This is a genomic window from Cupriavidus sp. (assembly GCF_057315035.1).
Genome location: NZ_DBHKYV010000009.1, coordinates 57672 through 115342, shown reverse-complemented (window position 1 = coordinate 115342; position 57671 = coordinate 57672). Strand labels below are relative to the sequence as shown.

General features: G+C 64.1%; 49 protein-coding genes (2 of these 49 cut by a window edge). 34 read left to right on the top strand and 15 right to left on the bottom strand.

Annotated elements, in window-relative coordinates:
- The 11 genes from ACO550_RS14480 to hutG form a co-directional block, all read left to right on the top strand.
- Positions 1 to 655, top strand: partial view of an aminotransferase class I/II-fold pyridoxal phosphate-dependent enzyme gene (locus ACO550_RS14480; RefSeq protein ID WP_315593097.1) — the 3' portion only. The gene continues 572 nt to the left of window position 1, outside the view; only the last 655 of its 1227 coding nucleotides appear in the window; the start codon falls outside the window, past its left edge; it ends in the stop codon at positions 653 to 655.
- Positions 655 to 1404 (top strand): 5-oxoprolinase subunit PxpB, encoded by a 750-nt coding sequence (pxpB, locus tag ACO550_RS14475; protein ID WP_315593098.1) that lies wholly within the window; start codon positions 655 to 657, stop codon positions 1402 to 1404. Before ACO550_RS14480 ends, pxpB begins: the two co-directional genes overlap by 1 nt.
- Positions 1401 to 2405 (top strand): biotin-dependent carboxyltransferase family protein, encoded by a 1005-nt coding sequence (locus ACO550_RS14470; protein WP_315593099.1) that lies wholly within the window; start codon positions 1401 to 1403, stop codon positions 2403 to 2405. The genes pxpB and ACO550_RS14470 overlap by 4 nt, the downstream gene beginning before the upstream one ends.
- Before the next feature lie 17 nt (positions 2406 to 2422).
- Entirely contained in the window at positions 2423 to 3175 is a 753-nt protein-coding gene (locus tag ACO550_RS14465; RefSeq protein ID WP_315593100.1) for a 5-oxoprolinase subunit PxpA, read from the top strand.
- Between the two features lie 54 nt (positions 3176 to 3229).
- A complete protein-coding gene (locus ACO550_RS14460; RefSeq protein WP_315593101.1) occupies positions 3230 to 4819 on the top strand; it encodes an ABC transporter substrate-binding protein in 1590 nt (529 codons plus the stop codon).
- A gap of 73 nt (positions 4820 to 4892) precedes the next feature.
- On the top strand, positions 4893 to 5882 hold the full coding sequence (locus ACO550_RS14455; protein WP_315593102.1) for an ABC transporter permease: 990 nt from the start codon (positions 4893 to 4895) through the stop codon (positions 5880 to 5882).
- A 12-nt stretch (positions 5883 to 5894) separates the two neighbouring features.
- Positions 5895 to 6731, top strand: coding sequence for an ABC transporter permease subunit (locus ACO550_RS14450; protein WP_315593103.1), 837 nt, complete (start codon positions 5895 to 5897; stop codon positions 6729 to 6731).
- Between the two features lie 3 nt (positions 6732 to 6734).
- Positions 6735 to 8426, top strand: coding sequence for a dipeptide ABC transporter ATP-binding protein (locus ACO550_RS14445; protein ID WP_315593104.1), 1692 nt, complete (start codon positions 6735 to 6737; stop codon positions 8424 to 8426).
- Positions 8423 to 9730, top strand: coding sequence for a Zn-dependent hydrolase (locus ACO550_RS14440; RefSeq protein WP_315593105.1), 1308 nt, complete (start codon positions 8423 to 8425; stop codon positions 9728 to 9730). The genes ACO550_RS14445 and ACO550_RS14440 overlap by 4 nt, the downstream gene beginning before the upstream one ends.
- Before the next feature lie 35 nt (positions 9731 to 9765).
- The gene (locus ACO550_RS14435) at positions 9766 to 10719 is read left to right on the top strand and encodes an NAD(P)-dependent oxidoreductase (protein WP_315593106.1); all 954 of its coding nucleotides are present in this window, start codon (positions 9766 to 9768) and stop codon (positions 10717 to 10719) included.
- On the top strand, positions 10716 to 11513 hold the full coding sequence (gene hutG / locus ACO550_RS14430; RefSeq protein ID WP_315593107.1) for an N-formylglutamate deformylase: 798 nt from the start codon (positions 10716 to 10718) through the stop codon (positions 11511 to 11513). Before ACO550_RS14435 ends, hutG begins: the two co-directional genes overlap by 4 nt.
- A 44-nt stretch (positions 11514 to 11557) precedes the next feature.
- Here the strand turns inward: hutG and ACO550_RS14425 are convergent, their stop codons facing one another.
- The 3 genes from ACO550_RS14425 to ACO550_RS14415 all read right to left on the bottom strand — a co-directional run bounded on the left by ACO550_RS14425 (position 11558) and on the right by ACO550_RS14415 (position 14509).
- Positions 11558 to 12211 carry an alternative oxidase gene (locus tag ACO550_RS14425; protein ID WP_315593108.1) on the bottom strand — a complete coding sequence of 218 codons (654 nt, stop codon included), beginning with the start codon at positions 12209 to 12211 and terminating at the stop codon, positions 11558 to 11560.
- Positions 12212 to 12377: 166 nt separating this feature from the next.
- Positions 12378 to 13469 carry a tRNA 2-selenouridine(34) synthase MnmH gene (mnmH, locus tag ACO550_RS14420; RefSeq protein ID WP_315593109.1) on the bottom strand — a complete coding sequence of 364 codons (1092 nt, stop codon included), beginning with the start codon at positions 13467 to 13469 and terminating at the stop codon, positions 12378 to 12380.
- A 137-nt stretch (positions 13470 to 13606) separates the two neighbouring features.
- Positions 13607 to 14509, bottom strand: a complete 903-nt coding sequence (locus tag ACO550_RS14415) for a sterol desaturase family protein (RefSeq protein WP_315593110.1) — start codon at positions 14507 to 14509, stop codon at positions 13607 to 13609.
- A gap of 213 nt (positions 14510 to 14722) precedes the next feature.
- Between ACO550_RS14415 and ACO550_RS14410 the strand changes: the two genes are divergently transcribed.
- Positions 14723 to 15487: a DUF4410 domain-containing protein gene (locus tag ACO550_RS14410; RefSeq protein ID WP_315593111.1), complete on the top strand. Its 765-nt coding sequence runs from the start codon at positions 14723 to 14725 to the stop codon at positions 15485 to 15487.
- Between the two features lie 17 nt (positions 15488 to 15504).
- On the opposite strand, the gene ACO550_RS14405 is transcribed toward ACO550_RS14410, so the two are convergent.
- Positions 15505 to 16422, bottom strand: a complete 918-nt coding sequence (locus ACO550_RS14405; RefSeq protein WP_315593112.1) for a LysR family transcriptional regulator — start codon at positions 16420 to 16422, stop codon at positions 15505 to 15507.
- Between the two features lie 93 nt (positions 16423 to 16515).
- On the opposite strand from ACO550_RS14405, the gene ACO550_RS14400 reads away from it, so the two are divergent.
- From ACO550_RS14400 to ACO550_RS14380, 5 genes are all read left to right on the top strand, one after another.
- Positions 16516 to 17508 (top strand): tripartite tricarboxylate transporter substrate-binding protein, encoded by a 993-nt coding sequence (locus tag ACO550_RS14400; RefSeq protein WP_315593113.1) that lies wholly within the window; start codon positions 16516 to 16518, stop codon positions 17506 to 17508.
- A 25-nt stretch (positions 17509 to 17533) separates the two neighbouring features.
- Positions 17534 to 18505, top strand: a complete 972-nt coding sequence (locus ACO550_RS14395) for an NAD(P)-dependent oxidoreductase (RefSeq protein ID WP_315593114.1) — start codon at positions 17534 to 17536, stop codon at positions 18503 to 18505.
- A 63-nt stretch (positions 18506 to 18568) separates the two neighbouring features.
- Positions 18569 to 19276: an RraA family protein gene (locus ACO550_RS14390; RefSeq protein ID WP_315593115.1), complete on the top strand. Its 708-nt coding sequence runs from the start codon at positions 18569 to 18571 to the stop codon at positions 19274 to 19276.
- A gap of 54 nt (positions 19277 to 19330) precedes the next feature.
- Positions 19331 to 20524, top strand: coding sequence for an SMP-30/gluconolactonase/LRE family protein (locus ACO550_RS14385; RefSeq protein ID WP_315593116.1), 1194 nt, complete (start codon positions 19331 to 19333; stop codon positions 20522 to 20524).
- Positions 20525 to 20653: 129 nt separating this feature from the next.
- A complete protein-coding gene (locus ACO550_RS14380; RefSeq protein ID WP_315593117.1) occupies positions 20654 to 21208 on the top strand; it encodes a BON domain-containing protein in 555 nt (184 codons plus the stop codon).
- 135 nt (positions 21209 to 21343) lie between these two features.
- Here the strand turns inward: ACO550_RS14380 and ACO550_RS14375 are convergent, their stop codons facing one another.
- On the bottom strand, positions 21344 to 22348 hold the full coding sequence (locus ACO550_RS14375) for a LysR substrate-binding domain-containing protein (RefSeq protein WP_315593118.1): 1005 nt from the start codon (positions 22346 to 22348) through the stop codon (positions 21344 to 21346).
- A gap of 44 nt (positions 22349 to 22392) precedes the next feature.
- Positions 22393 to 24240 carry a CocE/NonD family hydrolase gene (locus ACO550_RS14370; RefSeq protein ID WP_315593119.1) on the bottom strand — a complete coding sequence of 616 codons (1848 nt, stop codon included), beginning with the start codon at positions 24238 to 24240 and terminating at the stop codon, positions 22393 to 22395.
- Positions 24241 to 24589: 349 nt separating this feature from the next.
- Between ACO550_RS14370 and ACO550_RS14365 the strand changes: the two genes are divergently transcribed.
- Entirely contained in the window at positions 24590 to 25564 is a 975-nt protein-coding gene (locus tag ACO550_RS14365; RefSeq protein WP_315593120.1) for a tripartite tricarboxylate transporter substrate-binding protein, read from the top strand.
- Between the two features lie 56 nt (positions 25565 to 25620).
- Here ACO550_RS14365 and ACO550_RS14360 read toward each other — a convergent pair whose 3' ends face one another.
- On the bottom strand, positions 25621 to 26088 hold the full coding sequence (locus ACO550_RS14360; RefSeq protein ID WP_315593121.1) for a cupin domain-containing protein: 468 nt from the start codon (positions 26086 to 26088) through the stop codon (positions 25621 to 25623).
- A 178-nt stretch (positions 26089 to 26266) separates the two neighbouring features.
- On the opposite strand from ACO550_RS14360, the gene ACO550_RS14355 reads away from it, so the two are divergent.
- Together ACO550_RS14355 and ACO550_RS14350 are read left to right on the top strand one after the other, a co-directional pair.
- Positions 26267 to 27079, top strand: coding sequence for a class I SAM-dependent methyltransferase (locus ACO550_RS14355; protein ID WP_315593122.1), 813 nt, complete (start codon positions 26267 to 26269; stop codon positions 27077 to 27079).
- A gap of 58 nt (positions 27080 to 27137) precedes the next feature.
- Positions 27138 to 28403, top strand: a complete 1266-nt coding sequence (locus ACO550_RS14350) for a TIGR03862 family flavoprotein (RefSeq protein WP_315593123.1) — start codon at positions 27138 to 27140, stop codon at positions 28401 to 28403.
- 23 nt (positions 28404 to 28426) lie between these two features.
- On the opposite strand, the gene ACO550_RS14345 is transcribed toward ACO550_RS14350, so the two are convergent.
- Positions 28427 to 30193 carry a sigma-54 interaction domain-containing protein gene (locus ACO550_RS14345; RefSeq protein WP_315593189.1) on the bottom strand — a complete coding sequence of 589 codons (1767 nt, stop codon included), beginning with the start codon at positions 30191 to 30193 and terminating at the stop codon, positions 28427 to 28429.
- 198 nt (positions 30194 to 30391) lie between these two features.
- Between ACO550_RS14345 and ACO550_RS14340 the strand changes: the two genes are divergently transcribed.
- From ACO550_RS14340 to ACO550_RS14300, 9 genes are all read left to right on the top strand, one after another.
- A complete protein-coding gene (locus tag ACO550_RS14340) occupies positions 30392 to 31942 on the top strand; it encodes an acyl-CoA carboxylase subunit beta (protein ID WP_315593124.1) in 1551 nt (516 codons plus the stop codon).
- A gap of 48 nt (positions 31943 to 31990) precedes the next feature.
- Positions 31991 to 35317, top strand: a complete 3327-nt coding sequence (locus tag ACO550_RS14335) for an acetyl-CoA carboxylase family protein (protein ID WP_315593125.1) — start codon at positions 31991 to 31993, stop codon at positions 35315 to 35317.
- Positions 35318 to 35339: 22 nt separating this feature from the next.
- The gene (locus ACO550_RS14330; protein WP_315593126.1) at positions 35340 to 37826 is read left to right on the top strand and encodes a CoA transferase; all 2487 of its coding nucleotides are present in this window, start codon (positions 35340 to 35342) and stop codon (positions 37824 to 37826) included.
- Between the two features lie 53 nt (positions 37827 to 37879).
- Complete coding sequence (locus tag ACO550_RS14325) at positions 37880 to 38896, top strand: Bug family tripartite tricarboxylate transporter substrate binding protein (protein ID WP_485994883.1); 1017 nt, start codon at positions 37880 to 37882, stop codon at positions 38894 to 38896.
- 73 nt (positions 38897 to 38969) lie between these two features.
- Positions 38970 to 40202, top strand: a complete 1233-nt coding sequence (locus ACO550_RS14320) for an MFS transporter (RefSeq protein ID WP_315593127.1) — start codon at positions 38970 to 38972, stop codon at positions 40200 to 40202.
- Positions 40203 to 40325: 123 nt separating this feature from the next.
- Entirely contained in the window at positions 40326 to 41231 is a 906-nt protein-coding gene (locus tag ACO550_RS14315; protein ID WP_315593128.1) for a LysR family transcriptional regulator, read from the top strand.
- Between the two features lie 66 nt (positions 41232 to 41297).
- A complete protein-coding gene (locus ACO550_RS14310) occupies positions 41298 to 42266 on the top strand; it encodes a tripartite tricarboxylate transporter substrate-binding protein (protein WP_315593129.1) in 969 nt (322 codons plus the stop codon).
- A gap of 57 nt (positions 42267 to 42323) precedes the next feature.
- Positions 42324 to 43577, top strand: coding sequence for a CoA transferase (locus tag ACO550_RS14305; RefSeq protein WP_315593130.1), 1254 nt, complete (start codon positions 42324 to 42326; stop codon positions 43575 to 43577).
- Positions 43574 to 44374 (top strand): enoyl-CoA hydratase, encoded by an 801-nt coding sequence (locus ACO550_RS14300; protein WP_315593131.1) that lies wholly within the window; start codon positions 43574 to 43576, stop codon positions 44372 to 44374. The genes ACO550_RS14305 and ACO550_RS14300 overlap by 4 nt, the downstream gene beginning before the upstream one ends.
- 62 nt (positions 44375 to 44436) lie before the next feature.
- Here ACO550_RS14300 and ACO550_RS14295 read toward each other — a convergent pair whose 3' ends face one another.
- The 6 genes from ACO550_RS14295 to ACO550_RS14270 all read right to left on the bottom strand — a co-directional run bounded on the left by ACO550_RS14295 (position 44437) and on the right by ACO550_RS14270 (position 50890).
- Complete coding sequence (locus ACO550_RS14295) at positions 44437 to 44760, bottom strand: helix-turn-helix transcriptional regulator (RefSeq protein ID WP_315593132.1); 324 nt, start codon at positions 44758 to 44760, stop codon at positions 44437 to 44439.
- Between the two features lie 156 nt (positions 44761 to 44916).
- Positions 44917 to 46476, bottom strand: coding sequence for a DHA2 family efflux MFS transporter permease subunit (locus ACO550_RS14290; RefSeq protein ID WP_315593133.1), 1560 nt, complete (start codon positions 46474 to 46476; stop codon positions 44917 to 44919).
- Positions 46477 to 46508: 32 nt separating this feature from the next.
- The gene (locus ACO550_RS14285; protein ID WP_315593134.1) at positions 46509 to 47798 is read right to left on the bottom strand and encodes an HlyD family secretion protein; all 1290 of its coding nucleotides are present in this window, start codon (positions 47796 to 47798) and stop codon (positions 46509 to 46511) included.
- Positions 47799 to 47849: 51 nt separating this feature from the next.
- A complete protein-coding gene (locus ACO550_RS14280; protein ID WP_485994882.1) occupies positions 47850 to 49316 on the bottom strand; it encodes an efflux transporter outer membrane subunit in 1467 nt (488 codons plus the stop codon).
- A 162-nt stretch (positions 49317 to 49478) separates the two neighbouring features.
- Positions 49479 to 50276: an ABC transporter permease gene (locus ACO550_RS14275; protein ID WP_315593136.1), complete on the bottom strand. Its 798-nt coding sequence runs from the start codon at positions 50274 to 50276 to the stop codon at positions 49479 to 49481.
- Positions 50273 to 50890: an ABC transporter ATP-binding protein gene (locus ACO550_RS14270; protein WP_315593137.1), complete on the bottom strand. Its 618-nt coding sequence runs from the start codon at positions 50888 to 50890 to the stop codon at positions 50273 to 50275. Before ACO550_RS14270 ends, ACO550_RS14275 begins: the two co-directional genes overlap by 4 nt.
- 279 nt (positions 50891 to 51169) lie before the next feature.
- Between ACO550_RS14270 and ACO550_RS14265 the strand changes: the two genes are divergently transcribed.
- Positions 51170 to 52210: an extracellular solute-binding protein gene (locus ACO550_RS14265; RefSeq protein ID WP_315593138.1), complete on the top strand. Its 1041-nt coding sequence runs from the start codon at positions 51170 to 51172 to the stop codon at positions 52208 to 52210.
- 113 nt (positions 52211 to 52323) lie between these two features.
- Here the strand turns inward: ACO550_RS14265 and ACO550_RS14260 are convergent, their stop codons facing one another.
- Complete coding sequence (locus ACO550_RS14260; protein ID WP_315593139.1) at positions 52324 to 53964, bottom strand: ABC transporter permease subunit; 1641 nt, start codon at positions 53962 to 53964, stop codon at positions 52324 to 52326.
- Positions 53965 to 54135: 171 nt separating this feature from the next.
- Between ACO550_RS14260 and ACO550_RS14255 the strand changes: the two genes are divergently transcribed.
- The 4 genes from ACO550_RS14255 to ACO550_RS14240 all read left to right on the top strand — a co-directional run.
- The gene (locus ACO550_RS14255) at positions 54136 to 55215 is read left to right on the top strand and encodes an ATP-binding cassette domain-containing protein (protein ID WP_315593140.1); all 1080 of its coding nucleotides are present in this window, start codon (positions 54136 to 54138) and stop codon (positions 55213 to 55215) included.
- A 245-nt stretch (positions 55216 to 55460) separates the two neighbouring features.
- On the top strand, positions 55461 to 55973 hold the full coding sequence (locus ACO550_RS14250; protein WP_315593191.1) for a sigma-70 family RNA polymerase sigma factor: 513 nt from the start codon (positions 55461 to 55463) through the stop codon (positions 55971 to 55973).
- A 22-nt stretch (positions 55974 to 55995) separates the two neighbouring features.
- Positions 55996 to 56997, top strand: a complete 1002-nt coding sequence (locus ACO550_RS14245; RefSeq protein ID WP_315593141.1) for a FecR domain-containing protein — start codon at positions 55996 to 55998, stop codon at positions 56995 to 56997.
- A 109-nt stretch (positions 56998 to 57106) separates the two neighbouring features.
- A protein-coding gene (locus ACO550_RS14240) for a TonB-dependent receptor (protein WP_485994881.1) crosses the window boundary here: on the top strand, positions 57107 to 57671 show its start. The gene runs 1685 nt beyond the window's last position; 565 of the gene's 2250 nt are visible here — the first part of the coding sequence; the start codon lies at positions 57107 to 57109; the stop codon falls past the right edge of the window.

The following is a 57671-nucleotide window of genomic DNA, read 5'->3' as shown; positions in this document are numbered from 1 at the left end:
ACTGCGCGCGCTGGCCGAAGTGCTGCAGGACTACCCCGAGGTGCTCGTGCTGTCCGACGAGATCTATGAAGAGATCGTGTTCGACGGCGAGTTCGTGTCGTTTGCGCAGGCTGCTCCGGAGATGTTCGGTCGCACGCTGACCGTAAACGGCGTCTCGAAGGCCTACGCGATGACGGGCTGGCGGCTTGGCTATGCGGCGGGCCCGGCATGGCTGATCAAGGCCATGGCGCTGCTGCAGTCGCAGAGCACCAGCAATCCAAGTGCGATCAGCCAGGCTGGCGCGGTGGCCGCGCTCGATGGTCCGCAGGATTTCCTGGACGGCTGGCGTGCCCGGCTGCGGGTGCGTCGCGATCTCGCGCTGTCGGTGCTGGCCGATGCCGCGCCGGTATTGACCATGCGCCGTCCGCCCGCGGCGTTCTATCTCTATGCCGATTGCAGTGCTGCGCTCGGCATGCGCACGCCAGATGGCGCGCGCATCGAGACCGATACCGATTTCGCGATGTACCTGCTCAATGCCGCCCATGTAGCAGTGGTGCCAGGCTCGGCGTTCGGGCTGGCGCCCTATGTACGGCTTGCGTATGCGCTGTCAGACGAGCGCCTGCGCACCGCCTGCGAGCGTATCGTGACGGCGTGCGCCGCGCTGGAGCGCGCGTAATGGCTATCGCGCAACCGGAGGCGCCGCCGCTGACCCTGACGTTGACCGACTGGCGTATCGAACCGGTCGGCGACCGCTGCCTGCAGATCCGTCTTGGTGACCAGGTCAGCGTGACGGTCAGCCAGACCGTGCATGCCGTGACCGAATGGTTGCTCCAGCAGCAGTCGCACGGTGTGCGCGATGTGGTGCCGGCGTTCACCACGGTTGCCGTGCATTTCCGGCCAGAAATGTTCCCGCGCGACCAAGGGTCTGCATTCGCGCAGCTATCCGCGCGCATTCGCAGCCTGCTGGTCGACGGCGTGCCGGCTGTTATCCACGGCGGCCGCGAGATCGAGGTGCCCGCCTGCTATGGCGGCGAGTACGGGCCGGATCTCGACGACGTGGCGCGTGCCTGCGAAATCGACGCCGCGGAAGTTGTCCGGCTGCATTGCGCCACGCCACTGGTGCTCTACACCTTCTTTTTCTCGCCGGGGAATCCGTTTGCGGGTCCCCTGCATCCGCGCCTGAACGTGCCGCGCCGTGCCACGCCGCGCACGCTGGTGCCGGCCGGATCGGTGGCGATCGCCAATGGCATCTCGTCGATCTATCAGAACGCGTCACCAGGCGGCTGGAACGTGATCGCGCGCACGCCGTGGAACCTGTTCCATGTCGACCGCAATCCGCCCACGCGCCTGCAACTGGGAGACCGGCTGCGTTTCGTACCGGTTTCGCCGGCGGAGTTCGACGCCATGCTGGAGCCGCGACCATGAACACGATGCGGGTGGAGCGGCCCGGCATGCTGTCGGTGTTGCAGGACGGCGGGCGTTACGGCTACCAGCGCTTTGGCGTACCGGTCAATGGCGCCATGGATGAGTGGTCGCACCGGCTGGCCAATGCACTGGTTGGCAATGACGCCGAATGCGCCGTGCTGGAAATCACGCTGAACGGTCCGACCGTGCGCTTTGCACAGGACACGCTGGTTGCGGTGACGGGCGCCGACATCGTGGTGACCGCGGGCGGTGCACTGCTGCCCACGCACTGCGCGGTAATGGTGCGTCATGACGTACCACTGGCATTCGGCACATGCCGGCGCGGCGCGCGGGCCTATCTGGCGGTGCGCGGTGGCTTTGGCCAGGATGCGGTGCTGGGCAGCCGCAGTACCAATCTGCGTGCGAAGTTCGGCGGCGTGGACGGCCGCGCGCTGCGTGCCGGCGACCGCCTGCCGGTGGCGTCTCCGTACCGCGAGATGCTGCCGCTGGCCCGCATGATGGTGCAGAGCGCGATGTCGTTTGTGACCGCACCACGGCTGGCCGGCGCGCTTGCCAGTGAGCCGTGCGACACGGTGCGCTTCGTGCCCGGTCCGCAGTGGGAGTGCTTTACGCCTGCCGCGCGCAAGGCGTTCGAGCAGACCGCCTTTACGGTTTCGAACCAATCGGACCGCATGGGCTACCGCCTCGACGGCGTGGCGTTGGCGCTGACGTCACCGCTCGAGATGGTGTCCGAAGCGGTCAGTTTCGGCACGGTGCAGGTGCCGCCGGGCGGCGCGCCGATCGTGCTGATGGCCGACCGCCAGAGCGTGGGCGGCTATCCAAAGATCGCCTACGTGATCAGCGCCGACCTGCCGGCGCTGGCGCAGGCCATGCCCGGTACCGCGCTGCGTTTTCGCGCCGTAAGTGCCGAGGTTGCGCAGCGCGAACTGCTGGCCATGGAAGACCGCTTGCACGCGATTGCCGCCGACGCCGCGCGCGTGCTCGGTCTTTCTCCCCGATAACACAAGGAAACCAAGCGATGCCGACTCTCGATATCAACTGCGACATGGGCGAAAGCTTTGGCGCCTGGCGCATGGGCGATGACGAAGCGATCCTGCGCCATGTCACGTCCGCCAATATTGCCTGCGGCTTCCATGCCGGCGATCCCGATGTGATGCTCGCCACGGTGCGTGCGGCGGCCAATGCCGGCGTGGCCGTGGGCGCGCATCCGGGTTTGCCGGACCTGCAGGGCTTTGGCCGTCGCGCCATGGCCATGACTGCCGCCGAAGTCTATGCCCTGACGGTGTACCAGGTAGGGGCGATGCTCGGTGTGACCCGTGCCGTGGGCGTACCGCTGCATCATGTGAAGACCCACGGGGCGCTCTACAACATGACCGCGCGTGACGTCACGCTGGCCACCGCCGTAGCCGAGGCCGTGCGCGATGTGGCACCTGGCACGCTGGTCTACGTGGCCAACGCCAACATGGCCGCTGCCGCCCAGGCGGCTGGCCTGCCCGTGGCCCACGAGGTCTATGCCGACCGCTCCTATCAAGACGATGCCACGCTCACGCCGCGCTCGATGCCGCACGCCATGATCGAGGACGTCGAAGTCTCGATTGCCCAGGTACGCCGCATGGTGCTTGACCGCAGCGTAGTCGCGCTGTCCGGCAAGGCAGTGCCGATTGCGGCCGACACCTTGTGTATCCATGGCGACCAGCCCGGCGCCGTGGTGTTCGCCGAACAGATCCGCAAGGCACTGGCCGCCGATGGCATTGCCGTGCGTTCGCTGTAAGTCGTTCCAATGATTTCTTCGCTCCTCGCTTCCACAGGTAAACAGGTAAATTCCATGTCCAACAAGCTGCCCCTGCCCACCGTCCGCCTGCTCAAGATCGCAGCGTGTTCGATTGCCCTGACGCTCGGCGTTGCCGCCGGTGCCCACGCCCAGACGCGCGGCGGCACGCTGCGTGCGATTGCCCAACCCGAACCTCCCACGCTGATGCTGGGCCTGAACCAGCAGACGCCTACGCAGTATGTGGCTGGCAAGATCTACGAAAGCCTGCTGACCTGGTCGCCCGACATGAAGCCGCAGCCGGGCCTGGCCAAGTCGTGGACGATCTCGCCGGACGGCAAGCTCTACACGTTCGAGTTGCAGCAGAACGTGAAATGGCATGACGGCAAGCCGTTCTCGTCCGACGACGTGGTGTTCTCGATCGACAAGTTCCTGCGCACCGTGCATCCGCGTGCGCGTGTGGTAATCGAGCAGTTCGTGCAGTCGGTCAAGGCACAGGGCCCGAACAAGGTGGTGATCACGCTCAAGGAGCCGTTTGCGCCGTTCCTGAAGTCGTTTGTCAGCGACAACATGCCGATGGTGCCGAAGCATATCTATGACGGCACCGACTACGCGAAGAATCCCGCCAACCAGACTCCCGTCGGTACCGGTCCGTTCATGTTCAAGGAATGGAAGAAGGGCGCCTATATCGTTCTCACGCGCAACCCGAACTACTGGCAGAAGGGCAAGCCCTACCTGGACGAGATCGTCTTCAACGTGATTCCGGATGCGGCGTCGCGCGCCGTGGCGTTCGAGCGTGGCGACGTGCAGGTGGTCAGTGCCGGTGACGTGGATAACGTCGAGATCAAGCGCCTGCGTGCGCTGCCCAATGTGGAGTACACCACCAAGGGCTGGGAGATGTTCTCCAAGCTGGCCTATATCCAGATGAACCAGCGCAAGGCACCGTTCAACAACGTCAAGGTGCGCCAGGCCATCATGGAGGCCATCAACCGCAAGTTCGTGGTGAACAGCATCTTCTTCGGCCTGGGCAAGGTGGCTACCGGACCAATCTCGTCGACCACGCCGTTCTACGACGGCAATGTGCCGGCATATGGGTTTGATCTCAAGAAGGCGCGCGCGCTGATCAAGGAATCGGGCATCGATCCGTCGAAAACCACGATCCGCATCCTGTCGTATCCCTATGGCGCAACCTGGGACCGTCTGGGCGAGTACACCCGGCAGTGCCTTGAGCAGCTTGGCTTCAAGGTGGAGATCGAGTCCGCCGACGCCGGCACCTGGGCCAAGCGCGTGTCCGATTTCGATTTCGACCTGACCTTCAGCTTCACGTCGCAGTATGGCGATCCGGCGCTGGGCGTGTCGCGACTCTACCTCGCGCGCAACCAGGTCAAGGGTTCGGCGTTTGTCAACAATCAGGGCTATGTGAATCCGTCCGTGGACGCGCTGTGGGACAAGGCTGCCGCGGCCACCTCGGATACCGAGCGCCAGCAGTTGTACTCGAACATCCAGAAGACGCTGGTGCAGGAAGTGGCCAACGGCTATCTGTTCGAGATGGAGCTTCCCACGCTCTATAGCGGCAAGGTGCACAACCTGATCCAGACGGCCATCGGGCTGAACGACACGTTCGCCGACGTCTATCTCAGCAAGTAAATCCGCCGTATGACGACGCGCCGCCGTGGCGGCGGTGCGTCGGGTGTTTCAGTCTCAAGAAGGATTCGATCACGTGGAAAAGGCACTCTCCATCCTGGTCGCCAGGCTCGGCAAGGCGTTGTTCGTCGTGCTTGGCGTGGTCATCATCAATTTCATGCTGGTGCGCATGGCGCCCGGTGACCCGGCCGCCGTGCTGGCCGGCGAATCCGGCTCGTCCGACCCGGCCTATGTGGAAGAACTGCGCAAGGAGTTCGGGCTCGACCAGCCGCTGCCGGTGCAGCTTGGCCGCTATCTGTGGGGCGTGGCACATCTCGACCTCGGGTACTCGTATCGCGAACGCCTGCCGGTGCTCGACCTGATCCTCGACCGCCTGCCCGCCACGCTGCTGCTGATGTCGTGCGCGTTCGTGTTTGCGTTGGGCTTTGGCGTGCTGTTTGGCGTGATCGCCTCACGAGCGCGCTATGCGGGCAAACGGACCTGGCTCGATAGCGTGCTGATGACCGGCTCGCTGCTGATCTATGCCACGCCGCAGTTCTGGCTGGCGCTGCTGGCGATCCTGTTCTTCTCGCTGCATCTTGGCTGGCTGCCGCCGTATGGCATGGAGCAGGTGGGTGGCAACCTGTCGGGCTGGGCGCGCGTGAGCGACATCGCCCATCACCTCGTATTGCCGACGGTCTCGCTGGGCTGCTTCTTCATGGCCGTCTATGCCCGGCTTACCCGTGCCTCGATGCTGGAGGTGCTGGGGATGGACTTCATCAAGACCGCACGCGCCAAGGGCGTGCCGCTTGGCGAGACGATTCGCCGCCACGCGTTGCGCAACGCCTTGCTGCCCGTGGTGACGTTCGCCGGCATCCAGCTCGGGCAAATGGCCGGCGGCGCGGTGCTGACCGAGACCGTGTTTGGCTGGCCCGGCATTGGCCGCCTGATGTTCGATGCGCTGATCCAGCGCGACTACCAGTTGCTGCTTGGGGTGTTCCTGGTCACGTCGACCATGGTGGTCGTCTTCAACCTGCTGACCGATCTGGTGTACCGCCTGATCGACCCGCGCATTGGCCGCACCTGAGGAGCCGCAAAGATGTCCTTCCTGAAACGCTTTGGTGCAAATCGTGGCGCCGCCATTGGCCTGGTGCTGCTGGTGGTGGTCATCCTGACCGCGGCGCTGGCGTCCACATTCTATGAAGATCCGCCCTGGATGATGGTGGCGGACCCGCTGCTGGCACCGTTTCACGACGGCGCGTATCCGCTGGGCACCGACATGCTGGGGCGCGATATCGCCGCCGGCATTGCCTATGGCGCGCGCGTCTCGCTGATGATCGGGGTCATCTCGACACTGGTGGCGGTGTTGATCGGCATCGTGGTCGGTGCGCTGGCCGGTTACTACGGCGGGCGCGTCGACGACTGCCTGATGCGCGGCACCGAGTTCTTCCAGACCATTCCGCAACTGGCGATGGCACTGGTGCTGGTGGCGATCTTCAAGCCCTCGCTCTACTCGATCGTCGGCGCGATCGCGATCGTATCGTGGCCGCCCGTGGCGCGACTCGTGCGTTCGGAGTTCATGACGCTCAAGGAGCGCGAGTTCGTGCAGGCCGCCATTGTGATCGGGCAATCGCCGGCGCGCATCATCTTCACGCAGATCCTGCCCAATGCCGCCTCGCCAGTGATCGTCACGGCGTCGCTGATGACGGCTACCGCGATCCTGACTGAGTCGGCATTGTCATTCCTGGGGCTGGGTGACCGTAACCTGATGAGCTGGGGGTTCATGATCGGTGCGGCGCGCACGATGCTGCGCGAGGCGCCGTGGATGAGCCTGTGGCCCGGCATCGCCATCATGCTGACCGTGCTCGCGATCAACCTGATTGGCGAAGGGCTCAACGATGCCCTGAATCCGCAACTGCGCAAGCGAGGGAGCTGACGCATGACTGAATCCCGCAACCACGCGCCACTGCTGTCGATCCGCGACCTGAGCATTGCCTTGCCCAAGGGCGGCGACCGGCCTTACGCGGTGCGCGACATCACATTCGAAATCGGCGCCGGAGAACTGGTCTGCATCGTTGGCGAATCGGGCTCCGGCAAGTCGATGAGCGCGAACGCGATCATGGGTCTGCTGCCGCACTACCTGAAGCCCGAAGCGGGGCAGATCTCGTTCCAGGGGCGCGACCTGCTGACGCAGGACGAAGCCACGCTGCAAGGCATGCGCGGCAAGGACATGGCGATGATCTTCCAGGAGCCCTTGTCGGCGCTCAATCCGCTGCATCGCGTGGGCGACCAGATTGCCGAAGTCATGCGTGTGCATGGTGCGCTCGACCCCGCGGGGCGCCGCGCCCGCGTGCTGGAGTTGCTCGCGTTCGTTGGCTTGCCCGATCCGCCGTCGCTGTACCACGCGTATCCGTTCGCGCTGTCGGGTGGCCAGCGCCAGCGCGTGATGATCGCCATGGCACTGGCGCTTGAGCCGGCGTTCCTGATTGCGGATGAACCGACTACCGCGCTGGACGTGACCACGCAGGCCCAGATCCTGGCGCTGATCGCGCGTATCCAGAAAGAAAAGGGCATGGGCGTGATGTTTGTCACGCACGATTTCGGAGTAGTGGCCGAGATTGCCGACCGCGTGATCGTGATGGAGAAAGGCTGCATCGTCGAACAGGGGCCTGCCGAACAGGTACTGAATCGCCCGTCGCACCCGTACACCCAGCGGCTGATCGGCAGCGTGCCGTCGCACCATCCGCGCACCGTGGTAGCCGCTGGCGACACCAACGGCTATCCGGTACTGCGCGTGGAAGGGCTGCGCAAGACCTACACCACGCCGGGCGGGCTGTTCCAGCGCAAGCGCGTGGTCGAGGCGGTCAAGGGTGTGAGCTTCGAGATCCGCGCGGGCGAGACCCTGGGGATCGTCGGCGAATCCGGTTCGGGCAAGTCGACCATCGGCAAGTGCCTGCTGAAATTGACCGGCAATGACGGCGGTGTAATGGCGTTCGAAGGGCGCGATATCGCGCCGATGAGCGAGCAGGCATTCCGTCCGCTGCGCCGCCATATCCAGATGATTTTCCAGGACCCGTTCGCATCGCTGAATCCGCGCCATACCGTGGGCAGGATCCTGTGCGACGGCCCGGTCGCCAGCGGCGTGCCGCGCGCCCAGGCCGAGGCGCGCGCCAGGGAGTTGCTCAAGCTCGTGGAGCTCGATGCAAGCGCGTTCGACCGCTATCCAAGCCAGTTCTCGGGCGGGCAGCGTCAGCGGATCGGCATTGCCCGTGCGCTGGCCATGGAGCCACGGCTGATTGTGGCCGACGAGTCGGTGTCGGCTCTGGACGTGTCGGTACAGGCCCAGGTGCTCAAGTTGCTGGCCGAGGTACAGAAGCGGCTCGGCATCGCGCTGATCTTCATTACGCATGACCTGCGCGTGGCCGCGCAGATCTGCGACAAGGTGCTGGTCATGCATCGTGGCAGCGTAGTGGAAGAGGGCAGTCCCGCCGAGATTTTTGCCGCACCGCGCGATGCCTATACGCGCAAGCTGATCGAAGCGATGCCAGGCAAGGACTGGGATCCGCAGGCCGCGCGAAAGGCGCATGGCGCCGCGGCCGACGCTGACGCTATGGCCGCGGAGGTGTCATGAGCCGGTATCCGGAACCCGATCATGCGCTGGCGGCGTCGCTGTTCGCACAGTTGGCCGCGCAGGGGCACGACGGCGTTGGCATTACGCGCGACACCTACGGCGATGGCGAGAACGCTGCGCATGCGCTGCTGGCTGCGGCGGCAGTGTCGCGTGGCCTGGAAGTGCGCCGGGATGCGGCCTGCAACCTGTATATGACCTTGCCGGGGCGCAATCGCAGTGCGCCGGTGGTGATGACCGGCTCGCATCTCGACTCCGTGCCGCGTGGCGGCAACTTCGACGGCGCCGCCGGGGTGGTGGCTGGCCTGGCGATCCTGTCGGGCTGGCGCCGCGCAGGCGCGCCGCCCGAACGCGACGTGACAGTCATGGCGATCCGTGCCGAGGAAAGCGCCTGGTTTCCCGTGTCCTACGCCGGCAGCAAGGCAGCATTTGGCCTGCTCGATGCCGGGACGCTCGATCTGTGCCGCGCCGACACCGGCCGCACGCTCGCTGATCACCTGCGGGTATCGGGCGGAGACCCGGGCGCGGTGGTCGCGGGGACACCGGCGCTGCATGCCGACGATATCGACTGCTTTGTCGAACTCCATATCGAGCAGGGACCGGTCCTCGACGAGAGCCACGATGTGCTCGGCGTGGTGACCGGAATCTGCGGTAGCCAACGCTATCGCCACGCCACGATACGTGGCCAGTATGCGCATTCGGGTGCCACGCCGCGTACCCATCGACGTGATGCCGTGGTGGCTGCCGCCGCGCTGATCACTGCACTGCAGCGGGCGTGGGTCGAGCTCGAAAGCGCAGGTCATGAGCTGACCGTGACGGTCGGGCAGTGCATGACCGATGCCGCGCAAGCAGATTTCAGCAAGGTATCGGGGCGGGTCGATTTCAGTATCGACATGCGTTCCCGCAGTCGGGCCACACTCGAAGCCATGAATGCCGCGGTACAGGCCGCCCGTGTCGAGATCATGCAGAGTTGCGGCGTTGACGTCGACCTTGGTCCGCTCACGTCCAGTGCGCCTGCCGCGATGGATGCGGCGCTGCAGACCCTGCTGACTGACGCTGCTGCGCAGGCCGGCGTGCCAGCCCGCGCGATGCCCAGCGGTGCGGGTCACGATGCGGCATTGTTCGCGGCGCAGGGCGTGCCGGCCGCCATGCTGTTCGTGCGCAACGCCAACGGCAGCCATAACCCCGATGAGTCGATGCGCCTCGACGATTTTGCACAGGCCACGAGAGTGCTTGCGGCTGTGATGGCCGAGCGTGCCGGTGTTCATCATTTCACTGTTTCTTCGAATACATGCCAGTCTGCCTGATTAGCCAACCCATTCATCCAGTCGGTGCTGAACGCATGCGCGCAGCCGGCATCGAGGTGCGCCACAGCGCCGCCACGACCGAGGCCGAACGTATCGCCGAAGTCCGCGACGTCGATGCCGTGATCGTTCGCGAAGGCATTTCCGCAGCCGCTATCGATGCCGCGCCACGCCTGGCCGTGGTCAGCAATCACGGTACCGGCACCGACAAGATCGCCGTCGCCCATGCGCATGCGTGCGGCATTCCGGTGGTGTCCACGCCGGCGGCCAATGTCCGGGCCGTTGCCGAACATACGATGATGCTGATGCTTGCCGTCGCGCGCGGTACCGTGCGTGCCGATGCTGCCACGCGCCAGTCGGACTGGCAGCACCGCTACACCGTGCCGATGCATTCGCTGTATGGGAAGACGCTTGGCATCATCGGCTTCGGCCGTACCGGCCAGATCGTCGCGCAAATGGCACGTGCGGGCTTTGGCATGAAGGTCGTGGTCTGGTCGCCGCGTGTCGACGAGGCCGAGGTCGCCGCCCATGGCGCGCAGCGTGTGGATTCGCTGCAGGCGCTGCTCGCAGTTGCCGACGTGGTGTCGCTGCATCGTCCGCTGCGTCCCGACACGCGGCACACCATCGACGCGGCAGCGCTGGCGGCAATGAAGCCAGGTGCGATCCTGGTCAATACGTCGCGCGGCGGCTTGGTCGACGAACCGGCGCTGGTCGATGCGCTGCGTGCGGGCAAGCTGTTTGGTGCGGGGCTCGATGTGTTCGAGCGCGAGCCATTGCCAACGTTTTCGCCACTGGCCACGCTGCCAAATGTCGTCATGAGCCCGCACCAGGCCGGCTCGACGCAGGAGGCGCTGGCGGACACGGCAAGCCAGTGCGCCGCGCAGGTCATCGATGTGCTGGCTGGTCGCCAACCTGAGCATATGCTCGATCCGTCGGTATGGGAGCGGCGCCGCCACGGCGCCTTGCAAGCCGCGCAGGAGGTGCAGGCATGAACGCGCCCGTCTGCAAGGTAACCGAAGGCCGGCTGCCACTGGTCATTTCCATCCCGCACGGTGGTGAACTGCTGCCCGAGTGGCTGGTGGCACGACTGACGCCGGTGGCGCGCCTGCGCGCCGATACCGACTGGCATCTGCGGCGGCTCTATGCATTCGCGGCAGAGCAGGGTGCGTCAGTGGTCGAGGCCAACTATTCGCGCTATGTGATCGATGTCAACCGGCCTGGCGACGGCAGCAGCCTGTATCCGGGACAGACCACTACGACACTGTGCCCGACCGAAACCTTTCGCGGCGAGCCGCTTTATGAATCGGGCAAGGGTCTTTCAACGGAAGAGATCGACACACGCAAGCGGGACTACTGGCAACAGTATCACGATGCCCTGGCCAGCGAGATTGCGCGATTACGCGAGCAACACAGCAATGTGCTGGTGTGGGAGGCCCATTCGATAGCCGGCGTATTGCCACGGTTGTTCGAAGGCAAGCTGCCCGACCTCAATATCGGCACCAACAGCGGGGCAAGCTGCGCGCCGGGCATGCGTGAGGCGGTCATCGCGGCCGCGGCAGCCGGTCCGTTCACCTGGGTAGCGGACGGCCGCTTCAAGGGCGGCCATATCACGCGCCACTATGGCCAGCCGCACACCGGCGTCCACACGATCCAGCTTGAAATGGTCCAGGCGGTCTATATGGATGAGCAGGAACCGTTTCCGTATCTGCCGGACGCCGCCGCGCGCGTGCAGCCGGTGCTAAGGAACATGCTGGACGGTGCGCTGGCGGCGATGTCGACGCTGTAGATTGCGCGTGGCAGACGCGCCTTGTCATCGCACGGTAGGACGGCTTACGCTGCCTGGCTGACCGATTCCCTTGTGTTGAGGGCGTTGGCAAAGCCGTGGTTGACGTCGCGGTGGCCGACCTCGTCGGCGCGTACTGCCACTACCACGTCGCGCAACCGGGCATCTGCCGGCAGTTGCCAGTACTCGATCGCAAAGGCCGGGGCGGGGATGTTCTCAACGCGGCCGGCGTCGATTTCAGCCAGGTAAAGCGTGTAGCTGATGACAGCCTGTTCTTCGAAGTATCCAACCAGTCGGTGGGCGGTACGGGCAGACACCAGGTACAGCAGGAAGTACGCGACGAAGAATACGGCCTGCACGACCAGGATCACAAGCCGCTCGAACCAGCTTGGCCGGGCGATCTGGACGAACGTCATCAGGTGCATCCGTTCGTTCTCGGCTTCGTCGAGCAGCGTCCTGATCCAACCTTCGTCCGCCACCATCCATCGCAGGCAGCGCAGGTGGACCAGCATGCCACCCACCATTCCCGGCACTGCCGCCACGGTCTCCAGCACGATGGCGCGGTTTCCATAGCGCTTGGCAAAGAACGTATCGGCAAAGAAGCGCAGCGCCATCGTAATGGCCAGGGCTACGCGATCTGACATGCCGGCGACGTTGTGATGGACATCGAGTTCTGCCGGCGTGTGGGCGGGGGCTTGCATGATGGGCTCCGAAATGTTGAGCGTTTGATTACGGTCTTTCAGGCGTGGCGGTTGGCCAAGCCGTCGCCTTAAAGATGCATTCACGATACAACTTTAAGGGGCGCGCAACAAGGTGATTTGCGGCTCTGCACCAGCGGTTTGTGCGATTAGCGGACGTGGTTTGAAACTATCCGGCGGGGATGCACCGGACGCCGACGTCCACGTGAGACAAGCGTTCCGCGATCAATCTTGCGAGCGCTTCAATATCGTGCGATGCAAGGCCATCGGCTGTCACAATGATCCGCTCGTCCCACTTGTGGAAATGCTTGCGCTGCGAACGCGCATAGGACGGGTCATAGTGCTTGATGGCCAGTTCGGCAAACAGTTCGGCCAGATTGCCGGCCAGCGCCATGTCCTGCCACGCGGATACGACGGCCTTGCCGTGCAATGGCTTGAGCCTCCCGATCTGCTCGGCCAGCCACTCGGGCCGGTCTCCCAGATAGGCATAGTCGCGCAACAGGAAGGCGAAGCGCGCTGGCAGCGACGCCTGGATCTCAAGGCAGGCACTGTCCCGCATGCGGGTGACCAGCGGGACCGGCAGATTGATCTGGCCGATGCGCGGGCTTTCGCCTTCGACGAACAGCGGCCGGGACAGGTCGACATGCTCGATCACGTCGACCAGCGCGGTCTCGAATGCAGTCTGTGAGGGCTGCGAGACATCGGGAACCGCGCCGAGCAATGAGCCCTTGTGACGCGCCAGGCCTTCGAGATCGAGTACCTGTTCGCCTTGGGCAGCCAGGGCCTGCAGCACGCGGGTCTTGCCACTGCCGGTGGCGCCGCAGATCACCCTCAGCGGTAGGCGTGGTGCCAGCGAGTCAATCGTTTCGATGACATGCCGCCGCCATGACTTGTAGCCGCCTGCTAGCTGCTGGGCGTCCCAGCCCACCATGCGCAGCCAGGTTGTCATCGCGCCGCTGCGCAAGCCGCCGCGCCAGCAGTAGATAAGTGGTCGCCAGCTGTGTGGTCGATCGGAGAACTGTTCGCGCAGATGACGAGCCAGATTGGCCGCCACCATCGCGCCGCCGATACGCCGCGCTTCGAATGCGCCGGCCTGCTTGTACAAGGTACCGACGATGCGACGTTCTTCGTTGTCGAGCACCGGGCAGTTGATGGCGCCCGGGATATGGTCGATCTCGAACTCCGCGGGCGAGCGTGCATCGATGATGGCGTCGAAGGCGTGGCGGTCGCCAACTCGCACGAATCGCGGATCGATGCGCATCGGACAATGGTGCTCGGGGAGGAGAGTTCAATATAGTGCAAGCGTCTTACGGAGACCACTGACAGTATTTGAACTACCTACGTTTTGCTCCCCTCTCCCGCCGTGCGGGAGAGGGGAGACCACCCGCAGCATTTGATTCAACTCGCGCTCACGGCTACCGCTTGTTGCTGGCGCAGTTCCTCGGTGGTCGTGCCCTTGCCGTCGGGAGCCCAGCCCGGGGGCATCAGCAGGTAGCCAGTCGCGTTCAGCAGGCTGCGGGACTGGAGCATGTCCTTGCCCAGGCTGATCCAGTGTTCGAACTGGTTGACCAGCGGGTTGCGGGTGGTCGTCGGATGTACCAGGCCGAAGCGGCACGGTTCGTCTTCACGTTCTTCCACATAGGTACCGAACAGGCGGTCGAAGATGATCAGCACGCCGCCGTAGTTGGCATCGAGGTAGTCCACGTTCGAGGCATGGTGCACGCGGTGCGCCGACGGGGTGTTAAACACGTATTCGAGCCAGCCCAGCTTGGGGATCCAGGTGGTGTGCAGCCAGAACTGGTACAGCAGGTTCAGGCTCAGCGTTGCCAGCACGACTTCCGGACGCACGCCCAGGAAAACCAGCGGCGCGAAGAAGATCGAAGTGCCTGTGATCTTGCCAGTCCAGCCCAGGCGGTAGGCGGTGCCAAGCGTCAGTTCATTGGGTGAGTGGTGCACGGCATGCGTTGCCCAGAAGAAGCGGATGCGGTGCGATGCGCGGTGGTACCAGTAGTAGCAGAATTCCTGGCCGATAAAGAGCAGCAGAACAGCGAGCGCGCTATTGATCTCGACCGTGAAGATCCGGTGGTCCCAGGCAAACGCAAAGATCGGCGTGGCCAGTGACAGCGGCAGCAGCGCCATCAGCTTGCGACCGACCATGTCGGCCAGCGACAGCCCCATTTCATGCCAGGGGTAGGCCTTGCCTTGCTGGCGTGCCTTGCGGGCCAGGAAGTAGGCCTCGACCAGCGATACGGCCACGATGAAGACCGTGGCGAACAGCGCGATTTTGTGGAGGTTGTGCATGATCGTCCTGTGTGGTGAGCGGTGACGCGTTGCTGCGTCGGTGAGGCAACTGTAGTGGGCGATCGCGCCAGGCACCACGTGGGAAATATGTCGGCGGATGTCATGCCATTCGCGGTGACATCGGACGAAATAATTGCTGCCTGGCCTAAGGCGTCGGCGTTTTCCATACTCTGGTCACCGCGACACATCGCATACCACCCCGAAGGATCCAAGATGCCTACCACTCTCCAAACCATCGCCATCAAGACCAAGCGCCTGGCCATCGCCGCCATTGCCACCGGCGCGATGCTGGCTGCCGGCTATGCCAATGCCGGCATCACCGATATCAACCATACGGGCCTGTTGCAAACGGTGCAGGCTGACGTTATCTACGTCCATACCTTCAACGCCGATGCGGGACAGGTGCAGCTCGATGGTGGGTTGATGCAGAAGGTGAAGTCGATGGCCACTGGCGGCTCTGCTGCCAGCGGGCAACTGAAAGAGGCTAACGAGGCACGGGAACAGGTGGCCGATGAGATCGTGCGTACGCTGCGGGCGCAGGGCCTGAACGCGGTGCGCTCTGACGCACCGGCGCCCGCCAATGCCAATGCGCTGATCGTTGAGGGAGACTTCCGCAAGATTGACGAAGGCACCAGCCGCCGTCGGCTGCTGATTGGCCTGGGCGCGGGCAAGAGCGAAGTCGGGGTACAAGTCCGTATCTCGTACCAGCCGGCCAACGGTGCACCGGTGCCGCTGCAGAGCTTTGTCGCGGATGCCGACAGCGGGCACATTCCCGGCATTGCCGAAACCGCCGGTGTTGGCGCGGTGGCCGGCCACATTGCAGTAGCCGCTGCCGCCGGCACGGGCGTGCATGCGGTGTCGGAAGTGAAGCACGACACCATCTACGCCGATGCCACGCGCCTGGGCGACTCGATCGGCAAGCAGTTGGCCGCGGCAAGCGAGGAAGAGGGGTGGATGGCCGTGCGCCCGGCCATCTGACGCCAGCGGTGGCGAGACTACTCGTCGCCCAATGCCTCGCTGAACAACTCGCTACCGCGATGCTGGAGTAGTGCCAGCAGTCGCAGTGACGCCGGAGACAGATATCCGTGTCGACGGTAGGTGACGCCGAGCTTGCGTCGCAAGGTGGCTTCCTTCAGTGGGACCTCGCTCAGCACATGCCGGTGCTCCCGCAACGTATGCCGCGAAAGGAAGCTGAGCAGTTCAGTCTTGGCGATCAGGCGCGGCAGTAGCGGGATGGAGTTCGCGTCGATCTGGGTGGATGGCGGCGGCAGTCCATGCGCCTGGAACGCGGCGTCGAGCCACTGACGGCTCGGAATCGACGCGGCCGGCAGTACCCAGCGCCAGGACAGCAGCGATTTGAGCGTCACCCGCGGCAGGCTGAACACCGGATGATTGCGGCTGGCCACCACCACGACTACGTCCTCGACAATCGGATGGCTGACCAGCGCGTCGTCGTGCTCGGCCATCATCCCGATCAGCAGGTCGAGCGAACCTTCCTTCAGTCGCTCGCGCAGGACCAGGCTAGGCGCCACGGTGATGTCGATCGTCGTGGCCGGGGCCTCTTCGAGCAGCATGTTGCAAAGCTCGGGCAGCACGTGTTCGGCGGCAATCGGTCCGGTGCCAATGCGCACATGGCCGGCGTTGCCTTTCGCAAAATCGCCCACCTCGCGCAGTGCTTCTTCCGTGGCGCCTCGGAGCATCCGTGCGCGCGCCAGCAAGACTTCCCCCACCGGCGTGAGCCTGATGCCACGACCCTTGCGTTCGAACAGTTCGCTGCCAAACGCCTCTTCCAGGCGCTGCACCGCTTTGGTCAGCGCGGGTTGCGTACGCCCTAGCTTCTCCGCCGCCTGGCCGATGTGGCCAAGTTCGGCCACCGCCTCGAAGTACCGCAAGTCCCTGAGCTGGATATCCATTCGATAACTCGCAGGAATGAAAATATGAATATTATCAAATAGACGGAATGGTATGGCGCGGCAAGAATGGCTCCCATAACGAAAGGAGACACGATGCTGCGATCCCGAATTCTTGTTGCCCACGTGCTTGGCGCGGCTGCCGCGTTGGTGATTGGCGCCGGTGCGGCGCATGCGGATGGCTGGCCATCGCGGCCGGTCCGGCTGGTGGTGCCGTTTCCGCCGGGCGGGGGCACCGATGCGGTAGCGCGATTGATTGCCGAGAAGATGTCGACGCAGGCGCGCTGGACCGTGGTGGTGGAGAACCGCCCTGGCGCAGGCGGCAATGTCGGACTCGACGTGGTGGCCAAGGCCGCGCCCGACGGCTATACGATTGGCCTGGGCCAGACCGCCAACCTGGCCATCAATCCGGCGCTCTACCCGAAGATGCCCTTCGATCCGCTCAAGGATTTTGCGCCGATCTCCACCGTGGCATCGCAGCCCGTGGTGCTGCTGGTGAACGCCTCGTCGCCCTACAAGACGCTCAAGGATGCGGTGGCTGCCGCAAAGGCCAAGCCAGAGGCGCTGCGCATGGGTACGCCCGGCAATGGCACGGTGTCGCACCTGGCAGCCGAACTGCTTGAACGCCAGGCCGGTTTCAAGCTGCTGAACGTACCGTACAAGGGCGCAAGTCCCGCGATGATGGACCTGCTGGGCAACCAGGTGGAGTTCAACTTTGCCAACACGGCGGCAGCCATTCCGCAACTGACCAACCATAAGGTGCGCGCGCTGGCCGTGAGCTCGGCGCAGCGGGTGCGCAACGCGCCCCAACTGGCCAATGTGCCGACCGTTGCCGAGTCCGGCTATCCGGGCTTCGATGCGATCACCTGGACCGGGCTGGTGGCGCCCGCCAACACCCCACGCGAGATTGTCGACCGCATCAACGCTGAAGTGCGCAAGGCACTCAAGACGCAGGAGGTCCAGGACAAGCTGGCAACCGAAGGCAGCGCCGCAATGGGCAGCACGCCCGAGCAGTTTGCCGACTACCTGCGCGCGGAACACCGCAAGTGGGGCACGTTGGTGCGCGACGCCAATATCAAGCTCGATTGAATTCCCGGTTTCAACCATCTCGACCATGCATACCATTCTTGTCACCGCTCCGAAGCTCGCGCCGGCTGGCGTCGACCTGCTTGAGCGCGCCGGCGCGCGCGTGATCTACCTGGCCTCGGCCGACGACCCACAGGAAGTGGAGCGCATCATGGCCGCCGAACCCGTGGACGCGGTCATCTCGCGCACGGTGACGCTGTCCGCGCAGGCGATCGCGTCGTGCCCGACGCTGAAAGTCATCTCCAAGCATGGCGTTGGCGTCAGCAATATCGATGTCGACGCGGCGACGCAGCGAGGCATCCCCGTCTATGTGACACCCGGCGCCAATGCGCAGTCAGTGGCGGAGATGACGCTGGGCCTGATGTTCGCCGCCGCGCGCCGCATCGGCTGGATGGATGGCGAACTGCACGCAGGGCGCTGGTCGCGTGCGCAGGATGGCGTCGAATTGCAGGGCAAGACCATCGGACTGGTCGGCTTCGGGCAGGTTGGGCAGCGCGTGGCGGCGGTTTGCCTCGCACTCGGCATGAACGTCGTTGCATACGATCCCGCGCTGGCCGCAGGGCAGGGCCCGGTCGATGGCGCCACCGTCGTCGCGTCGCTCGATGCCTTGCTGGCGCAAGCCGATGTCCTGAGCCTTCACGTCCCGCTCAACCGTCATACGCGCAACATGCTGGGCGAAGCGCAGTTCAACCTGATGCCGAAGGGCGCGATTCTGGTCAATACGGCGCGCGGCGAAGTGGTCGACGAAGCCGCGCTGGTAGCCGCGTTGCAGGATGGGCGCCTGTTTGCCGCGGGCCTGGACACCATGGCAGTCGAGCCGCTGCCCGCCGATAGCCCGCTTGCCAAGCTCAAGAACGTAGTCCTGACGCCCCACGTGGGTGGCTCCACGCCTGCGGCACTGGCCGCGATGGCAGCCGGTGCCGCACGGAATGTGCTGGGCTGGCTGGACGGCAATCCCGTGGATCGCGCCGCCTGCGTCAATCCGCAGGTGTTCTCCTGATCCACGCGTTCACCCCCGTTCAACAGCTTCGATTTCACCAATTCAGATCCACCGGACAACATCATGAGCCAATCCGCAACTCCCTCTGCCGCGCAGTGGCCCGCTGGCTACCGCATCAATCCACGTGCCGACGGCCCGCATGCCGATATCGTGGCTGCGTTCCGCGAGGTACCGGTCGCCGCCATCGGCGATTCGATGAGCCGCAATATCGGCACCATCGGCTTGCGCCAATACCATCGCCGACTGGAAACCGTGTTGTGTGGTCCCGCCGTGACCGTACGCGTGCGTCCTGGCGACAACCTGATGATCCACAAGGCACTGATGATGGTGCAGCCCGGCGACGTGCTGGTGATCGATGGCGGCGGTGATGTCACCCAGGCGCTGGTTGGCGGGCTGATGCGTACCACATGCGTGGCGAAGAAGCTCGGCGGCCTCGTGATCGATGGCGCCGTGCGCGATCTCTGCGAATGGGCTGAAGATGGCATGCCGATCTTTGCCAAGGGGCACACGCATCGCGGGCCGAGCAAGGATGGCCCCGGCGAGATCAATATCCCGGTGTCGTGCGCGGGTCTGGCGGTCATGCCCGGCGACCTGATCATTGGCGATGCGGACGGCGTGATTGCGGTGCCGGCGGCAGAGGCCGCGCATGTGCTCGAACGCTGCCATGCGCATCTGGCGAAGGAAGCAAGGATCCGCGCGGAAAACGCCGCCGGTACATCGGACCCCGAACGTTTCGATGCCGCGCTGCGCGCCAAAGGCCTGCCCGTATAGCCAGTAGCAAATCAAAGAGAAATCAAAGAGAAATCAAAGAGGAAGGAGACAACAATGACATCCAGCATCGAACATGATTCCGCATACCTGCGGCGGCTTCTGCGCGGCGCGTTGACAATGCTGCCAGCGGTCGCGCTGCTTGGCGCGTGCGCCGTTACCGGCTCAATGCCAACCGCGCAAGACCCGCGCGTGGTCGAGGTGGCCCGCTCCGACCGTGTGGTCAACGCGGTGACCACCACGCCCGATGGCAGTCGACTGTTTGTCTCGATGCCACAGGTGGAAGGCCCCGGGGCGCAGGTGGCCGAACTCCGCTCAGGCAAGTTCGTGCCATACCCCAATCTTGAATGGAGCCTCTGGAAGGAGGGCGCCGACCCGCGTACCACGCTGCTGCACGTCAATACCGTGCGTATCGGTCCCGACGGTGATCTGTGGGTGGTCGATGCGGGCGGGTTCCGCGTCGGCGGCAAGGCAGTGAGCGGCGCGGCGAAGATCGTCAGTATCGATCTGAAGACCAACAGCATTCGCCGAATCTACCAGGCGCCGGCGTCGGTCATCGGCGAATACAGCTACTTCAACGATATCCGCTTCAACGGACGCAAGGCCTATATCAGCGATGCGGCTGCCACGCACCCAGGCGTGGTGGTACTCGATCTCGATACAGGTGCCATGCACCGCGCGCTCGACAACCATCCGTCCACCGTGGCCGCGTTCGCGATGATCGCCGACGGTGGCCGCACGATCCGGTTAAAGGATCCGATTCCCGACAGCAACGGCAAGCCCACATACAGCAAGTACGTCAACATCGACCAGATCGAGGTCAGCCCCGACGGCAAATGGCTCTACTACCAGCCGATTGGAGGACCGCTGGCACGCGTGCCGACCGCGCTGATCAACGATCCGGCTGTCCCGGCGGCAAAGGTGTCTGCCGCTGTCGAAAAGGTTGTCGATACCTGGATGGCGGCCGGCAGTGCGATTGACGCGGCGGGCAATATCTATCTGTCCGAGGTGACTAACCGTAGCGTCATGCGCGTGTCGCCCGACGGCAAGGTGTCGAAGCTGGTGTCCGACCCGCGCCTTACGTGGATCGACGCAATGTGGGTGGCAAATGACGGCAATCTCTACATGCCCGCCGCGCAACTGGACCGCACATCGGCAAACCTGGCTGGCGCCCCGGCGCAGATCGAGTATCCGGTGAAGATCTACAAGATGGCCATCCAGGCCCAACCGTCAGCCATCGATCACAAATAAGCAACACGTGTGCATTGCAGGCCGCTGCCATCGGCGGGGGCCTGCAGTTTTACAGGGATAGCGAAGCGGCGGCATACTTTTTGCGGCCTTCTCGCACGACACGGAAACCGTGCTAACGAGGAGCGCAATATGTTTGACTTCTTTCGAAAGAACCGTGACCGGCAGGAGCGGGAAGCGCGCCGCACCAGCGGTGACACCGGGCAATCGCCAAGCTGGAGCGAGCTGGAAGAGCGCGATGCCGCACAGCATGCCGACGAGCCGGCATTCGGCGGCGCCGGGTACTTCGGCAGCAGCGACAGTGGCGGGCAGTCTTTCAACAGCGCGCAGCGGGTATATCCCGGTGATCCCGGTTACAGCGAGCATCCAACTCGTCCGGTCATCTCCTCGCGTGTCTCGTCACATCCTGCCGGACCAAAGAACTACGAGCGTCAGGACGATCGCATACTGGCCGACGTCTGCGACCGTCTTGCAATGAACGAAGCGGTCGACGTCAGCGAGGTTACCGTGAGTATCGAACAGGGCCTCGTCAAGCTCGAAGGCTCAGTCGAAACCCGCGACGAAAAATATCGTATCGAAGAAATTGCCGTAAGGGTGTTTGGCGTGCGCGACGTGGTGAACCATATCCGCGTAGTGCGCGGCCGGGGCGGACTCGATGCTTCCGAGCGAGTGCTGAACCTGAGTTGACGATTTCCGGCCTGGAACAGCAAGGTAGCCAACGGGTGGAAATATGTGCAAGCGGTGGCCAGTCGGGGGTCTCGTCCTTACATGACATCGATCGGGGATCACCCGACGCCGCTTGCTTTCCAGCTCGTTTTCCAATCACGCCGGGTCGCCTGCATCCCCGAGGTTGGTAATGCCACCCAGGGGACGCACCCCTTGCCATGTGCCGGAAGCGATGGCGTCGGCAACCAACCGCAGGATCGCCGTCTCCACAGTCTTGCAGGCCAGGCTCAGGCGCGCCGAGCCTGCCACGCACAGGAACACGCGGCGCACCAGCGAGGAGTCGGAGATCGGCACGCAGGTGAATGCATCCGGGCGCTCGGTAGCCAATGCGCTCCAGGGCAGGATGGTCCAGCCCATGCCCGCGTTCACTGCGGGAAGCAGCACCGACACGGCACTCGTCTCTGCCACGAGCTTCAGTTCGAGTCCGGCGGCGATGAATGCGCGATCAGTCAGCACGCGCACGGAATTCGGAAAGCTGGGCAACAGCAGCGGCAGTGCCGCCATCTCGGCTAGCGTGAGGGCCGCGTCGCGGTGTTCGGACGCCGGGCCCACTGCCATGAGGTCTTCGTCGAGCAGCGGAATCAGATGCAGGTTGGGGCGCTGCAATGCATCCATGGCGATGGCGATGTCCAGCTTCTGCGCGGCCACCAGTTCCGCAAGATCCGCGCTGCTACCCTCCACGATCTCCACCGTAACATCCGGAACGGTCTCGTTGACGAAGCGGATCAGCGGTAGCGCCAGGACTCGCGAGGTACTGGTCGGCAGGCCAACCCGCACGTGGCCCGACGGCACGTCGCGCCCATGGCGCACCGCTGCCTGTGCCTCTTCCATCTGACGCAACACGATCTTGGCGTGACGGTACAGGATCTGCCCTGTCTCGGTAGGGCGCGCACCGAACGGTCCACGCACAAGCAGCCTCGCGCCAAGCTCGGCTTCGAGGTTGGCAACGTGCTGGCTTAGCGATGGCTGCGCAATATGCAGCGCATCGGCCGCGGCGGTAATGCTTTCGAGTTCGACAATGCGGGCGAAATAGCGGAGTTGCCGGAAATCCATGGCAAAGGCGGGCTGGTGGAAAGGATGCCCGACTGTAGCATGCAGCATTGCGCGTGCCGCCCGGGCATCCCATCCATGACTTCCACGTGTCGCTAGCGTCCTGCCGCCGGATCTGCCACCGGTAGGTCGATAAAGCAGCCGTGCTCGCCACCGAGCGAGAGCGTCAGTTGCGGCGGCCGCCCGTGCGGTACCTGCGGAAAGTGCCCGCGATCCGCGCCCGCGATGGATACGCGCAGGCGACTGCCTGCGGCCAGGGTCCACGCGACCGGCAGCAACGCGAATTCCAGCGGCACGCTGACACCAGGCACCAGCCGCTCGGCATCGGCACGACGGTGCGCGCGGTACGGCCACGTAGTGCGGTATTCGCGCGGGCAAGCTTCCAGCTGCCGATGCGAGGCACGCAGCATGCCTTCGGTGATATAGCGCACGGTACCGTCCGTTTCCACTTCCGACAGGTAGACGAACAATGCAGCATCCGGCTGCGACGATGCGACATCCAGATGCACGACCGCATGTCCGGCAATGGCCATCGGCGTGGCCAGCGGTGCGGAATCGAAATGGGGCAGGGCCTGCTCATGCTTTGCCCAGTCCGCGTAATAGTCCTCGATATTGGCCGCGCCCAGGCGCTCATAGCGCGTCAGGCGACCGGTGGACCAGTCGAAGCTGACCTGCGTATCGAGTGTGCTGGTCGACGATGCCGGCTGGCTTGCCAGCGCGGCGTCGTCTGCCAGATGGAAACGCTGCGTTGCGGGCGCGGGCGGCCAGTTGTCCGCCGCTTTCCACTGGTCGTCGTGGATGCTGTGGTAGTGCACGCGGGCCTCGCGATCGAGCCCGGTGGGCAGGTCCATCAGGTGATGGTCGAAGAAGCGTAGCACTTCGCCAAGTAGCGGAAAGTCGGAGGCGGCATGCGCGCGCCATGGCGATACATTGGTGCGCGCGCCGTGATCCCACGGGCCCAGCAACAGACGGCTGTCGTGCGATGGCAGCGAGAGGAAACGGGTGATGGCGCCGTTCGCATAGCCGCCGCCGTCGTACCAGCCAGAGATCGAGTACACGGCTACGTCTGGCTGGATGCCGTCCAGATAGCGATACGGGCTGCAACTGCCGGAGTCGAGTGACGGATCGTGGAACGCCGCGCCATCGCGGAAGGCAAACTCCGGCGCGAGGTCGGTCAAGGTAAAGTTGTTGCGGTGCTCCGCGACCGCTGCCGCCACCAGCGCGCCGTCGGCATCGTCATCAACGCGCTCGGGTCCGCAGAAGCGCGGATCGTTGAAGTAGGGGAAACCGGCAACCAGATCGCGGCGGTCCTGGTCGAGCGCGAGCATCAACTCGTCATAGGCCTGCACCCAGACCTTCGACAGCATGCCACCCGGGTAGAGCTGTTCGCTATAGATGTCGGACACCGAGAACAGCGGCGCAATGGCCTTGACCGCGGGGTGTCCGGTACTGGCCAGGAAGCAGGCGGCGGCGCCAAGGTATGAAATGCCCGTCGAGCCAATCTTGCCGTTCGACCACGGCTGGCTGGCAATCCACTCGGCGACTTCGTAGTAGTCATCGCGCTCGGTGGGCGAGCGCAGCGCGTCGCGCGTGCCAAAGCTCGCACCGGTGCCGCGCACGTCGACGATCACGACCGCATAGCCCTTTGGCACAAATGCGTCGCGATACTTCGCGCCGTTGGGGCTCGGTTCCGCTCCGGCGCCAGAGAGTCGGAAGCGTCGGTAGTACGGCGTGAAGATCACGACGGTCGGATACGAGTCGGGCGCCGTCGTGCCGGGCAAGGGTTCGGGCACGTAGATATCGGCGGCCAGGCGGCAGCCGTCGCGCATCGGCAGATAGCACGAGGCGGGTTGCGCCGGGACGGCAAAGGTGGAAACGCGGCTTGCCAGGTAGTTCGAGGGCGGCGTCAGCCAGGCGTTGCCGCGGGAATCGATGTCGGACATGAGGGGTTGCACGTTGCGTGGGTGATGCGGCCAATGGTACGGAGCGGGCTACGCAACGCGGAAAGACGAAATTCCGATTGGGTCATAGGGCAGACCTATGGCCAAAGCAACCGGCAATGCCTTAAGGCGCTTTGCATTGCGATCCGGACGCACAGCATGTGTGCATGAAAGGGCGTGTTGCATTGCAGCAGTGCAGATGCGCCCCAGTGTGAAGCTTGAAAACCTGGATACTCAAAGGGCATAGGCTTTGCCTATGTGGTCATCGGCAATCCGTATTGGTTCTGCGGCGCGTTGGTCCATAACATTGCGATGAATTTATGACGCGCTTGGCTTTGACGTGAGGTAACTGATGAACAGACGTTTGTTTGGTTGTGCAGTATTTGCGGCCGCGATGCTTGGCAGCGGTGTGGCCCTGGCGGATGACGGCTACCCGAATCGCCCGATCCGGTTGATCGTGCCGCAGTCTGCCGGCTCTGGCGGCGACGTGGTGGCCCGGCTGCTGGGAGAGAAACTCTCGAAGGATCTTGGCCAGTCGATCGTGGTCGACAACCGGCCCGGTGCGAACGGCATCGTCGCCATGACCACAGTCGCCAAGGCGTCGTCCGATGGCTATACGCTGCTGCTTACCGGCGTATCGCAGATCAGCTTCAACCCGCATCTGTATGCCTCGCTGCCGTACAACCCGCAGAAGGATTACACGTTTATTTCGCCGGTCGTCGATACGCCGTTCGTGCTGGTCGCCAGCAAGGCCAGCGGTATCACGTCGATGCCGGGCCTGATCGAGAAAGCAAAGCAGAAGCCGGGTGGCCTGACCTTTAGCAGCGCAGGCGTAGGCAATTCCACGCACCTGGCCATGGAGGTAGTGGCTGACAAGCTCGGCCTCAAGATGACGCACGTGGCGTACAAGGGCTCGGGTCCTGCGCTGACCGGCGTGGTCGCCGGCGAGGTGGACACCATGGCCAGCGTTCTTGGCGCCGCGCTGCCGCAGGTGACTGGCGGTACCGTAGTGCCGCTGGCGATCATGGGACCGCAGCGCGTCAAGGAACTGCCGAACGTGCCGACGCTGAAAGAGGCCGGCGTCGATGTACCGGTCTTGCCGAGCTGGTATGCGCTGGTTGGACCGGCAGGGCTCGATCCAAAGATTGTCAGCAAATTGAACGCCGCCGTGCAAGGCGCGCTGGCCGATCCGCAGGTCAAGGCCAAGCTGGCGTCGCTGTACCTTTACCCGGTGGCCGGCACGTCGGACGCCATGAAGCAGCGCGCCGCTACCGAGTCAAAGACCTGGGGCGAGTTTATTCGCAAGCGCGGCATCCAGAGTTCGTGAGCACAGGATCCTGCCCGTGGAGGGCAGGATCTTTGAATACCCGGGTCGCCCGGGTGTCAGGGCAGCAGGTGGGTATCGTTGGCAGCCTGCGGCGGCAACTTGATGGCCAGTGCCTTGAAGTCGCCGCTGGTCGCAAGCGAACCCGCATGCGCGACGTTTTTCGGGATGACGATCAGGTCGCCGGGGCCAACCTCGCGTTGTTCATTGCCCAGCCAGAACGTGCCCTTGCCTGCAATGATGAACTGGATCTCGTCCGCGCTGGTGTGGTAGTGCTTCGGCACGTTGCCGGCCTGCACCGCAATGGTCCCGCTTGGCGTCGCCACCAGCCCCTTGGTCCGCAGCGTGCCCATATTGGGAACCTGCGGTCCGATCTCCTCATTGGTCATGGCCGCCAGATGGTAGATCTGCGGCGCCAGCGCCGGGGGCGGGGTCTGTGCGTGGGCCGGCGGCAAGCCGGTGTGAGCCGCAAGGTAGCCGCAAGCAAAAGCGACCGGGATGGCGGTAAGAGCAGCAAATCGACGCATGTTTTGTCTCCCTTGGGTTGGTAGCGTTCATTGCATTAACACAACGCTTCATTCTCTGCGGTGCGCCCGGATTGTCTCACCGGGATTCACGCTGCGAATTTTGGGGGAAACCCGCAAGGCTTGACAGCCTTCCTGCGCTGGCGGAACCTGAACCATCAGAGATTCGCCGGGGGGCGTCATGACTGAACTCGACAAGGTGTTCGCAGGCTCGATCCCGAGGTTCTACGACTCACTGATGGTGCCCCTGATCTTCGAGGCCTATGCGGCCGACCTGGCGGCGCTTGCCGCGAGTTCCTCGCCCAATGCGGTGCTGGAAACGGCGGCCGGTAGCGGCGTGGTCACGCGGGCGCTGGCGCCGATGCTGGGCGTTGCTGCGCGCTACGTGGTGACTGATCTCAACCAGCCGATGCTCGACTATGCGGCCAACCGGCAGGGCGCCGATAGCCGTATCGAATGGAAGCAGGCGGACGCGCTCGACCTGCCGTTCGACGATGCGTCGTTCGACGTGGTTTGCTGCCAGTTCGGTGTCATGTTCTTTCCCAACCGGATCGACGGCTACGCCGAGGCGCGTCGCGTGTTGCGGCCCGGCGGGCGGTTGGTCTTCAATGTCTGGGATCGCATCGAAGAGAACGTCTTTGCCGACGATGTCACCAATGCCATCGCCACGGTGTTTCCGCACGATCCACCGAGATTTCTTGCCCGCACGCCGCACGGCTATCACGATATTGCCGTGATCCGCGACGAGTTGACTCGCGCAGGGTTTGCCGGCATCGAGATCGCGACACGCGAGAAGCTCAGCTACGCGGCCTCGGCACGCGACGTGGCTACCGCCTATTGCCTTGGAACGCCGCTGCGCAATGAGATCGAGGCGCGCGATGCCGGCTTGCTCCAGTTTGCCCTGGACCAGGCAACAGACGCGATCGCCAGGCGCCATGGCCAGGGCGCAGTGGCCGGCAAGATCCAGGCGCATGTGATCGTGGCAACACGATAGGGGTGTCGACGGCGGCCCGGCTTATAATTCGCCGGCCTTCCGCCATTGTTGCCATGCCATGTCCGCTGTCCCGCCCGTCGAACCCGTCCGCCATCCTGGTGCCATTGTCATCGGCGGTGGCCCGGCCGGCCTTATGGCGGCCGAGATGCTTGCCGCGCAGGGCATAGCGGTGAATGTCTACGATGCCATGCCATCGGTGGGACGCAAGTTCCTGATGGCCGGCAAGGGCGGCATGAATATTACCCACGCGGAGGCGGCCGATGCCTTCCTGGGCCGCTATGGTGCGCGTGCGGACCGGATCGGTTCCTTGCTCGACATTTTCGATGCTGACAAGCTGCGTGCCTGGGTGCATGCGCTGGGCATTGATACCTTCGTCGGCAGTTCAGGACGCGTGTTTCCCACCGACATGAAAGCCGCGCCACTGCTGCGCGCATGGCTGCATCGGCTACGCGAATCGGGAGTGCGTGTGCATGTAAGGCACCGGTGGATCGGATTCAGCGAATCCACCGATGGCTGGCATGTACTGCGCTTCGCCACCCGCGAAGGCGAGATCGAGGTGGCGGCGCGTGCAGTCGTGCTGGCGCTTGGCGGCGGCAGTTGGGCACGGCTTGGATCCGATGGCGCGTGGTTGCCGATGCTTGCAGCGCGAGGTGTCGATGTGGCCCAGCTACAGCCTGCCAACTGCGGTTTCGATATCGAATGGAGTGAGCTGTTCCGCGCGCAGCATGCGGGCGATCCCGTAAAAGCGGTGGCGATCGATGTCACCACGGCCGATGGCGTGGCATTGCACCGGCAAGGGGAGTTCGTGATCAGCGAGTCTGGTATCGAAGGCAGTCTGGTCTACGCGCTATCCGCACCGATCCGCGACCTGATCGCCGCGCACGGGTTCGCAACGATCACGCTGGACCTGGCGCCGGGGCGCTCGGCCGAGGATGTCGCCGCCGAAGTCGGGCGGCCGCGCGGTTCGCGTTCGGTGTCCAGCCATCTGCAAAGCCGGCTGGGTATTACCGGCGTCAAGGCGCGCATGCTGCGCGAGGTCTTGTCGAAGGAAGCGATGCACGACCCCGTGGCACTGGCAACTGCCATCAAGGCACTGCCGGTGCGGCTGGTGCGCGCGAGGCCGATCGATGAAGTCATCAGCACGGCAGGCGGCGTACGCTTCGAGGCGATGGACCATCGGCTGATGCTGGCCGCGATGCCCGGCGTGTTTTGCGCCGGCGAGATGCTGGATTGGGAAGCGCCGACCGGCGGCTACCTGCTGACGGCTTGCTTTGCCAGCGGGCGGGCGGCCGGGGCGGGTGCCGTGGAGTACTTGCAGGGCTGAGCGATGCCGATGCCGGCATCGTGCTATCCACCCCCGCGTTCCAGGATCTTGTACAGATGCGAGCGAGAGATGCGTAGCTGTTCGGCAGCGCGCTTCTTGTTGCCGCCATGGCGCGAAATTGCCTCCAGCACCGCCGTATAGGCGAGTTCGCTCATGCCGCCAGCCGGCACTGCCAATGCGTCGCGCGTGGAGGAGGGTGATGCGGCCACTGTCGCTTGCCCTTCTGCAAGCGCTTCTGCATTCGCTGCTGCTTGCACTTCCGCTACGGATACCGCTGCTGCCGCTTCGGTAGCGCTCTCGACAGGCGGCTCCATGCCATACGGCCCGCGCGCTGCTTCGCCGCGCGCGAAGTCCGCCACGCGCAACGTGCGGCCATCGCAGAACACCAGTGCTTCCTCGGTGCGTTGACGCAGTTGGCGGACGTTACCGGGCCACGGCTGGCCGGCCAGATGGCGGGCCACATCATGGTCGATACGCGGCGCCGGCATGCGGTTGCGGGCGCAGAAGGCTTCAACGAAATGCTGCAGCAGTGCCGGGATATCCTCGCGCCGCTGGCGTAACGCCGGAATGCGTAGTACCACCCCGCTGAGACGGTAGTAGAGATCCAGCCGGAAGCGCCCGGCGTCGATCAGTTCGGAGATATCGCGGTTGGTGGCCGAGACCAGCCGGAAGTCGACCCGCTGGGCGCGTCGGCTGCCAAGGCGTTCGACCATATGGTCTTCCAGCACGCGCAGCAGCTTGACCTGCATCTCCATGGGAATGTCCGCGACTTCGTCCAGGAAGACGGTACCGTTCGACGCCAGTTCCAGCTTGCCCGGTTGTCCCTGCCGCTGGCTGCCCGTGAAAGCGCCCGGCGCGTAGCCGAATAGTTCCGACTCGATCAACGTGGCGGGTAGTGCCGCCAGGTTCAGGCTGACCAATGGCCGCTCCGCGTGGCCGGCGCCGTCAGGTTCGTTGCCCGCGGCATGGATCGCGCGCGCCACCAGTTCCTTGCCGGTTCCGCTTTCGCCTAGTATCAGCACTGGCACATCGAGTCGTGCCACGGTCTGGATTTCACGGCGCAGGCGCTGCATCGGCGCACTTTCGCCGATCAGTCCCAGCGATGGCTGCTCGTCGCGCAATCCGCTGAATTCCCGCTGGTAGCGGGCCACTTCAGAGCGCAGTTCCGTCAGTTCCTCGTGCATGCGCACCAGCGCTTCCGGCCCCTTGAACATGACCTGGCCAATCGCACCAACCACTTCGCCGCCCTGGCGTATCGGGATGCGATTGACCACGCGCGTCACGCCGTTCAATTGCTGCAACTGGCCGATCTCGGCCTTGCCGCCGGCCACCACCTGCGGCAGGCGCGAGTTCGGTATCACCTCGGCAGCAGGACGGCCGATGCCGGCACCGACCTCAAGACCAAGAAACTTTTCATGGACCGGACTGATAAAGCGCACGCGGCCGTCGCGGTCGACCACGGTGATGGCCTGGTAGGGATCGTTGAGGAAGTAATCGAGGATGGCGCCGGCAAACGGCACGGTGCCAAGGAAGTCGAGCAGCACGGACTGCGAGTCCGCGTGGTGCAGCACGGTCAGCCGATGGCCGCCGTCTTCAAGGCACACACCGACGTACTGGTGCGCGCCGGCTTCGATCGGGAATAGCGTCCGACCCTGCCAGGGTTCGGCCGCGCGGCGCCATGCCGCTTCCGCCGCTTGCGCAACCGAAGCGTCGGCGCAGGCGCCAAACGCCGCCAGCCGGGTGCCGTCGGGGCCATGTACAAGCACGCCGAGCGCTGGCGCCGCACTCATCTGCGGTGTTGTCACTGAGGACACCGTGTCTCCTTGGGTATCTTTATGTGTCTCTATTGCGGACACTTGTGTGTAGCTGTGACGGACATGTTAGCGGCGTCGCGCGGATTTCTCAATCAAATCAATGCCGCAATACGCTGGCATGACTCGTGCGCTATATGGCTCACGCATTGAAGACAGAAATCCTGGAGACACAACGTGAGCTGGCAACCCGAAGTCGACGAACTGACCTACCGGCGACGGCTTGCCGCGCGAATGGGCGGGGAAGACAAGGTGCAACGCCACAGGGCAGCCGGCAAGCTGTCGGTGCGCGAGCGCATTGCGCAGATTGCCGATGCCGGGTCGTTCCGGGAAGTTGGCGGACTCAGCGGCAGCGGCCGGTATGACAGCAACGGAAGGCTGGTCGACCTGATTCCGTCGAACCTCGTCATGGGCCGTGCCCAGGTGGAAGGCCGGCCGGTGGTGCTGGTCGGCGATGACTTTACGGTGCGCGGCGGTGCCAATGACGGCGCGGTAGGCGACAAGCTGGTCCATGCCGAGAAGATGGCACACGACCTGCGCCTGCCGATGATCCGGCTGGTCGACGGTACCGGCGGTGGCGGCTCGGTGCGCAATATCGAGATCAAGGGCCACACGCTGATACCGACAATGAGGGTCTGGGAGCACGTGGTGGAGAACATGGCCGCGGTGCCCGTGGTGTCGCTGGCGCTCGGTTCCGTGGCCGGCATGGGCGCGGCGCGCGTGGCGGCCAGCCACTATTCGGTCATGGTCAGGGAGACCGCGCAACTGTTCAACGAGGGGCCGCATTCGGTGGTGGCCCGCGTCGGGCAGACCGTCACCAAGAACGAACTGGGCGGCAGCCAGATCCACACCCGCAACGGCGTGGTTGACGACGAGGTGGCCACCGAGCAGGAGGCGTTCGCGCGTGCCCGCCGCTTCCTGTCGTACCTGCCGGCGTCGGTCCATGAGCTGCCGCCGCGCATGGCGCCGGTCGACGATGCTGGCCGCCGTGACGACTGGCTGCTCGCTGCGATTCCGCGCGATAGCCGCGCCGACTACCCGATTCGCCCGATCGTCGAGACGCTGGTGGACCAGGGATCGTTCTTCGAGATCGGCGCGCAATGGGGGCGGGCAATCGTCACCGGGCTAGCCAGGCTCGATGGCTGGCCGGTAGCGCTCATCGCCAGCGATCCGTCGTTCCATTGCGGCAGTTGGGACAGCGCCAGCGCGGAGAAGCTCACCCGTTTCGTCGACATGGCGCAGACCTTCCACCTGCCCGTGGTCAATCTGGTTGACACCGTGGGGCTACAGGTCGGGCTGGAGGCCGAGATGGCCGGCATCATGCGTTATGGCGTGCGTGCACTGGCTGCCGTGTACCAGACCACGGTGCCATGGTGTTCCATCATCTTGCGGCGCGCCTATGGCGTGTCGGCGGCCGGCCATCAGCATATGGGACGGTACAACGTCCGCTATGCGTGGCCATCGGCCAACTGGGGTGCCTTGCCGATCGAAGGCGGACTCGATGTTGCCTACAAGGCCGAGATCGAGGGTGCCGACGATCCGGTGCAGAAGCGCGCCGAAATCGAACAGCGCGTACGTAGCCTGAGTTCCCCATTCCGCAGTGCAGAGGCATTCGTGATCGAAGACATCATCGATCCACGCGATACCAGGGCGCTGCTGTGCGAATTCGCCAACCTGGCGGCGCCGCTACGCGAGACCGGTATCAGCCGGTTCGGCATGCGGCCCTGACAGGCGCATCGATACCTATTCAATACATAAAACATGGAGACAACCGAATTGAAAAAGCTCTTGATAGCCAATCGGGGGGAGATTGCGCTGCGCGTCATGCGCGCCGCACGCGATCTCGATATGGATACGGTCGCGGTCTATTCGCAGGATGACCAGGGTGCGTTGCACCGGATCATGGCCGACGAAGCGGTTGCCCTCGATGGCACCGGCCCCGCGGCGTATATCGACATCGCCGGCATCATCGCCGCCGCCAAAAGCAGCGGTTGCGATGCGGTGCATCCGGGCTATGGCTTTTTGAGCGAGCGCGCCGACTTTGCACAGGCGTGTCACGACGCCGGCATCCGCTTTATCGGGCCGGGCATCGAGCATCTGGCGCTGTTTGGCGACAAGGGCCGCGCGCTGGAACTGGCGATGCAGAACGATGTGCCCGTGATGCCAGCCACGCACGGTGGCGCGACGCTGGAAGAGATCGAGAGCTTCTTCGATGCGCAGGGCGGTGCAGGCGTGGTGATCAAGGCGGTGGGCGGCGGCGGTGGCCGTGGCATGCGCGTGGTGCGCCGACGCGAAGATCTTGCCGAAGCCTATGCACGCTGCCGCTCCGAGGCGGCTTCCGCGTTCGGCGTCGATGCACTTTATGCGGAGCGACTGGTGGTGCGGGCGCGTCATATCGAAGTGCAGATCGCCGGCGACGGTAAGCAGGTGATCGCGCTCGGCGAGCGTGATTGCACATTGCAGCGGCGCTTCCAGAAACTGGTGGAAATCGCGCCCAGCCCGGTGCTCAAGCCCCAGTTGCGCGAAGAGATCATCAAGGCCGCGCTGCGACTGGCGCGCCGTGTCAACTATCAAAGCCTGGGTACCTTCGAGTTCCTGGTGGAGGAAAGCGAAACGGGCGAGCAGAAGGGCTTCGTATTTATCGAAGCCAACCCGCGCCTGCAGGTCGAACACACGATTACCGAACAGGTGACTGGCGTCGACCTGGTGGCGCTGCAGATCGGCATTGCCGCGGGCCGCACTCTGGGCGATCTTGGCCTGGACCCTGCCGCACCGCCGCAGCCGAAGGGCTTTGCGATCCAGGTCCGTATCAATGCGGAAACCACCGACGCGCAGGGCCTGGCACGGCCCGCGCATGGCCGGCTGGAGCGCTTCGATCCGCCATCGGGCCCCGATGTTCGCGTGGACGCGCACGGCTATGCGGGCTACGAGCCGTCGCCCAACTTCGACACGCTGCTGGCCAAGCTGATCGTCAGCAGCGCCGCGCCAAAGTTCGATGCCGCGGTGCGCCGCCTGCAGCGAAGCCTTGCCGAGTTCCGCATCACCGGTGTGCCCACCAACCTGAACCTGCTGCGTGCCTTGGTCCAGCGTGACGACTTCCTGTCGCAGGACGTTCATACCCGCCACTTCGAGGCCATCCTGCCAGCGCTGACAGCATCGGCAGATGCCATTGCCGACGCGGCGCGCGCCCAACAGGCGCTGTTTGGTGGTGCGGCGCGTGCAGCTAGCGCGGCTACCGCACACACGCAGCGGCCGGCGCATGCCGAGGAGACCGTGGATCAGGGACTGATCGCGATTCGCGCGCCGCTGACCGGCCGCGTGGTCGAGATCGCGGTGCAGTTGAATGACGTGGTCAAGCCGGGGCAGACCGTTGCGGTTCTCGATGCCATGAAGATGGAGCATGCGATCGCGGCGGAGTGCGGTGGTCGTGTGGTCGACCTGCGGCTTGAAAAGGGCGCCATGGCGTCCGAGAACCAGATCCTGATCGTGCTTGAGGAAGCCGAGGCCGATGGCGTGGCTGTCGATGCGGCGCGCAAGGTCGATCCCCACGCGATCCGCGCAGACCTGCAGCGCGTGCTGGACCGCCACGCGTACCTCGATGACGCCAACCGTACCAGTGCGGTGGCCAAGCGTCACGCGCGTGGCCAGCGCACGGCCCGGGAAAACCTTGCCGACCTGTGCGACGCCGATACCTTCGTCGAATACGGCGCATTGGCGCTGGCGGCCCAGGCCTCGCGCCGCAGCCATCAGGACCTTGTGGCCAATACCCCGGCCGACGGCCTGATCACTGGCATTGGCAATGTCAACGGCGAACTGGTGGGCAAGGAGCGTGCGCGCAGCGCGGTCATGGCCTATGACGCCACCGTACTGGCGGGAACGCAGGGCAAGCGCAACCATATCAAGACCGACCGCATCGTCGAGGTGGCGCTGCGCGATGAACTGCCGCTGGTGCTGTTTGCGGAAGGCGGTGGCGGCCGACCTGGCGACGTGGACTATCCGTCGGTATCGGGCCTTTACCAGCCATCGTTTGCCGCCTTTGCCGAACTGAGTGGCAATGTGCCGGTGGTGGGCATCGTGTCGGGGCGCTGCTTTGCCGGCAATGCCGCGTTCCTGGGCTGCTGCGACGTGATCATTGCCGACAAGTCCACGAATATCGGCATGGCCGGACCCGCGATGATCGAAGGGGGCGGTCTTGGCGTCTTCAGTCCGGAGGAGGTCGGCCCGGCGTCCGTGCAGTTCGCGAACGGCGTCATCGATGTGCTCGTGGAGAACGAGGCGGAAGCGGTACGCGTGGCGCGCCACTATCTGTCGATGTTCCAGGGGCGCGTGGCGCAGTGGAGCGCGCCGGACCCGCTCGATCTGCGCCATGTAGTGCCCGAGAACCGACTGCGTGTGTACGACACGCGCAAGGCCATCGAAGGTATTGCGGACGTTGGCAGCGTGCTGATGCTGCGCAGCGGCTTTGGGGCGGGCGTGCATACCGCGCTGGCGCGTGTGGAAGGCCAGCCCGTGGGCATCATGGCCAACAACCCGTATCACCTGGGCGGCGCCATCGATGCCGATGCTGCCGACAAGGCGTCGCGCTTCATGCAGCTGTGCGACGCGCATGGCCTGCCGATCATCTCACTGATCGACACCCCGGGGTTCATGGTCGGCCCCGACGTCGAGGCGCGTGCGCAGGTGCGGCATGTCTCGCGCATGTTCCTGACGGCGGCCAAGCTCCGCGTGGCGCTGCTGGCGGTAACGCTGCGCAAGGGCTACGGCCTCGGGGCGATGGCCATGGCGGGCGGCGGTTTCCGCTCGGCAAGTTTCACCGTATCGTGGCCAACCGGTGAGTTTGGACCGATGGGACTCGAAGGCGCGGTCAGGCTTGGCTTCAAGAAGGAACTCGAGGCGGTGCCCGATGGTCCGGAGCGCCAGGCGCTGTTCGACAAGCTGGTGGCGCAGTCCTACGAGCGCGGGCATGCGATCAACACGGCGGCGGCGGTGGAGATCGACGCGGTGATCGACCCGGCCCAGACCCGCAAATGGATCGTCCAGGGCGTGGCTTCGGCCGAGCTGCGTGGCCGCCGCGAGCGTCGCGGTTTTGTCGACGCCTGGTAACGCATACCAGCCAGGAGACGACATGATCAACAATATTCCCGATCCGGCGCAGCTTGCGCTGGGTGGGTTGCGCGTGCTCGAAATCGGCACCGGGCCAGCGCTTGCCTATGCCGGCAAGCTGTTTGCCGATTTCGGTGCCGAGGTCATCAAGGTGGAAGGCCCGGAGGGCGATGCCTGGCGGCATATGCCGCCGCTGGTGGACATACCGGGCACCACGCGGCAGGAAAGCGCGCTATTTGCCTGGCTCAATACCAACAAGCACAGCGTGACGGCGGATGCGGGCGATATCGAGGAGCGCGCATGGCTGGCGCAACTGGCGCTAACCTGCGATGTGGTGCTCGATGCGCGTGCGTTGACGGAAGGCCCGGACGTATTGGCCACGCCGGTCTGGGCCGACACCAACTCCCCCGACCTCGGCAGCGGTCAACCGCGACACATTCCCATCGAGATAGGGCTGACGTGGTTCGGCGAGAGCGGGCCGTACAGCAGGTATGCGGGTGCCGAAGCCGTGTGCCGCGGCTTGGCCGGTGCCGTGCACGGCAGCGGGCCGGTCCAGGGGCCACCGCACATGCCGCACGATCTGCAAAGCGCGATCGTGTTCGGTCTGGGCGCTTTCTCCGCGGCGGTCGCTGCGCTGATTGGCCGTGGAGATGGCAGCCGCCGCTACGTACTGAGCGCGCACGAGTCGGTCTTCGGCGTGGTGGAGATGGAAGCCGGCATGGTGCAGGACAAGCGCCACCCGCTGCGACGCCTGGGTGTCAACCGGTTCTGCGGCACGCATCCGGCCGGCATCTACCAGACCGCGCAAGGCGCGATCGGCATCTTTACGCATACGCTGCCGCAATGGCAGGCGCTGTGCGAAGCGATCGACCGCCCCGATCTGGCTGACGACGCGCGCTACGCCAACGGGCCGGAGCGCATGTCGCGTGCCGATGAGATCGACGCATTGCTGATCCCGGCCTTCCTGAAGCGCACGGCCAGCGAGTGGTTCCAGATCCTTGGCGACCTCAAGCATCCGGCGGTGATCGTGCCGACCATGGAAGCGTTGCTGCAACAGGACGTGCATCGACAACGCGGCGCATTTGTTCCGGTGCAGATCGAAGGGGTCTCGTTCGAAGGCCCCGTGGTGCCACTGCGGCTCGATGCAGCGGGCCCGTTGCCGGGTGGCGCGGCACCGGCCAAGGGCGCCCACGATGGGCTGTATCGGCGCACCGGCCTTGAACATCGCCCGCGTACGCTGCCGAGCCGGGCGACCCTTGGCCACTTGCCGCTGCAGGGCATGCGCGTGGTGGACCTGACGATGGGTTGGGCAGGACCGCTTGCGTCGCGCACGTTGGCCGATTTTGGCGCCGAGATCATCAAGGTGGAGAGCACGGGCTATCCCGACTGGTGGCGCGGTGCCAATTTCACGGACGAGTTCTATCGTGACAGGTTGTACGAGAAGAACTCGAACTTCAACCTGATGAACCGCAACAAGCGCGGCATCACCCTGGACCTGACCCGTCCTGAAGGCAAGGCGCTGCTGCTGGATCTGGTGGCGCACGCGGATGCGGTCATCGAAAACTATTCCGCCGAGGTGTTACCCAAGCTTGGGCTCGACTATGCGGCGTTGCGCGCCCGTAATGAACGGCTGGTGATGGTATCGATGCCGGCCTTCGGGCTTGGCAATGCGTGGAGCAACACGCGCGCATACGGCGGCACCCTGGAACAGGCCAGCGGATTGCCGCTCTACACGGGTCATCCCGACGGCCCGCCAGCCATGACGTCGTATGCCTACGGCGATCCGGTGGGCGGGCTGAACGCCGGCGCGGCGATCCTGCTGGCGCTGTTTGCACAGCAAGCCACCGGAAAGGGCCGGCACGTCAACCTGTCGCAGGTGGAGGCCATGCTGCCGATGGCCGCACCGTTTATCGTGGATCAGTCGATCCACGGTAGCGTGCAGCCGCGCCAGGGCAATCGGCATCCGGTAAACGTCCCGCATGGCTGCTTCCGCTGCGCCGGAGACGATGCGTGGGTGGTATTGACCGTTACCGACGCACAGTGGCCTGCCTTGTGTAGCGCGATCGGGCGTGCAGACCTGGCTGCGGACACGCGACTTGCGCAGGCGGCTGGACGCGAGGCGGAAGCGGGACGCATCGAGGCGGCAATCAGCGCGTGGACCATCGGGCGCGATGCCGATCAGGCCATGCGTTGGCTGCAGGAGGCTGGTGTTGCCGCCGGTGTGGTCCGGCCAATGTGGCAGGTACTTGAGGACCCGCATCTGCAGGCGCGGGGCTTCTGGCAGCAGCTGGACCGCGCACACAGTGGCACTTACACGGCCAGCGCTGCGTGGTTCCGGGAAGGGGCGGAGCCGATGCCGATCCGCAACGCGGCGCCCACGCTGGGCGAACACACTGACGAGGTGTTGGCGCGTGTGCTGGGCCTGACGCCCGAACAGATCGCGGAACTCGAACGGCAAGGCATTACCGGCAAGGCCGCGCGGCCCAAACGCGCCAGGGTCACCGCCTGAACCGCACACATCGCGAACAGATAACTACATCGAGACAGAATATGGAGACAACGATGATCAGGATGATCGATAAGAAGCCAACGATGGCACGTCACTACGCCATGGCCATGGCATCGCTGCTGGTGCTGACCGGTGCCATGGCTAGCCCGGCTGCTGCGCAGACCGCAGGTTGGCCGAACAAGCCGATCCGGATGATCGTACCGTTCCCGGCGGGTTCATTTACCGACACCGTGGCGCGCGTGGTGTCGGAGCGCCTGACGAAATCGCTGGGGCAACCGGTGGTCGTGGAAAACAAGGCGGGCGCCAATGGGCTGATCGGCGCTGGCGAAGTCGCGCGGTCGGCGCCGGACGGCTATACGGTGATGGTGACCAATTCCAGCAGTGTCACGATCAATCCGCAGGTCTACAAGAAGGGCAGCTACAAGCCCAAGGATTTCACGCCGGTCACGCTGATCCTGGAAGCGCCGTTCATCCTGGTCACGAATCCCGAGTGGGCGCACAAGCATGCGGTCAATACGGTGCAGGACCTGTCGCGGTTCGCGGCGCAGCATCCGGGAAAGGTCAGCTACGGCTCGGCCGGGCCCGGCAATATCGCGCACCTGAGCTTTGCCATGCTCAATAACCGCGCAAAGATCGAGACCACGCATATTCCATACAAGTCCGCGGCGCAGGCGCAGATGGCCGTGATCAGCGGCGAGCTCGATACCGCGTTCGACACCTGGAGCGCGCTGCCGCAGATCAAGGCGGGCAAGCTGAAGCCGGTGGCCGTCAGCGGCGTGAAGCGCATGGCGCAGTTGCCCGATGTGCCGACCGTCGAGGAGGCTGGATACAAGCCATTCGATGCAACGTTCTGGATCGGCCTGCTGGCCCCGGCCGGTACGCCGCCGCAGATCGTGCAGAAGCTTCATGCGGCCACCCAGGGCATTCTCGAGGACGACAAGGCCAAGGCTGCGCTAAGCCAGCAGGGCGATGTCGTGATGATCGATCCGGCAACGTTCGCCAAGCGCGTCGCGAAGGAGACCGCCGATTGGGGCGCAGTGATCCAGCGCGAAGCCATCACGCTGGACTGAAAACGGGATTGATCGATTGGCAGTATGCTTGCCAGTTGCCACGTCCGCCGACGCCCCCGAACCGCGAGCCCCCATGTCAAGGATGTCCACGTTGCGCCCCGCATTGCCGATCCTGATCGGCGCCTCCGTCATGCTGTCGCTGGCCATGGGGCTGCGCCAGAGCCTTGGCATCTTCGTGCCGCCGCTGACGCGCGACATCGGGATCTCCATAGGAGATTTCACGATTGCCGTGGCGATCCAGAACCTGACCTGGGGCGTGCTGCAGCCGTTCGCGGGCGCGTTCGCGGTCCGGGTGGGCTTCCGGCCGCTGATGCTCGGTGGATCGCTGCTTTACCTGGTCGGGCTGGTCCTGCTGGCCACATCGCACGGCTTGTGGACGGTAGTGATCGGCGCGGGGCTGTTGATTGGAGCGGCAATGGCCACTACTGGCACCGCCATGTCGATGGCCGCGGCATCCGCCGCGGTGTCAGCGCAGGTGCGCAGCATGGTGCTAGGCGTGGTATCGGCATGTGGCTCGCTGGGCGCCATGCTCGCGGCGCCGCTGGGCCAGGTCATTACGCGCGAGTCGGGCTGGCGCATGGGTGTAGCGGCGTTCGTGGTGTTGGCATTGGTCATGTTGCCCGCAGCCTGGGCCGCAGGTCGCGTGGACCAGGTGCGCCCGCCGCCCGACCCACGACAGGCTGGACAGGCCGGCCAGAGCGGCTGGCATGCCCTGAAGGGCGCGCTGCGCCATCCGCCGTTCGTTGTGATGGCACTGGCGTATACGGTCTGCGGCATGCAACTGGTCTTCCTGACCACGCACCTGCCCGCATACCTCGATGTTTGCGGCATGGACCCGATGCTGGCGGCCCAGTCGCTGGGCCTGATCGGGGGCTTCAACGTACTGGGCAGCCTGTTCTTCGGTTGGGCCGGGGGCCGCGTCAACAAGCTGCTGCTGCTCGGCGGCATCTATGTTTCTCGCTCGCTGGGTTTTATCTGGTTCTTCCATACCTCGCCGACACCGGAAAGCACGATGGTGTTCGCGTCGGTCATGGGGTTCCTGTGGCTGGGTGTGTCACCGTTAGTCCAGGGCTGGATCGCGCAGACATTCGGTTTACGCTGGCAGGCAATGATCGCCGGCGTGGCCTTCTTCAGCCACCAGATCGGCAGCTTTGTCGGCGCCTTTGGCGGCGGCTGGCTCTACGATCTGATGCACGACTATTCGCTGGCATGGAAGATCGGCGCATCGCTGGGCCTGATCGTCGGGGCGGTCCAGATTACGTTTGCTTTGGCCAGCAGGGCGCAAGCGCCGCGGCTGGCTGGGTAGGCTGAGGCAGCCCGAAGTGGGCGGGGTCGCCTATTCGATTAGAATCTGTGAGCCTCCGTCTGGTAAAGCCTGACGCTTCGCCCCTGCCCAATGACACCCTCCCAGCTGCTCAGTAGTTCCCGCTTGCATTTCGACCTGACGACCGTGCAGCTATTCATAGCGGTGGCGGACCAGGGTAGTGTCACGCGCGGTGCCGAACGCCTTCATCTTGCCGCGGCCGCTGCGTCCAGGCGAATTCTCGAACTCGAAGCCCAGCTTGGCGTGACACTGTTCGAACGGCTGCCGCACGGCATGGCACTGACTGAGGCTGGCCGGGCACTGCTGGCCCACGCACGCAGCATTACCTACACGGTGCAGCGCATGCAGGATGACGCGGCATCGTTTATTGGTGGCGACCTCGGTGTGGTGCGGGTGGCTGCGCCGAAGTCGGCCGTAATCCAGTTCCTGCCGTTCGATATCCAGCGTTGCGCGGTGGCTTGTCCCGGTGTGCGCATCGATCTCCAGGAGATGAACAGTCTGGAGGTACAGCAGGCGCTGCGCCGTGGCACCGTGGATATCGGCATCTATGAAGGCAGCCTTGGCGTGGTGGAGTTGCCGACCGAGCCTTACCGGTCGGACCGGCTCGAGTTCGTGGTGGCGAGCGGACATCCACTATCTGGTCGCCAGCGAGTGACCCTGGGCGATGTGCTCGATTGCGACCTGATCGCATTGGGCGAGAGCTCGGCCATTTCGATCATGCTCGACCGGCTGGCTGAAGAGGCTGGGCGCGTACTGCGGATGCGCATGCGGGTGGGTGGCTTCGACAGTATCGCGGCGCTGGTGGCGCAGAACCTCGGAGCGGGGGTCATGCCGCAAGCGGTGGCGCGCGAGGTGGCGGGGGATAGCCGCTTTGTGCGGCTGGATATCGACGAGGCATGGGCGGAGCGGCAGTTCCTGCTGTGCCATCGGCATCCCGGTACGTTGTCGTCTGCCGCGCAGGGCGTCCTGGAGGTGCTTGCGCAAAATTCGAAACCAGAATCTCGGAAATAGCGATAGCCGGCGCCCGGCGCATTGCGCATCATGGACTCCATAACGACGACATGATGGAGACATGCAATGAAACGCAGGCAGTTCCTTTGCGCCGCCGTGGCGGGGCTGGCGGTACCCGGCGGCCTGCTCCATGCCGCGGATATGCCCGGGCCGGTGCGGATCGTGGTCGGGTTTGCCCCAGGGGGCGGCACCGACGTGCTGGCGCGCGTGATTGGCCAGAAGCTCGGGATGATGTGGAATACCAGCGTCGTGGTGGAGAACAAGCCGGGTGCCACCGGCGCCATCGCGGCCGCCTACGTGGCCAAGCAGCCGCCTGATGGCACGACGTTGCTGATGGCGCATGTCAACAGTCACGCTATCGCACCGGCACTGCTTGACGTCAAGTACGACCCGACTACCGACTTCACTCCGATCTCGATGGTTGGGGTAACCCCGAACATGCTGACCTGCCGGCCCGAGCAGAAGGTGCGCACGGTGGCCGAAATTGTCGAGCTTTGCCGCAAGAAGCCGGGGCAGGTGTCGTTTGGCTCTTCGGGAATCGGCTCGGCGCAGCATCTGGCGCTGGAACTGTTCCGGCTGCAGGCAAAGATCGACGTGGTGCACGTGCCGTACAAGGGGTCTGGTCCGCTCGTGGCCGACCTGCTTGGCGGGCAGATCGATTATGCGTTCGACACGATGACTGCCGCCACGCCGTTTATCCAGCAAGGCAAGGTCATCGCCATTGCGCAGACGCGCCTCAAGCGTGCGGCCAGCCATCCAAATGTGCCGACGCTGGCCGAGTCGGGTTTTCCCGGACTCGATGCCGCGTCATGGTACGGGCTGGTCGGGCCGAAGAACATGCCTCCGGCACTGGTACAGCGCATGAACCAGGACGTCAATCGCGCGCTGGCCATGCCGGACGTTGCGGAGCGTCTCAAGAGCTTCGGTGCCGAAGACTCCGGTGGCTCCAGTCAGCAGTTCGGCGCGTTCATTGCGTCGGAAGCGAGCAAATGGGGCAAGGTCGTGAAGCAGGCCGGCGTCAAGGCTGAAGCCTGATCCCGCCTCTGCCGCTTATCCCTGCCTTCCCATTCCCGACCGAACCTGGAACAACCAATGACGACTCCCAACGATACCCGCGATGCCCAGGATACCGGCGCCCAGACGCAAGAGCGTCCGCTGCCGCTGGCCGGCGTACGCGTACTCGACGTATGCCAGGTCATGGCCGGGCCTTATGCCTGCATGCTGCTGGCCGACCTTGGCGCCGACGTGATCAAGGTTGAACCGCCCGACGGCGGCGACCAGACGCGTGGTGCAATGGGGTTCAAGATGAAGGGCCCGGACAGCATGGGCTTCCTGAACATGAACCGCAACAAGCGCAGTGTCACGTTGGACCTCAAGACCGAAGCCGGCCGGCAGGTGCTATATCGCCTAGCCGAATCGGCCGACATCCTGGTCGAGAACTACCGGCCGGGCGTCATGAAGCGGCTTGGCATCGACTACGACACGCTGGCCAAGCTCAATCCGAAGCTGGTCTATGTCAGCATCTCGGGCTTTGGCCAGACCGGGCCGTGGGCCAAGCGGCCCGGCTTCGACCTGATGGCGCAGGCCATGTCCGGCGTGATGAGCGTGACCGGCTATCCCGGCGGCGCGCCCGTCAAATCGGGCGTACCCGTGGCCGATATCGGCTGCGCGCTGTTTGCCACCTACGGCATGCTGGCCGCCTATATCGGCGCCAAGGAGACCGGCAAGGGCCAGTACATCGATGCGTCGCTGTTCGATTCCGCGCTGGCGTTCTCGGTGTGGGACAGCTCGGAATACTGGGGCACGGGCCGCGAACCCGAGCCGCTTGGCACGGCCAACCGCATGAGCGCACCGTATCAGGCGATGAAGTCCGCCGACGGCTACTTCGTGATGGGCGCGACCAACCAGAAGCTGTGGCAACTGCTTTGCAATACGCTGGAACGGCAGGACCTGCTGGCCGACGAGCGCTTTGCCACCGTTGCGCTGCGGCTGGCCCACCGGCATGAACTGGTGGCGGAGCTTGAACGCACCTTTACCGAAAAGTCCAGCGACTACTGGATCGAATCGCTGCTCGAAGTGGGAATTCCCGCCGGGCCGATCCTGACCTATCCGCAGGCCTTCGACAGCGAGCACGGCAAGCACCGCCAGATGCGCATCGAGATCGACCATCCGATCGAAGGCAAGGTCCCGAATATCGGCTTTGCCGTCAAGATGGGCGGCACGCCACAACAGGTACGCCGGGCGCCACCGCTGCTGGGCCAGCATACTGACGAGGTACTGGCCGAGCTTGGTATCGCGCTTGATGAAAAGGAGGCGCTGGCCGCAGCCGGCGCGTTCGGCGCATGAGCGGCGACCTGCCACCGGAGGCCGGCCAGGTCTCGCTTTCCATCCAGGGCCAGGTAGCCACGCTGACCTTCGACCGTCCCGCTGCGCGCAACGCGATGACGTGGGCGATGTATGAACAATTGGCAACGCACTGCCGCAACCTCGCGAGCGATGGCGGCGCGGGTATCCGTGTGGTTGTGATGCGCGGCGCCGGCGGCGAAGCGTTCGTGGCCGGCACCGATATCGCCCAGTTTCGCCAGTTCACGAGCGGCGACGACGGCGTGGCCTACGAGGCGCGGATCGACGAAGGCGTCAGTCTGGTTGAAAAGCTGCCGATGCCCACCATCGCAGTGATCGACGGATGGTGCGTGGGCGGAGGACTGGCGATTGCCACTGCCTGTGACTTCCGCATGGCCACACCCAATGCGCGCTTCGGCGTGCCGATTGCACGCACGCTCGGCAATACGCTGTCGGCATTGAACCTTGCCAGGCTACGCGCGGCGTGGGGTTTGCAGCCGGTACGCCGCATGCTGCTGCTGGCGCAGATATTGGGCGCCGACGCAGCGCTTGCCTGCGGCTTCCTCGAAGGCATTTACGACGCGGAGCAACTCGACGAGGCTGTCATCGCGCTGGGCGACAAGCTCGCAGCACTGGCGCCAGTGACACAGACAGTCGTCAAGGAAGCGCTGCGACGCCAGACCGTGGTCGCCGTGGCCGATACAGACGATTTGGTGCGTGTGTGCTACGGCAGCAACGATTTCCACGAAGGGGTGGAAGCGTTCGTTGAGCGGCGGCCGCCGGTCTGGAAGGGGGATTAGGGAGTAGGGCGGGGTGGTCGATGCCTCGTTGCGGCCACGGTCATCTGAGTCAGAGCCATCGGCTAAAGGGCCCCCGAAGTGGGTTTGCGGCTTTTCCAGCGCACGCGCTGCGGCAGTTGCTCATTCATCAGGGTTAGCCCAATGTCGTCGGCGGTCGTGTCGAGCATGCCGGTGATTTTATTCAACTCACCCAGGACGAAGAAGGCCTGCGCGATGGTGCCAATAGGGATGCGAGGGTCGCCTTTCTCCAGCCTGCGCAGTGTGGCTACCGATGTCTGGATGCGTTCAGCCATGGACTCTTGGGTGAGCATCCGCCGGCGGCGAGCCAGCGACAGGTCGTGACCGAGCTTTACCAGCGCACGAGTCACCGGGGTCGGCAGGGTCACGGCACTCTTAGCGCTCATATATGAGCGTTTAACGAGGTTAGAGCGTTCCATGTGAGCGGTTACGGAATCTGAGGCTCAAGGCCCCATCTTTAAGTCCGAAAGAGCATGCGTCAACCGCCAAAGCTTTAATGCCGCTCACAGCCAAAACGATAAACTCTAATGAGCCGCCGCAGCCGCCCCCGACACCGCACCACGCGCCGGTTTGGTCAGCCAGATCAGTGGAATGATGGCGACGAAGATGACGGCAGAGATCCAGAAGATGTCGTTCAGGCCGAGCATGATTGCCTGGGTGTTGAGCTGCTTTTCAAAGTAGGCCGTCGCCTGGCCATACGACAGGTGCATGGTGTTCTGGATCGACGCAAGCGCTGCGTTGTAGACCGGGTTGTTGGGACTCGCCTGTTCAACCAGCCGGGCATGGTGCAGTACCGCGCGGTCGTTCCAGACGGTGGTTGCCAGAGAGGTTCCCACTGCGCCGCAGAAGATGCGCACGAAGTTTGACAGGCCGGCCGCAGCCGGAATCTTCTCGGGCGGCAGGCCGGATAGGATGATTGCCGTCAACGGGACGAAGAACAGCGCGGTGGGAATGCCTTGCAGCAGCGTGGGCAAGATCAGCGTGAAGGTGTCGACGCCCGTGGTGTAGTGAGAGCGCATGACAAACACTGCGGCAAAGCCCACGAAAGACAGCGTGGCCAGCACCCGCAGCTCGGCCTTGGGCATCAGTTTGCCAAGTACCGGGGCGAGCAGTACCGCGAAGATGCCCAATGGCGCGGTAGCCAGGCCGGCATTGACGGCCGGATACGCGAGGTATTGCTGCATCCATTGCGGCAGCACCACCAGGTTCGCGAAGAACACCGCGAAGGCAACCGAGATGGCGATGGTGCCGGCCAGGAAGTTGCGGCCCTTGAACAGTCGCAGGTCCACGATCGGATTGGCCTCGGTCAGTTCCCAGATCACAAAGAACACGAAGCCGAGCAGGGCGACAATGGCCAGGCCAATGATCACTGGCGAGGCAAACCAGTCGAGATCCTTGCCCTTGTCCAGCATGATCTGCAGCGCTGCTACCCAGGTGACCAGGGCTGCCAGTCCAACCAGGTCGATCGGCTGCGTGCGGGTTTGCGTGTCGCGATCGCGGTAGATCGCCCAAGTGACGGCCGCCGCGAACAGACCGACCGGGACGTTGATATAGAAGATCCATGACCACGAATAGCTGTCGGTCATCCATCCTCCCAATGCCGGTCCCGCAATCGGTCCCACCGTGGCCGTCATGGCCCACAACGCGAGCGCATGACCACTCTTTTCCTTCGGGTACGAGCCGAGCAGGATTGCTTGCGAGAGCGGGATCATCGGACCTGCCACGAAGCCCTGAAGGATTCGTGCCGCCAGAAGGGTGGTGAGGTTCGGTGCGATGCCGCAGAGCCACGATGACAGCACGAACAACAGGATCGACCCGACGAACAGCCGGATCTGCCCCACGCGTTGGGTGAGCCATCCGGTCAGCGGAATGGCCACCGCGTTGGCTGCGGCGAACAGCGTGATGACCCAGGTGCCCTCGTCAACGGAAACGCCGAGGTTGCCCGAGATGGTCGGGATGGCAACGTTGGCGATGGACGAGTCCAGCACATTCATGAATGTGGCGAGTCCCACGGCCAGGCTGCCCATTACCAGCTTGCCACCGGTCAGCGGGGGTGGCGACTGGCTTGTGATCGGATTTGGCATGATGCGCTCCGTTGGCGTTCGATGATGCGGCTTCAGGAGGCCTTGGCAGCTGGCCGTACCGTTCCGGACCGCTCGCTTCGCGCGGCCACGTTGCCATTGCTGCCGCCGCCATTGCTGTTGCTGTTGCTGTTGCTGTTGCGGGCGATGATCCGCTCGATTTCGCTGTCGGCTTCGGCACCATGCCGGTCAAACACATCGGTGCGGTAGGTGGTGCGAGCCGGTGTGGCGGTGACCCTGGCCGGATCGAGTTCGCCGCCGCGCTCCCTGGTGTCGATATCGACCTGCATCGACAGGCCAATCTGCAGCGGATGCGTGCGCAGTTCCGCCGGATCGAGCGCGATGCGTACCGGCAGTCGCTGGACCACCTTGATCCAGTTACCGGTCGCGTTTTGCGCCGGCAGCGCAGCGAACGCACTGCCGGTACCAGCCGAGAAACCAACGACCTTGCCGTGATAGGTGATCTTGCTGCCGTACAGATCGGCGTGGAGCTCGACTGGCTGGCCAATGCGGATGTGCTTGAGCTGGACTTCCTTGAAGTTGGCGTCTACCCAGACACCATCGAGTGGCACGATGGCCATCAGCGGGTTGCCGGGCGCAACGCGCTGGCCGACTTGCACCGAGCGGCGCGCGACATAGCCGGTCACCGGGGCTGGCAAGGTATTGCGCGCATTGGCGAGATAGGCGTCGCGCACGCGCGTGGCGGCAGCCTGCACGCCGGGATGATCGGCAACGCTCGCCTGATCGGTCAACGCATGGTTTGAGGCGAGCTGTTGTCTTGCAGTCTCCAGCGCAGCTTCCGCGGCCTTTACCGAGTCCCGTGCGTGCGCGATGTCCTCCGCGGCTACCGCGCCGCTTTCCGAGACTTCCGTCCGGCGACGCAGGTCATCGCGTGCCCGGGAAACATCTACCTGGCGCTGCTGGACGGTGGCTGCCAGTGTGTTGTTGTTGACGTACAGCGCGCTTACCTGGCGCACGGTCTGGCCGAGCGCCGCTTCTGCATTGGCCAGTGCAATGCGCGCATCTGCGGGATCGAGCGTCACCACCGCGTCGCCAGCGTTCACAAGCTGTGTGTCGTCGGCATTCACGGCAACGACCGTGCCGCTTACCTGTGGCGTGAGCTGTACCAGGTTGCCGTTCACGTAGGCGTCATCGGTATCTTCGTGAAAGCGCGCCACACTGTAGTAGTACGCGCCATAGCCGGCGGCTGCCAGCAACGTGCCCAGTCCCAGCAGGGCAAGCAGGCGCTTGCGGGTATTGGGCGCAGCGGCGGCGGTCTTGGGGTTGTCTGTCGGGTTCGGGTTCGGATTGGTCGCGGTCATCATGTCACCTCTATCGATTGCGTTGCCGGATCTGCGAATTGGCGGATCAGCGGATCATTGGGTCGTATCCGCGCTTTGCCGGGCGTCGGCGGTGTAGCCACCGCCGAGCGCGGCTGCCAGTGCGATCTGGCGATCCCGGCGCTGCATCTGGAGCGTGGTCACGGTCTGGCTGCTGGACAAAGCCGTGGTCTGTGCATTCAGGACCGTCAATTGCGTGGTCAGTCCCGCGCGGTATTGCGCCAGCGCCAGTTTCAAGGCGCGTTGGGCGGCATCGTCGGTGCGCACCGCATTGACGAGTTGGGCATCCACGGCGCGAATATCCGAAAGCTGCGTGGCGACATCGGTCAGGGCCTGGATCAACGTGTCGTTGTAGTTGGCCACCGCAAAATCGAAATCGGCATAGCGCCCCTTCAGTTGCGCGCGCAGTGCGCCGCCATCAAAGATCGGCAGATGGATGGCCGGTCCGGCGGAGGCGGTACGACTTGCCGCGCGCAAGAAACGTCCCCAACCGAAGGCGTCGAGGCCAATCGCGGCGCTCAGGTTGATGTCCGGATAGAACTCGGCCTTGGCTACCTTGATATCGTGCGTGGTGGCTTCGACGCGCCAGCGTGCTGCCACGATGTCCGGGCGACGCGCGACGAGATCGGCCGGGAGGTTATCGGGCAAGCGCACTTCCTGCGCGCCACCAGGTACCGGCCTGGCGATGGCCAGCCCGCGATCCGGGCCTTGGCCAAGCAGGGCACCAAGCTGGTATCGCGTGCGCTGGATATTCCCTTCAAGCGCCGAGACAGAAACCTGGGCCGCCGCAAGATTGGCTTCGGCCGTTTGTTGTTCGACTTCGGTTTCCAGTCCCATGCGGACCCGACCGCGCGTGATGCGCAGCACCTCGCCGCGTTGCGTGACTTCGTTGCGCGCAATATCGAGCAGGGCGTACAAGCGACCGAGCTCGTTGTAGCTGCGGGCAATCGCCTGGCTCAAGGTCAGCTTTACCTGCTCGGAATCGGCCTGTGTCACATGGACCATCGAGATGGCGGAGCGCAGTGCTTCGCGATTCTTGCCCCACAGGTCCAGTTCGTACGAGGCACTGACGATGGCCTTGTTCTCCGATTGCCACGACCCGGCGAACGGGGGCGGCACGAACGTGCTTTCGGTCAGGCGCTGACGCGTCCAGGAATATCCCGCGCCGACCTGCGGCAGGGTATTGGCATTGGCGGTCTCGCTGAAGGCCACCGCGGCTGCGATACGGGCGCGGGCCTTGTCGATCGACGGACTTCCTTGCAACGCTTCGTCGAGCAGCGTCTTCAGTTGCGCATCGCCAAACTGCCACGCCCAGTCCGCGGCGGGCCACTGACCGCCCTCCGAGGGCAGGCTCTGGGTGGTGGCGATTTGCGCCGGCTCCGACATCGTCTTGTCGCTATGAATGCCCGCATAGTTGGCGCATCCCGCCAGGACGGCGACCACTGCCGCCGAGAGAGCGGACGCCCCGGCACGTCGTGCCGTCAAAGTTAGTTGCCCTGCCATTATCTGACCTATCAGCTAAGTCTGCAAAAAAGTGCCTTAAGAAGCAATGAACCGGGCTGTCGCCCCGTTGCACCTACTCTTGGTCAGACAATAGCTGACGGGTCAGATATTAGCAAGGCGCGCGTGGATGGATTTTCTCTATCGGCGGGATAGCGTTCTTTGCTACCGAACCTGCAGCCGGTCAAGGCGCAGACGATGGCGAGCGTCGGTAAGGCGCCATAGACCCAGCCACGCAGCCAGTACCACCGCCAGTATGCTGCCGCCGGAAAGCAGGAACATGAGCAGGATCTGATAGCGCGCCGCCTCGATCGGATCCATGCCGGCCAGTATCTGCCCGGTCATGATGCCCGGGAGCGTGATGATGCCCGCTGCCGACATGGTGTTGATGGTGGGCAGGATTCCGCTGCGCACTGCCTGGCGAAGAATCGGCCGAAATGCGGTGTGGCGGTCCGCACCCAGCGCCAGTCGCGCATCGATTGCCTGGCGCTGGTACCAGGCCGCATTGAACACGGTCTGCAGGGTCAGGCTGGCGGCATTCATGGCGTTGCCAAGAATGATGCCGGCCAACGGAATCGCGTGGCGCGCGTCATACCATGGGGAAGGGCGCAACGCGGTGACCAGTGCCAATACCGTGATGACGATGGTCGGCACGCTTACCGTGGCCAGTCCTACCACAAACTGCCAGCGACCATCGAGGCGCCGCTCTTGACGGCTGCCTGCCTCGCGTGCGGCCGCGAATATCATCGCGACCACCAGCCCGAGCGTGAGCCACGGCGATGCAATCGCGAAGACCGCGCGCAGGATCAACCCCACCAGCAGTAACTGTATGACCATGCGGAGCGCCGCAATCAGCAGCGTGCGATGGACTCCCAACGACATCGCCAGCGATAGTCCCGCGCCAGCCACAATCAGCAGGCTGGCCAGCACGAGGTCACTGGTGGTAAGCAGGATCGGATTCATGCGCTGACCACTTCGAGGCCCGTTGCGGAGAGCCGGACATGCGTGTCGCGCAGGCGCGCAGACTGTTCGGCGTTATGCGTGACCACCAGCAGGCCCATGCCATCGGCCATCAGGTCTTTCAGCAATGCTTCCACCGCGAGGGTCGAGTCAGGATCAAGTCCCGATGTCGGTTCATCGAGGAGCAGGAAGCGTGGACGAAGAACCATGGCACGCAACAAGGCCAGCCGCTGACGCTCGCCCGTGGAAAGATGGCTGACATGGGCGTCGAGGATGCCGTCGCGCAGCAGCAGCTTGCGCAGCAGCGGCTCCATCGCGCCGCAGGCTTGGTCGCGGGCTTCAAAATGGCTGCGCACGTCGTCGGCCCACCAGCCTGATTCGGCCGCCACGTACACCACCTCGCGGCGCCACGCGGGCCCGCTCAGCGCGTCTCGCGAGGTATTTCCGATCCGGACCTCGCCCGAGTTCGGAATCAGGTCCGCAATCATGCGCAATACCAGGCTTTTACCAGTGCCCGAAGCGCCCGACAGGACCGTGCATTGACCTGCAGGCACATCGAAGCCGATCGGCCCTCGACCATGGCCAATCAGTTGGCGAATATGGAGGTGGCCATCCATTGGGGCGCGTGAGGTAGTGGGAATGCCGCCAAGGATACCGTCGATGCCTTAAGCACGGATTAGCTGCAAGCGGGCAACATGATTTTCGACGGGATCGACGTTGCATTGGATGTCTGCGCAATCGTGCGCTCGCCGGTCAAGTTGTCCATGACAGAAATGTAATTTGACCACCTGAACAAGAATCAATATCGTTTTCGACTGTCCGGAATCCAATAGCCGGGCAGTCCAAGTGCCCCGGATGCAAATGGCTGCCCAACAACATACCTGGGAGCCATCCGCGTGAAGACCACCATCATCCGTACTTTGCCGCTGCGTGCCGTAGCGCTAGCCTTGCTAACGTTGCCGCTGGCGGCCACGGCACAGGAAAAGGTACTGAATCTCTATACTGCGCGGCACTACCAGACGGACGAGGCGCTGTACGCCAACTTCACCAAGCAGACTGGCATCAAGATCAACCGCATCGAAGGCCAGGAAGATCCGCTGCTGGAACGCATTCGAAATGAAGGGGCGAACAGCCCGGCTGATGTGTTCATCACCGTCGATATTGGTCGGCTGTGGCGTGCTCAACAGGCTGGTGTTTTCGCGCCGGTCAAATCGAAATTGCTGGAATCGCGCATTCCGGCCAACTACCGCGACGGGAATGGCGAATGGTTCGGCTTCTCGGCGCGTGGGCGCGTAATCGCGTACAACAAGGCCGCGGTCAAAGCCGGCGACATCGCCATGTACGAGGACCTTGCCGACCCAAAGTGGAAGGGCAAAGTGTGTACGCGTTCCAGTGGCCACGTGTACAACCTGTCGCTTGTGTCCAGCCTCATAGCGCACGACGGCGAAGCTCGTACCGAACAGTGGGCGCGAGGCGTGGCCGCGAATCTGGCGCGGGTACCCAAAGGCGGCGACACCGATCAGCTCAAAGCAGTGGCCGCAGGCGAATGCGACGTGGCAATTTCCAACACGTATTACATCGCGCGCATGCTGAAATCCACCAAGCCAGAGGACAAAGCGGTGATCGACAAACTGGGCGTGGTGTGGCCAAACCAGAAAACCCAGGGTGTACATATGAACATCTCGGGTGGCGGCGTGCTGAAGCACGCCCCGAACAAGGAGGCGGCAGTCAAGTTTCTCGAGTACCTGGCCAGCGACGATGCCCAACGCTACTTTGCTGACGGCAACAACGAGTGGCCGGTGGTTCAGAGCGTGAAGGTAAGCAATCCAGCGCTTGATGCATTGGGCGAGTTCAAGGCTGATAGTATCAACGTCGCCGAACTGGGTAAGTACCAACCGCAGGCCCAGAAACTTCTGGACCGCGCAGGCTTCAAGTAAGTCGTTGTTTGAGCCGGTCATTCCTGCGCAAGGATGGCCGGCCATATTCGCAACACGCCTGGCGAGCGCAGAGCCAGGAAACGGCTCGGCTCGGCGTCAAGGTAGCAGACGGCCTAGCGCTGCGCGCTACGCCGGATGGAACGCGCCAGAATGATTACCGGCAACAGCCCGACCGCGACGATCATCAACGACGCGGTCGCGGCTTCGGCCAGACGTTCGTCCGCAGCGAGGTTGTAGGCTTGCACGGCAAGCGTATCGAAGTTGAACGGGCGCATGACGAAGGTTGCCGGCAGTTCCTTCATGACATCCACAAAGACGATCAGCGCCGCGGTCAGCAGGCTGCCGCGCAGCATCGGGAAATGTACGCGTCGCAGCGTGGCGCCCGGTCCGTGACCGAGGCTGCGTGCAGCAGCGTCCATGCCAGGCGTGATTTTTCCCAGTCCGGCATTGACCGTTTGTAGCGCGACCCCCAGGAAACGCACCAGAAGGGCATAGACCAACGCTGCGATACCGCCGGTCAACAGCAGCCCGACCGACAGCCCGAATTGTTGCTGCAGCCAGGCAGACAGCGCGTTGTCAAAGCGTGCCACCGGCACTAGAACGCCTACGGCGATAACCGAGCCGGGTAGTGCATAACCCATGCCGCACAGCCGAGTCAGCCCGCGTAGCAGCCAGCTGCCCCTGCCATTCGCGGTGCGTCCGGCGTAGCCTATTGCCAGCGCCACCAGGACGGCAGCTAGCGCCGTTGCACTGGCTAGCAAGAAGCTGTTACGCACAAGTCCAACAAAGCGCGGACCGAATTGAGTATCGCCGTCGCTGAAGGCCATGTGGCACAGCATCAGCGCCGGTACCAGAAAGCCCAGCAGCACTGGCAAGGCGCAGGTTGCCAGGGCGAGCCAAGCCTGCGTGCCCCTCAGGGTTCTTGCCGCAACACGACGTTGATTGCCGTAGACTTGCGCACGGCCCTGGCTGGCGCGTTCCATCAGCAGGATCGCGCCGACGAACAGCAGCATGCACGCTGAGAGCTGCGCTGCGGCGTTCTTGTCCCCGAGTGAGAACCACGCGCGGAAGATTCCGGTAGAAAACGTAGGAATGGCAAAGTACGCGACGGTGCCGAAATCAGCCAGCGTCTCCATCATCGCCAGCGTGGTGCCTGCGACGATGCCGGGTCTGGCCAGCGGCAGCACCACGCGCCAGAGCCGGCTCCAGGTGCCGTGACCGAGCAGGCGCGCAGCCTCAAGCGTGTTCTGTGTTTGCTGGAGAATCGCAGCGCGCGTTGTCAAATAGACATAGGGGTACAGTACCAGCGAAAACAGCGTGATGGCGCCGCCAAGCGAGCGGATGTCCGGGAACCAGTATTCGCGTGCCTTCCAGCCGGTCATGTCGCGCAACCATCCTTGCACAGGCCCGGCAAACTGCAGTGCATCGGTATAGGCGTAGGCAATCACGTAAGCCGGCATCGCCATGGGCAACACCAACGCCCATTCCATCACGGTGCGGCCGGGAAAGCGGTAGGTTGAGACCAGCCACGCGGTGCTCACGCCGAGCACCAGCACCCCAGCGGCTACGCCCACCAGCAGCCAGAGCGTGTTAAGCACGTATTCCGCCAGCACGGTGTCCATAAGGTGCCGCCAGGTCTCGCCAGCGGGCAGTAGCACGGCCGAGGCAACCACCAGTACTGGCACAGCGATTAGCAAAGCTGCCGCCAGCGTGGCCAGGGTCAAAGGATGGAAGCGGCGGCTGGACAAGAGCATTCGGTAGATTTGGTGGAAATGCGTACCCGAACAATGCCAACGCGGCGCGGGTTGCCACATTTTAACAATGCGACGCATACACCGGCCCGCTGTACGATGCCTCGTCCATATAATGCGCAGATGCGACCCAAATCCTTTTCCCGAAGCGAAGGCCCGTCAAGTGCATGGCATATGTTGAGTAGTGCCACTGGTGACACTGCCGCTGGCACTTCCGTCATCGAGGTAGACCGTGTCCACCATGCATACAAGCGACACGGGGTGGTCAAGGGGGTGTCCTTTGAGCTGGCGCGCGGCAGTATTGCCTGCCTGCTTGGCCCTAGCGGATGCGGCAAGACTACAGTGTTGCGAGTTATCGCTGGATTTGAGCCGTTGCAAGACGGTCGCATCGTGCTTGACGGACAGACCGTGTCGTCGTCCAACGTGCTCGTGCCGCCAGAGGAGCGCCGAATCGGCATGGTGTTCCAGGACTATGCGCTGTTCCCTCATCTGGACGTGGCAGGCAATGTCGGTTTTGGGCTAACCCGCTCTGGCCGCGCCGAACGAGCGGCGCGAGTGGAAGAGGTTCTCCAGCTGGTCGGCCTTGCCGGCCTGGGCGGCAACTACCCGCATGAGCTGTCCGGCGGACAGCAGCAGCGTGTGGCGCTGGCACGAGCGCTTGCCCCGCGGCCCGAACTGCTGCTACTCGACGAGCCTTTCTCCAATCTCGATGTCGATTTGCGTGAGCGCCTAAGCCTGGAAGTGCGGGAGATACTGAAGGCACAAGGCACTACCGCCATTCTGGTAACGCACGACCAGTGCGAGGCCTTTGCCATGGCAGACGAGATTGGCGTGATGCATGACGGGGTGATCGAGCAGTGGGGCAGCGCACATGAGATATACCACCGTCCGAAGTCGCGCTTCATTGCTGGCTTTGTCGGCCAGGGCGTATTGATTCCAGGACGCCTGCGCCGCGACGGGAAAATCGAAGTCGAATTGGGCATGCTGAATCCCGCAGTGCCCTTGCAACTACCCGCGGATGCAGCCGTCGACGTGCTAGTGCGACCCGACGATATCGTGCATGACGACGCCAGTCCCATGCGGGCGGAGGTAGTCCACAAAGCCTTCCGAGGTGCCGAGTTCCTGTACACGCTGCGACTGGCTAGCGGATGCCGTCTGCTGGCGTTGGTTCCGTCGCACCACGATCATGCCGTGGGCGAGTTCATCGGCATCCGCGTTGAGATTGAGGATGTGATCGCCTTTGCCGCGCAGTAAGACTCATCGGCGCTTTGCACAAGTAACGACTCTATTGCCCGCTGACACGGGGTTATGCATTCCGGTAGGTACGGAAGTGTGGCGCGGTCGCGTCAGGGTCTTCCGTGGTAAGTGAGAATCAGTTACATTTGCCGGGTTCGCATGAGAAACAGCCTGTGCCGCAGGCTGGCCTGAGTTATTCAAATGGCGATTGTCTGCTACAAACACCTGGTTCCGCATCGCCATTGGTTCATGGTTGCCGTCTTATGACAGCCATCGACCCGGGAACCCATTCGCACGTCGATGCCTTGTACAGCCATCATCACGCATGGCTGCAGGGCTGGTTGCTGCGGAAAATAGGCAATGCCTGCGACGCGGCAGACCTGGCCCAGGACGTGTTCGTCCGCCTGCTGCACCGGAAGGTTGCGGAGGTTCGGGAGCCGCGAACCTACCTTGGCACCATCGCCAACGGACTCGTGATCGACTTCTGGCGACGGCGCGAGCTGGAGCAGGCGTGGCTTGAAACGCTTGCGCATTTGCCGGAGGCGCATGCTCCGTCGCCCGAGAGCAGACTGCATTTCCTTCAGACGCTGATGGAAATCGACCGCATGCTCGATACCTTGAAGCCACGCGTCCGCCACGCCTTCCTGCTGGCGCAGCTCGATGGATTGACCTGTCCGCAAATCGCTGAACGCATCGGTATGTCGCTGGCTACGGTTGAGCGGTATATCAGCCAGGCATTGCGGCGATGCTACGAGATGCGCTTTGGCAGCGACTAAGTTGGCCGAGATCTCAGCCCCGATGTCAGGCTCGCACCACGAGCTTCCGTCCGAGATTGTCGACGAGGCCATCAACTGGGCAGTCCGTTTGCTGTTCAACGAGCCCAGCGACGACACGCGCCGACGCTTCCATGTCTGGGAAAGCGCGGATCCGCGTCACAGGCTGGCCTGGCAGCGCGTGCAGTCGCTACGCGACGGCTTTCCCCGCGTGCCTGCGCCGCTTGCACTGGAAACCTTCAGCACTGCCGATGCAATCCGTGCCCGCCGTCAGGCTGGCCGACGGCAGGCGCTCAAGGTGCTGGCGCTCGGTGGAATTTCGGTACTGGGCCTGTCGGCCGGGTACCGCCATGCCCCATGGCAGCGATGGGTCGCCGAAGCCAGTACTGGGGTAGGCGAGCAGCGCAGGCTGGTGCTGGACGATGGGACGGTGGTCATTCTCAACACGGATACAGCGCTCGATATGCGGTTCGATGCCGAGCGCCGCGATGTGGTGCTTCGTCGTGGAGAGATTCTCGTGACCACCGGTCACGACGATCAGTATGTGCAGCGTGGAATCCGGCGACCTTTCCGGGTGCGTACCTCGTTCGGGACGATGCGCGCGCTCGGCACACGTTTCGCGGTGCGCCTCGACGATGATTTCGCGCGGGTGAGCGTTCAGGAGGGCGCCGTGGCGCTGCACGCCGGCAATGGCGAGGCGCAGTCGGTTGCCAACGCCGGCACGACGTGGCAGATGACACAGGCGTCGAGTTCCGAGCGCGCGGCGGTGGCACTGTCGCCGGATAGCTGGGCGAACGGACTGCTGTCGGGAAGCGATATGCGCCTGGCAGATGTGCTGGCCGAGCTTGGACGATACCGGCACGGGCGCATCGATTGCGATCCGGCCATAGCGGACCTGACCATTTCGGGCGCGTACCGGATCGACGACACCGATCGCACGTTGCGCTTCCTGGAGAAGGCATTGCCGATCCGGGTTTCGTATTTCACGCGCTACTGGGTCCGGGTGGGACCCGCGTCCAAGGCGTGATGCATGGCATTGTTACAAATTAGTTCGAGGTGAATTGAGGGGATTCGGGCCCGCTGTCCGGCTTGGATTGCAGGAACACCCTTTAACCTGCCCTGGACTTTTGAGCACCATGCCGTCATCGCAATCACTTCGCCAGCCATCCCATGTCCGCACCAATACTGCATGCCGACCAACCCTGAAGCCAAAGCTGAAGCTGAAACCGGTGACTGCCGCGCTGCATCAGGCGATGCTCTGCGTGGCCGTAGGCTCGGGTGCCGCGTCATTCGACGCCTGGGCCCAGGCTGCCGCGGAACAGCCGTCGGAAACGGTGCTGCCTGCCGTTACGGTGAAGGCAGCCGCCAATGATGCCACCGAGCTTCCCGCCGCCTACACTGGCGGCCAGACTGCCCGTGGCGGCCGGCTTGGGTTGCTCGGAAACCGCGGCACCATGGATACCCCGTTCTCGACAACCAGCTACACCGCGCAGCGGATCGAGGACCAGCAAGCCGTGACGCTGGCCGATGTGCTGAACGCCGATCCATCGATTCGATTCACCGGCCAGACTGGCGGGGTCACCGATTCGTTCATGATTCGTGGCTTTCCGATCAACGAAGGCAACCTGTCGGAGGTTGCATTCGACGGGGTGTACGGCGTTTCGCCGAACTACCACCTGTTCCCGGAATACATCGAACGCG

Coding starts and splice junctions, on each gene's coding strand:
- pxpB (WP_315593098.1), top strand. CDS start 655: ATGGCTATCGCGCAACCGGAGGCGCCGCCGCTGACCCTGACGTTGACC.
- ACO550_RS14470 (WP_315593099.1), top strand. CDS start 1,401: ATGAACACGATGCGGGTGGAGCGGCCCGGCATGCTGTCGGTGTTGCAG.
- ACO550_RS14465 (WP_315593100.1), top strand. CDS start 2,423: ATGCCGACTCTCGATATCAACTGCGACATGGGCGAAAGCTTTGGCGCC.
- ACO550_RS14460 (WP_315593101.1), top strand. CDS start 3,230: ATGTCCAACAAGCTGCCCCTGCCCACCGTCCGCCTGCTCAAGATCGCA.
- ACO550_RS14450 (WP_315593103.1), top strand. CDS start 5,895: ATGTCCTTCCTGAAACGCTTTGGTGCAAATCGTGGCGCCGCCATTGGC.
- ACO550_RS14445 (WP_315593104.1), top strand. CDS start 6,735: ATGACTGAATCCCGCAACCACGCGCCACTGCTGTCGATCCGCGACCTG.
- ACO550_RS14440 (WP_315593105.1), top strand. CDS start 8,423: ATGAGCCGGTATCCGGAACCCGATCATGCGCTGGCGGCGTCGCTGTTC.
- ACO550_RS14435 (WP_315593106.1), top strand. CDS start 9,766: ATGCGCGCAGCCGGCATCGAGGTGCGCCACAGCGCCGCCACGACCGAG.
- hutG (WP_315593107.1), top strand. CDS start 10,716: ATGAACGCGCCCGTCTGCAAGGTAACCGAAGGCCGGCTGCCACTGGTC.
- ACO550_RS14425 (WP_315593108.1), bottom strand. CDS start 12,211: ATGCAAGCCCCCGCCCACACGCCGGCAGAACTCGATGTCCATCACAAC.
- mnmH (WP_315593109.1), bottom strand. CDS start 13,469: ATGCGCATCGATCCGCGATTCGTGCGAGTTGGCGACCGCCACGCCTTC.
- ACO550_RS14415 (WP_315593110.1), bottom strand. CDS start 14,509: ATGCACAACCTCCACAAAATCGCGCTGTTCGCCACGGTCTTCATCGTG.
- ACO550_RS14410 (WP_315593111.1), top strand. CDS start 14,723: ATGCCTACCACTCTCCAAACCATCGCCATCAAGACCAAGCGCCTGGCC.
- ACO550_RS14405 (WP_315593112.1), bottom strand. CDS start 16,422: ATGGATATCCAGCTCAGGGACTTGCGGTACTTCGAGGCGGTGGCCGAA.
- ACO550_RS14400 (WP_315593113.1), top strand. CDS start 16,516: ATGCTGCGATCCCGAATTCTTGTTGCCCACGTGCTTGGCGCGGCTGCC.
- ACO550_RS14395 (WP_315593114.1), top strand. CDS start 17,534: ATGCATACCATTCTTGTCACCGCTCCGAAGCTCGCGCCGGCTGGCGTC.
- ACO550_RS14390 (WP_315593115.1), top strand. CDS start 18,569: ATGAGCCAATCCGCAACTCCCTCTGCCGCGCAGTGGCCCGCTGGCTAC.
- ACO550_RS14385 (WP_315593116.1), top strand. CDS start 19,331: ATGACATCCAGCATCGAACATGATTCCGCATACCTGCGGCGGCTTCTG.
- ACO550_RS14380 (WP_315593117.1), top strand. CDS start 20,654: ATGTTTGACTTCTTTCGAAAGAACCGTGACCGGCAGGAGCGGGAAGCG.
- ACO550_RS14375 (WP_315593118.1), bottom strand. CDS start 22,348: ATGCTGCATGCTACAGTCGGGCATCCTTTCCACCAGCCCGCCTTTGCC.
- ACO550_RS14370 (WP_315593119.1), bottom strand. CDS start 24,240: ATGTCCGACATCGATTCCCGCGGCAACGCCTGGCTGACGCCGCCCTCG.
- ACO550_RS14365 (WP_315593120.1), top strand. CDS start 24,590: ATGAACAGACGTTTGTTTGGTTGTGCAGTATTTGCGGCCGCGATGCTT.
- ACO550_RS14360 (WP_315593121.1), bottom strand. CDS start 26,088: ATGCGTCGATTTGCTGCTCTTACCGCCATCCCGGTCGCTTTTGCTTGC.
- ACO550_RS14355 (WP_315593122.1), top strand. CDS start 26,267: ATGACTGAACTCGACAAGGTGTTCGCAGGCTCGATCCCGAGGTTCTAC.
- ACO550_RS14350 (WP_315593123.1), top strand. CDS start 27,138: ATGTCCGCTGTCCCGCCCGTCGAACCCGTCCGCCATCCTGGTGCCATT.
- ACO550_RS14345 (WP_315593189.1), bottom strand. CDS start 30,193: ATGAGTGCGGCGCCAGCGCTCGGCGTGCTTGTACATGGCCCCGACGGC.
- ACO550_RS14330 (WP_315593126.1), top strand. CDS start 35,340: ATGATCAACAATATTCCCGATCCGGCGCAGCTTGCGCTGGGTGGGTTG.
- ACO550_RS14325 (WP_485994883.1), top strand. CDS start 37,880: ATGATCAGGATGATCGATAAGAAGCCAACGATGGCACGTCACTACGCC.
- ACO550_RS14320 (WP_315593127.1), top strand. CDS start 38,970: ATGTCAAGGATGTCCACGTTGCGCCCCGCATTGCCGATCCTGATCGGC.
- ACO550_RS14310 (WP_315593129.1), top strand. CDS start 41,298: ATGAAACGCAGGCAGTTCCTTTGCGCCGCCGTGGCGGGGCTGGCGGTA.
- ACO550_RS14305 (WP_315593130.1), top strand. CDS start 42,324: ATGACGACTCCCAACGATACCCGCGATGCCCAGGATACCGGCGCCCAG.
- ACO550_RS14300 (WP_315593131.1), top strand. CDS start 43,574: ATGAGCGGCGACCTGCCACCGGAGGCCGGCCAGGTCTCGCTTTCCATC.
- ACO550_RS14290 (WP_315593133.1), bottom strand. CDS start 46,476: ATGCCAAATCCGATCACAAGCCAGTCGCCACCCCCGCTGACCGGTGGC.
- ACO550_RS14285 (WP_315593134.1), bottom strand. CDS start 47,798: ATGATGACCGCGACCAATCCGAACCCGAACCCGACAGACAACCCCAAG.
- ACO550_RS14280 (WP_485994882.1), bottom strand. CDS start 49,316: ATGGCAGGGCAACTAACTTTGACGGCACGACGTGCCGGGGCGTCCGCT.
- ACO550_RS14275 (WP_315593136.1), bottom strand. CDS start 50,276: ATGAATCCGATCCTGCTTACCACCAGTGACCTCGTGCTGGCCAGCCTG.
- ACO550_RS14270 (WP_315593137.1), bottom strand. CDS start 50,890: ATGGATGGCCACCTCCATATTCGCCAACTGATTGGCCATGGTCGAGGG.
- ACO550_RS14260 (WP_315593139.1), bottom strand. CDS start 53,964: ATGCTCTTGTCCAGCCGCCGCTTCCATCCTTTGACCCTGGCCACGCTG.
- ACO550_RS14255 (WP_315593140.1), top strand. CDS start 54,136: ATGTTGAGTAGTGCCACTGGTGACACTGCCGCTGGCACTTCCGTCATC.
- ACO550_RS14250 (WP_315593191.1), top strand. CDS start 55,461: ATGACAGCCATCGACCCGGGAACCCATTCGCACGTCGATGCCTTGTAC.
- ACO550_RS14245 (WP_315593141.1), top strand. CDS start 55,996: ATGTCAGGCTCGCACCACGAGCTTCCGTCCGAGATTGTCGACGAGGCC.